The 57,671-nt window shown below is 69.6% G+C and carries 46 protein-coding genes and 9 pseudogenes (1 of these 55 running past the window's edge); 29 read left to right on the forward strand and 26 right to left on the reverse strand.

All coding sequences use genetic code 11. From position 1 onward, the window contains the following. Positions 1-392: 392 nt before the first annotated feature. The gene (locus JK359_RS31675) at positions 393-569 is read left to right on the forward strand and encodes a hypothetical protein (protein ID WP_307788366.1); all 177 of its coding nucleotides are present in this window, start codon (positions 393-395) and stop codon (positions 567-569) included. Here JK359_RS31675 and JK359_RS31680 read toward each other — a convergent pair. From JK359_RS31680 to JK359_RS31690, 3 genes and pseudogenes are all read right to left on the reverse strand, one after another. Continuing rightward, a pseudogene (locus JK359_RS31680) lies at positions 484-1,018 on the reverse strand (hypothetical protein). The gene JK359_RS31675 and the pseudogene JK359_RS31680 overlap by 86 nt on opposite strands. Positions 1,019-1,373: 355 nt before the next feature. After that, positions 1,374-3,101, reverse strand: a complete 1,728-nt coding sequence (locus tag JK359_RS31685) for an aldehyde dehydrogenase family protein (RefSeq protein ID WP_201842948.1) — start codon at positions 3,099-3,101, stop codon at positions 1,374-1,376. A gap of 27 nt (positions 3,102-3,128) precedes the next feature. Continuing rightward, positions 3,129-4,493, reverse strand: a complete 1,365-nt coding sequence (locus JK359_RS31690; RefSeq protein ID WP_236678762.1) for a flavin monoamine oxidase family protein — start codon at positions 4,491-4,493, stop codon at positions 3,129-3,131. A gap of 61 nt (positions 4,494-4,554) precedes the next feature. On the opposite strand from JK359_RS31690, the gene JK359_RS31695 reads away from it, so the two are divergent. Both JK359_RS31695 and JK359_RS31700 read left to right on the forward strand, forming a co-directional pair. Then, positions 4,555-5,163, forward strand: a complete 609-nt coding sequence (locus tag JK359_RS31695; protein WP_201842952.1) for a TetR/AcrR family transcriptional regulator — start codon at positions 4,555-4,557, stop codon at positions 5,161-5,163. A 627-nt stretch (positions 5,164-5,790) separates the two neighbouring features. Next, positions 5,791-6,279, forward strand: coding sequence for a hypothetical protein (locus JK359_RS31700; RefSeq protein ID WP_236678763.1), 489 nt, complete (start codon positions 5,791-5,793; stop codon positions 6,277-6,279). Between the two features lie 311 nt (positions 6,280-6,590). Here JK359_RS31700 and JK359_RS31705 read toward each other — a convergent pair whose 3' ends face one another. After that, positions 6,591-7,172, reverse strand: a complete 582-nt coding sequence (locus JK359_RS31705; RefSeq protein ID WP_201842956.1) for a TetR/AcrR family transcriptional regulator — start codon at positions 7,170-7,172, stop codon at positions 6,591-6,593. A gap of 127 nt (positions 7,173-7,299) precedes the next feature. Between JK359_RS31705 and JK359_RS31710 the strand changes: the two genes are divergently transcribed. The 4 genes from JK359_RS31710 to JK359_RS31725 all read left to right on the forward strand — a co-directional run bounded on the left by JK359_RS31710 (position 7,300) and on the right by JK359_RS31725 (position 11,604). Then, positions 7,300-8,430, forward strand: coding sequence for an FAD-dependent oxidoreductase (locus tag JK359_RS31710; protein ID WP_201842958.1), 1,131 nt, complete (start codon positions 7,300-7,302; stop codon positions 8,428-8,430). A 285-nt stretch (positions 8,431-8,715) separates the two neighbouring features. After that, positions 8,716-9,042 (forward strand): hypothetical protein, encoded by a 327-nt coding sequence (locus JK359_RS31715; protein WP_201842960.1) that lies wholly within the window; start codon positions 8,716-8,718, stop codon positions 9,040-9,042. A gap of 84 nt (positions 9,043-9,126) precedes the next feature. Continuing rightward, on the forward strand, positions 9,127-10,707 hold the full coding sequence (locus tag JK359_RS31720; RefSeq protein ID WP_201842962.1) for an MFS transporter: 1,581 nt from the start codon (positions 9,127-9,129) through the stop codon (positions 10,705-10,707). Between the two features lie 87 nt (positions 10,708-10,794). Next, positions 10,795-11,604 (forward strand): winged helix-turn-helix transcriptional regulator, encoded by an 810-nt coding sequence (locus JK359_RS31725; protein ID WP_236678764.1) that lies wholly within the window; start codon positions 10,795-10,797, stop codon positions 11,602-11,604. Between the two features lie 216 nt (positions 11,605-11,820). Here JK359_RS31725 and JK359_RS31730 read toward each other — a convergent pair whose 3' ends face one another. Continuing rightward, positions 11,821-12,129, reverse strand: a complete 309-nt coding sequence (locus JK359_RS31730; RefSeq protein WP_201842966.1) for a hypothetical protein — start codon at positions 12,127-12,129, stop codon at positions 11,821-11,823. Positions 12,130-12,373: 244 nt separating this feature from the next. On the opposite strand from JK359_RS31730, the gene JK359_RS31735 reads away from it, so the two are divergent. From JK359_RS31735 to JK359_RS39420, 4 genes and pseudogenes are all read left to right on the forward strand, one after another. After that, positions 12,374-12,901, forward strand: a complete 528-nt coding sequence (locus JK359_RS31735) for a hypothetical protein (RefSeq protein ID WP_201842968.1) — start codon at positions 12,374-12,376, stop codon at positions 12,899-12,901. A gap of 557 nt (positions 12,902-13,458) precedes the next feature. Further along, positions 13,459-13,857 (forward strand): annotated as a pseudogene (locus tag JK359_RS31740) (zinc-binding dehydrogenase); the annotation flags it as partial. Positions 13,858-13,880: 23 nt separating this feature from the next. Next, entirely contained in the window at positions 13,881-14,447 is a 567-nt protein-coding gene (locus tag JK359_RS31745; RefSeq protein ID WP_307788342.1) for an NAD(P)H-binding protein, read from the forward strand. Between the two features lie 20 nt (positions 14,448-14,467). Next, a complete protein-coding gene (locus JK359_RS39420; protein ID WP_236678766.1) occupies positions 14,468-14,740 on the forward strand; it encodes a Rossmann-fold NAD(P)-binding domain-containing protein in 273 nt (90 codons plus the stop codon). Positions 14,741-15,309: 569 nt separating this feature from the next. On the opposite strand, the gene JK359_RS31750 is transcribed toward JK359_RS39420, so the two are convergent. Further along, positions 15,310-15,696, reverse strand: a complete 387-nt coding sequence (locus JK359_RS31750) for a hypothetical protein (RefSeq protein WP_201842970.1) — start codon at positions 15,694-15,696, stop codon at positions 15,310-15,312. Between the two features lie 193 nt (positions 15,697-15,889). Here JK359_RS31750 and JK359_RS31755 point away from each other — a divergent pair. Together JK359_RS31755 and JK359_RS31760 are read left to right on the forward strand one after the other, a co-directional pair. After that, positions 15,890-16,580 (forward strand): annotated as a pseudogene (locus JK359_RS31755) (winged helix-turn-helix domain-containing protein); the annotation flags it as partial. 225 nt (positions 16,581-16,805) lie between these two features. After that, the gene (locus JK359_RS31760) at positions 16,806-17,375 is read left to right on the forward strand and encodes a GNAT family N-acetyltransferase (RefSeq protein ID WP_201842972.1); all 570 of its coding nucleotides are present in this window, start codon (positions 16,806-16,808) and stop codon (positions 17,373-17,375) included. 342 nt (positions 17,376-17,717) lie between these two features. Here JK359_RS31760 and JK359_RS31765 read toward each other — a convergent pair whose 3' ends face one another. The 8 genes and pseudogenes from JK359_RS31765 to JK359_RS31800 form a co-directional block, all read right to left on the reverse strand. Further along, complete coding sequence (locus JK359_RS31765; RefSeq protein ID WP_201842974.1) at positions 17,718-18,008, reverse strand: DUF6841 family protein; 291 nt, start codon at positions 18,006-18,008, stop codon at positions 17,718-17,720. Next, on the reverse strand, positions 17,993-18,136 hold the full coding sequence (locus JK359_RS31770; RefSeq protein ID WP_201842976.1) for a hypothetical protein: 144 nt from the start codon (positions 18,134-18,136) through the stop codon (positions 17,993-17,995). The genes JK359_RS31765 and JK359_RS31770 overlap by 16 nt, the downstream gene beginning before the upstream one ends. A 68-nt stretch (positions 18,137-18,204) precedes the next feature. Next, a pseudogene (locus JK359_RS39430) lies at positions 18,205-18,432 on the reverse strand (oxidoreductase); the annotation flags it as partial. Positions 18,433-18,928: 496 nt separating this feature from the next. Then, positions 18,929-20,413 (reverse strand): MFS transporter, encoded by a 1,485-nt coding sequence (locus JK359_RS31780; protein WP_307788343.1) that lies wholly within the window; start codon positions 20,411-20,413, stop codon positions 18,929-18,931. Then, positions 20,410-21,153: a thioesterase II family protein gene (locus JK359_RS31785; protein WP_201842980.1), complete on the reverse strand. Its 744-nt coding sequence runs from the start codon at positions 21,151-21,153 to the stop codon at positions 20,410-20,412. Before JK359_RS31785 ends, JK359_RS31780 begins: the two co-directional genes overlap by 4 nt. Before the next feature lie 23 nt (positions 21,154-21,176). Further along, positions 21,177-28,595: an SDR family NAD(P)-dependent oxidoreductase gene (locus JK359_RS31790; RefSeq protein ID WP_307788344.1), complete on the reverse strand. Its 7,419-nt coding sequence runs from the start codon at positions 28,593-28,595 to the stop codon at positions 21,177-21,179. 628 nt (positions 28,596-29,223) lie between these two features. Next, a complete protein-coding gene (locus JK359_RS31795) occupies positions 29,224-29,463 on the reverse strand; it encodes a ribosomal protein L7/L12 (protein ID WP_201842989.1) in 240 nt (79 codons plus the stop codon). Positions 29,464-29,868: 405 nt separating this feature from the next. Next, positions 29,869-30,228 (reverse strand): hypothetical protein, encoded by a 360-nt coding sequence (locus JK359_RS31800; protein ID WP_201842991.1) that lies wholly within the window; start codon positions 30,226-30,228, stop codon positions 29,869-29,871. 404 nt (positions 30,229-30,632) lie between these two features. Between JK359_RS31800 and JK359_RS31805 the strand changes: the two are divergent. After that, a pseudogene (locus JK359_RS31805) lies at positions 30,633-30,999 on the forward strand (IS701 family transposase); the annotation flags it as partial. A gap of 387 nt (positions 31,000-31,386) precedes the next feature. Here JK359_RS31805 and JK359_RS31810 read toward each other — a convergent pair. Further along, a pseudogene (locus JK359_RS31810) lies at positions 31,387-32,120 on the reverse strand (sulfite exporter TauE/SafE family protein). A gap of 243 nt (positions 32,121-32,363) precedes the next feature. After that, positions 32,364-32,990 (reverse strand): TetR/AcrR family transcriptional regulator, encoded by a 627-nt coding sequence (locus tag JK359_RS31815; RefSeq protein WP_201842993.1) that lies wholly within the window; start codon positions 32,988-32,990, stop codon positions 32,364-32,366. Between the two features lie 74 nt (positions 32,991-33,064). Here JK359_RS31815 and JK359_RS31820 point away from each other — a divergent pair, with 74 nt between their 5' ends. Then, positions 33,065-33,862: an MBL fold metallo-hydrolase gene (locus tag JK359_RS31820; RefSeq protein WP_201842995.1), complete on the forward strand. Its 798-nt coding sequence runs from the start codon at positions 33,065-33,067 to the stop codon at positions 33,860-33,862. Positions 33,863-34,431: 569 nt separating this feature from the next. Then, a complete protein-coding gene (locus JK359_RS31825; RefSeq protein ID WP_201843149.1) occupies positions 34,432-35,529 on the forward strand; it encodes a MerR family transcriptional regulator in 1,098 nt (365 codons plus the stop codon). A gap of 103 nt (positions 35,530-35,632) precedes the next feature. Here the strand turns inward: JK359_RS31825 and JK359_RS31830 are convergent, their stop codons facing one another. The 3 genes from JK359_RS31830 to JK359_RS31835 are packed head-to-tail and all read right to left on the reverse strand — an operon-like array spanning position 35,633 to position 38,738. Continuing rightward, complete coding sequence (locus JK359_RS31830) at positions 35,633-37,681, reverse strand: ABC transporter permease (RefSeq protein WP_307788345.1); 2,049 nt, start codon at positions 37,679-37,681, stop codon at positions 35,633-35,635. Positions 37,682-37,713: 32 nt separating this feature from the next. After that, positions 37,714-38,049, reverse strand: a complete 336-nt coding sequence (locus tag JK359_RS39435; RefSeq protein ID WP_236678767.1) for a hypothetical protein — start codon at positions 38,047-38,049, stop codon at positions 37,714-37,716. Further along, positions 38,046-38,738, reverse strand: a complete 693-nt coding sequence (locus tag JK359_RS31835; protein ID WP_201842996.1) for an ABC transporter ATP-binding protein — start codon at positions 38,736-38,738, stop codon at positions 38,046-38,048. The genes JK359_RS39435 and JK359_RS31835 overlap by 4 nt, the downstream gene beginning before the upstream one ends. Before the next feature lie 220 nt (positions 38,739-38,958). Between JK359_RS31835 and JK359_RS31840 the strand changes: the two genes are divergently transcribed. Next, the gene (locus tag JK359_RS31840) at positions 38,959-40,254 is read left to right on the forward strand and encodes a sensor histidine kinase (RefSeq protein ID WP_201842998.1); all 1,296 of its coding nucleotides are present in this window, start codon (positions 38,959-38,961) and stop codon (positions 40,252-40,254) included. Beyond that, positions 40,251-40,937 (forward strand): response regulator, encoded by a 687-nt coding sequence (locus JK359_RS31845; RefSeq protein WP_201843000.1) that lies wholly within the window; start codon positions 40,251-40,253, stop codon positions 40,935-40,937. Before JK359_RS31840 ends, JK359_RS31845 begins: the two co-directional genes overlap by 4 nt. Before the next feature lie 324 nt (positions 40,938-41,261). On the opposite strand, the gene JK359_RS31850 is transcribed toward JK359_RS31845, so the two are convergent. Further along, positions 41,262-42,515 (reverse strand): MFS transporter, encoded by a 1,254-nt coding sequence (locus tag JK359_RS31850; protein WP_201843002.1) that lies wholly within the window; start codon positions 42,513-42,515, stop codon positions 41,262-41,264. 532 nt (positions 42,516-43,047) lie between these two features. Then, on the reverse strand, positions 43,048-43,956 hold the full coding sequence (locus JK359_RS31855; RefSeq protein ID WP_201843004.1) for an oxidoreductase: 909 nt from the start codon (positions 43,954-43,956) through the stop codon (positions 43,048-43,050). A 67-nt stretch (positions 43,957-44,023) separates the two neighbouring features. Between JK359_RS31855 and JK359_RS31860 the strand changes: the two genes are divergently transcribed. The 5 genes and pseudogenes from JK359_RS31860 (at position 44,024) to JK359_RS31875 (ending at position 48,487) form a co-directional block, all read left to right on the forward strand. After that, positions 44,024-45,019, forward strand: coding sequence for an ArsR/SmtB family transcription factor (locus JK359_RS31860; protein WP_307788346.1), 996 nt, complete (start codon positions 44,024-44,026; stop codon positions 45,017-45,019). 539 nt (positions 45,020-45,558) lie between these two features. Continuing rightward, positions 45,559-45,666: pseudogene (locus JK359_RS39440) on the forward strand (RacP protein); the annotation flags it as partial. A gap of 58 nt (positions 45,667-45,724) precedes the next feature. Then, positions 45,725-46,003 (forward strand): transposase, encoded by a 279-nt coding sequence (locus JK359_RS31865; protein ID WP_372445510.1) that lies wholly within the window; start codon positions 45,725-45,727, stop codon positions 46,001-46,003. Between the two features lie 87 nt (positions 46,004-46,090). Beyond that, positions 46,091-48,181, forward strand: coding sequence for an NACHT domain-containing protein (locus tag JK359_RS31870; RefSeq protein WP_307788348.1), 2,091 nt, complete (start codon positions 46,091-46,093; stop codon positions 48,179-48,181). 75 nt (positions 48,182-48,256) lie between these two features. After that, complete coding sequence (locus tag JK359_RS31875; protein WP_372445511.1) at positions 48,257-48,487, forward strand: SDR family oxidoreductase; 231 nt, start codon at positions 48,257-48,259, stop codon at positions 48,485-48,487. A 448-nt stretch (positions 48,488-48,935) separates the two neighbouring features. Here JK359_RS31875 and JK359_RS31880 read toward each other — a convergent pair whose 3' ends face one another. Together JK359_RS31880 and JK359_RS31885 are read right to left on the reverse strand one after the other, a co-directional pair. Further along, complete coding sequence (locus JK359_RS31880) at positions 48,936-52,163, reverse strand: RHS repeat-associated core domain-containing protein (protein ID WP_307788350.1); 3,228 nt, start codon at positions 52,161-52,163, stop codon at positions 48,936-48,938. Positions 52,164-52,598: 435 nt separating this feature from the next. After that, positions 52,599-52,942: pseudogene (locus tag JK359_RS31885) on the reverse strand (transposase); the annotation flags it as partial. Positions 52,943-53,035: 93 nt separating this feature from the next. Between JK359_RS31885 and JK359_RS31890 the strand changes: the two are divergent. The 3 genes and pseudogenes from JK359_RS31890 to JK359_RS31900 form a co-directional block, all read left to right on the forward strand. After that, positions 53,036-53,170: pseudogene (locus JK359_RS31890) on the forward strand (hypothetical protein); the annotation flags it as partial. Positions 53,171-53,475: 305 nt separating this feature from the next. Then, positions 53,476-53,646, forward strand: a complete 171-nt coding sequence (rpmF, locus tag JK359_RS31895) for a 50S ribosomal protein L32 (protein WP_201843008.1) — start codon at positions 53,476-53,478, stop codon at positions 53,644-53,646. 6 nt (positions 53,647-53,652) lie between these two features. Next, positions 53,653-54,825: a GTP-binding protein gene (locus JK359_RS31900; protein ID WP_201843010.1), complete on the forward strand. Its 1,173-nt coding sequence runs from the start codon at positions 53,653-53,655 to the stop codon at positions 54,823-54,825. A gap of 403 nt (positions 54,826-55,228) precedes the next feature. Here JK359_RS31900 and JK359_RS31905 read toward each other — a convergent pair whose 3' ends face one another. The 3 genes from JK359_RS31905 to rpmB form a co-directional block, all read right to left on the reverse strand. After that, a complete protein-coding gene (locus JK359_RS31905; RefSeq protein WP_201843012.1) occupies positions 55,229-55,921 on the reverse strand; it encodes a hypothetical protein in 693 nt (230 codons plus the stop codon). A gap of 603 nt (positions 55,922-56,524) precedes the next feature. After that, positions 56,525-56,830, reverse strand: coding sequence for a 30S ribosomal protein S14 (rpsN, locus tag JK359_RS31910; RefSeq protein WP_201843019.1), 306 nt, complete (start codon positions 56,828-56,830; stop codon positions 56,525-56,527). After that, on the reverse strand, positions 56,830-57,066 hold the full coding sequence (gene rpmB / locus JK359_RS31915; protein WP_201843021.1) for a 50S ribosomal protein L28: 237 nt from the start codon (positions 57,064-57,066) through the stop codon (positions 56,830-56,832). The genes rpsN and rpmB overlap by 1 nt, the downstream gene beginning before the upstream one ends. Before the next feature lie 69 nt (positions 57,067-57,135). Here rpmB and rpmG point away from each other — a divergent pair, with 69 nt between their 5' ends. The 3 genes in view from rpmG to JK359_RS31930 are tightly spaced (at most 31 nt apart) and all read left to right on the forward strand, a layout consistent with a single transcriptional unit that may run on beyond the window. After that, on the forward strand, positions 57,136-57,300 hold the full coding sequence (gene rpmG / locus JK359_RS31920) for a 50S ribosomal protein L33 (protein WP_201843023.1): 165 nt from the start codon (positions 57,136-57,138) through the stop codon (positions 57,298-57,300). A gap of 31 nt (positions 57,301-57,331) precedes the next feature. Further along, positions 57,332-57,586, forward strand: a complete 255-nt coding sequence (locus JK359_RS31925; protein WP_201843026.1) for a type B 50S ribosomal protein L31 — start codon at positions 57,332-57,334, stop codon at positions 57,584-57,586. Beyond that, positions 57,586-57,671, forward strand: partial view of a CobW family GTP-binding protein gene (locus JK359_RS31930; RefSeq protein WP_201843033.1) — the 5' portion only. Its footprint extends 1,066 nt past the window's final position; only the first 86 of its 1,152 coding nucleotides appear in the window; its start codon is at positions 57,586-57,588; its stop codon lies beyond the right edge, outside the window. The genes JK359_RS31925 and JK359_RS31930 overlap by 1 nt, the downstream gene beginning before the upstream one ends.

The following is a 57,671-nucleotide window of genomic DNA, read 5'->3' on the forward strand; positions in this document are numbered from 1 at the left end:
CGCCGAGCTGATCGGGCACGAGCCCACCACCTTCCGAACCCAACTGGAACGCGCCTGGGCCGAACAGAACCAGTAAGGCACGCAGAAAGTCCCGGCCTGACTCGCCGCCCACAAAGGGCTCGCCCACGGCCGCCCGACGACGTCAATCACCAAATCGGCAGCCCTGGTCACAATCCCAGGCTCCACATGAGATTCCGCGGCCTGCCAGAGTCTCCCGTGCCTCACCCCCATGCCCGGCTGACCAATCACAGCAGATCGCCTTGAGACACCGGACACCGGCAGGGCACCGGCCTCCTCCCGCATCCGGATCAGGCGAACCAGGGCGTCGGCGCTGCCGTGGTCGGCGCCCTGTCGGTAGAGATTCTCAGCGTGTGATGGCGCGGGACGTACGCATGCACCAGCGCACCGTCGGCCGCATCGGATCCCTCGCCCGCCTCATCCGCGAGGCAGCCATCACCGCCATCTGCGGCGGCACCGAACGCATCACCGAACAATCACGCGAAGCCAACCGCCCCGACCACCTCGCCGCCCAGCGCCGGCAGCGTCCTGCTCCGGTGCGGGCGGCGTGAATCTGCCTGGCTTCTCCTCGGCCAGCCGGCCACGTTCCACCAACCGTTTCAGCCGGTCCCTCGCTCCTTCGGCACGTGAGGCGGAGGCGCTGTCCCCAGCCCCGCACCACCGCTGCCCGCCGGGCACCCAGGCCATCGGCTGCCGCCTCCAAGGCGGCGGCCATCTACGCTTAGCAGTCCACCGACAGCACCTCGGTTCCGGCCGCGTCAAGGCGGTGAGGCACCGCCCTGCGCGGACCCACCGGCTTCCTCTGCGACACACCATCCGTCACTGCGGCGGGCGTCTCCTCATCGGCCAGCGCCTCCAGATACTGCTCCAGGCCGATCACCCGGCGCCTGAGCACCTCTTGTGGATCCGCCAGGGCCGCCCGCACCCGCTCCAGCTCGGCTTCGAGGTCTTCCACTCGCACCGCCGCGGCCTTCTGCCGCGCTTCCGACACCACACGCATCGACGGCATCCGCCCCACGACACCTCGGTCAGCAGCGGACCGAGACTTCCGTGGCAGCCGGCATCTCATGCCGGACCAGTGGAAACCGCACGTGAGGTTCGGAATGAGAACGACCTCTCAGCTTTCCTGGCCAGATCTCAGACCGAGTGGCCGCCGTGGCCACTTGGCCACGGCGCTGAGACTCGTACTTCAGAAGCGACACTCGTGCGAGTGCAGCCAGGTCTGAGCGCTTCCGACACCCCCTTCGCCGTAACCCTGAGCGCGGACAGACTCACGTCTCGCTGTGCTTCCCTACGAAGGTGACAGGGGTTTGCGCACTGGGCGCGGCGCATACCCCTCGCCAACGAGGTGGAGATCAGCCGCGGAAGGCGGAGGCGAAGAGGGCGGGGAGGTCCTGCCATCGGGGGTGAGCGGCGAACTCGGTGAGAAGGCGGCCGGTGCGGGCGGCGGTGGTGTTGGTGACGAACCACGGGGGCTTGGGGGAGATGGATGTGCCGCGGTGCAGTACGGATCGTGGTGCAGGGCGGAAGGGGCCGGTGACGACGGTGCGTTCCGCGTGGCCCATGAGGAGGGCGTTGTGGACGACGCCGATGCCGCTCTGGACGTCGTCCAGAGTGTGGCCGGGGAAGGCACCCCAGGTGGCACGGGGCGTGGCGTAGCCGACGCCGGTCCAGGCGTTGACGGCGACGGTGCCGTAACGCAGGTCGGCGATCGCGGCGCGCAGGCGGTGGCCGAGGGCTTTGAGGGTGTCGGGGTGGGCGATCAGGTTGGCGCCCAGGGTTCCGTGGAGGCGGTCGTTGGCGGCGGCGACGGCGGCGCCCAGGAACCGGGATCCGGTGCCGGAGAGCTCGGCGACCCCGAGGACCGGTCCGAAGTACTCGGTCGTGAAGGCGGACTCGTCCGGGCTGGTGAGGTCCAGGCCGGTGAGGAGGGTGCGCTCCGGGGTGCCACCGGGCTTCTCCGCGCGGCCGGGATGCAGCTCGCGGGCAGAGCGGACACGGGCCTCGCAGCCGGGGTACCAGGCCGGTCGGGCAGGTGCGGTGGCCAGGGCCCGGCGCAGAGCGGTGAGGAAGGCGTTCTTCTGGGCCCAGTCGGAGCTGAGGATGAGGATCTGGCCGGCGATGCAGTTGCAGCCGCTGTTGTGCAGGCGCATGGTGGCGACGTGTTCGGCCTGGTACCGCAGGTCCGCGTCGGACCACTCTCCCGGTAGGACGATGATCGGCGCTACGCCGCCGAGTTCGCTGGTCATGGGCTTGGACAGTTTCGGTGTGCCGGTGGCTTTGGCGGCTGCCGCCGCATCGCCGGTGCCCCAGACCACCGCGTCGTGCGTGGCTTCGCTGCCGGTCATGTGGACGGCGGTGATGCCGGGGTGCCCGGCGGCTGCCATGCCCACGTCGGGACCGCCCGTGACGATCTCGACCAGGCCCCGGTCGATGAGCGGTTCGAAGACCGCGCGGTAGACGTCGGCGAGGGGGTCGGTGGTGGGGTTCAGCTTGAGGACGGTGGTGCGGTTCTCGGCGTACAGCTGGTACAGCACGTCCAGGAGTGGGATGGAGAAGATGTTGCCGGCGCCCAGGACCAGGGCCACTCCCCTGGTCCTTCGCGGTGTCCGCTGGGTGAGGCCGGCCGTGGCACGCAGCTGCTCCTCGGTGACACCAGGCGTCGTCCAGACCTCGGCGTGGAAGCCGTTCATGAGGAGCTTGTCGTAGGTGTCGTACGGGAGGACCTGGACGGCGAGCCGGTCGCCCGGGGCCCGGGTGATCCGGGTGCCGCCGAGGACGTCGGCTCCCTCGTCGAGGCGGCGCATGGTCTCCTGGAGGGCCTGGAGGTAGGTGAGCAGCGCGTACGGGCCGCTCATCCATTCCTCTCCGACGAGCGGGGAGGCGGGGGTGAGCTGCTTGATCCCGGCCGCGGTACGGACCCATTCCTCGGCCACGGCCGCGGTGGCCGCTGCGACGTCGAGGAGCAGTTCGCGCCGTTCGGCGAGGGAGGTGCGGGCCCACGCGCGTTCACCGGTGGCGAGTCGCGCGACGAGGGCGTCGGGGTCGGGGCTGGTGCCGCCGGTGGCGGGTGTGGTGGTCATGGTGGGGGCCTCGCTCACGTGTCGGGGTCAGGACAGCTTGGGGAGGATCTCGTCGGCGACGCGGTGGCCGGATTCGGCGGCTCCGTCGATGTAGCCGGCCCAGCGAGTGGCGGTCTCGGTGCCGGCCCAGTGCAGGGGGCCGACCGGGCGGCGCAGCGCCGGGCCGAAGCGGGTGAGGGTGCCGGGCACGGCGAACGCTCCGTAACAGCCGCGGCTGTACTCCTCCTCCGCCCAGTCGCGTTCGATGTAGGCGAGGGGGTCGCGGGCCAGGGGGCCGAAGTAGCCGACGAGGTCGTGGATCACCTGGGCGCGGCGCTCGCCGGGGTCCATGCGTGAGCCGGCGTCGGCGTGGCGGCCTTCGAGGAATCCGACGAGCACGCCGCACGAGCCGTCGTGCGGGGTGTTGTCGAGGACGGTGCCGAGGGGGCGGTGGGTGCTGTTCGCCTGGCCGCTGAGGCCGGCGTGGCGCCAGAAGGGCTCCTCGTAGGCGACGTTGACCTTGATGACCCGGCCCGTCGGCATCCGCTGGACGAGCTGGTCACGGTCACCGGGTAGGCCCGGGGTGAACCGGATGCGGGCGGCGAGCGGCGGCGGGACGGCGACTACGGCCCGTCGGGCGCGGACGGTCAGGCCGCTGCGTGTGGTGACGCGGACGCCCGTGGTCGCCGTGGGCTGCCAGTCGATGTCGGTGACGGGGGCTTCGAGGAGGACCCGGTCGCCGAGTTCCTCCGCCAGTTCGAGCGCGATGCGCTGGGTCCCGCCGACGACGCGGTCCTGCTGGGCCCCGCCGGTGACGTTGATCAGCGGGTCGAGGCCGCCGGCGGCGCCGACGTAGAAGGCGGCCCAGAGCGCGGACATGTCCTCGGGCTCGGTGGAGAAGACCGCCTCGGTGACCAGCCGGAAGAAGTCGCGGCCGCCGGTGGTGCGCGCGGTCCTGCGCAGCCAGGTGTCGAAGGTCTGGCGGTCCAGTTCCTCGGCGTGGGGCGCCCGCCACGGGTCGGTCGCGGCGACCTGGCGGGCGATCCGGTCCAGGCGGTACTGGGTCTGTCCGATGTCGGCGAGGACCAGCGGGTTCAGTTTGGGTATCCGGCCCGTGTACCGGCAGCGGGAGGTGCCGAACTCGCCGATGTGCTCGCCTTCGCCGTAGGTCGGGTAGGTGCGCAGGCCCAGTTCTCTGATCAGCTTCATGGCGTTGTGCTGGGTCGGGCCGACCCACTGCCCGCCCACCTCGATGGGGGCGCCGCCGGGCAGCTGTCCGTTGAGGAGCCGGCCGCCGACTCGATCGCGCGCCTCCAGGACCAGTACGTCCGTTCCGCTTCGTATGAGGTCACGGGCGGCCACCAGCCCCGCCACCCCGGCACCGACGATCACGACGTCCACTGACTTCTCCATCACGCCCGCCATTCATACAGGGTGCATCTGACATACACAACGTATGTGATATCCATGATGTATGGAAACACTGCGCGAGAAGTACGCGGAGAACACGCGGCGCACCCTGCTCGACACGGGGCTGCGTCTGTTCACCGAGCGGGGCTACGCGAGCGTCTCCGCGGAGGAGCTAGTGCGCACCGCCGGGCTGACCCGGGGCGCCCTCTACCACCACTTCGACGGCAAGCCCGGACTTTTCGAGGCCGTCTTCGAGGAACTGGAACGGCAGGCCACCGAGCGCATCCGCGCGGCGATCGCTCCCGTGGCCGATCCGCGCGAGCGCGCCTACCAGGGCGTCGACGCGTTCCTCGACGTCTGCGCCGAAAGCGCCTACCGGCACATCGTGCTCCAGCAGGGGCCGATCGCCCTGGGCTGGCAGCGGTGGCGCGAACTGGACCGGCTCCACCTCGGCGGCCTGGTCCTCGACGTCGTGAACGCCGCTCTCGACGCCGGCCGGCTGCGGCCCCACCCGGCCGACCTGGTCGCCCGGGCTTTCTACGGAGCGCTCACCGAGCTGTCCATCACGATCACGGAGACCGACGAGCCGGAGCAGGCCCGCACCCAGGCTGCCGCCCTCGTCCGCGATCTCATCGGCGGGGTGGTTACCGACAGCGTCCCGCCATCGGCGTGACCCGTCGCGCCCCCGCTGTCACACCCCCCTGGAGACCGAGGCGGTGTCCGATTCCTCGGGACGGGAGTGCCGTGCGAACCATCGGCCGCGGCGGATTCCTCGGTCAGCCTGGGCAGGACCACACCGGCCGGCCGAGGCTGCAAGGAACTGCCACGCCTGTGAAGACGATCGGGCTTCACGGGCGATCTGAGACGACGGAAGGGCGTCTGGCTGGTCGGCGAGGACGGCCTGTGTCGCGAGCAACGAGAACCTGCGCACGGCCGGCGCCGACCGCGGTGCTTCCAGGCTCGGACCGGCAGCATCTCTCCGCGCGCCAGGCACTCAGGTCAGGCACGGGCGAGGGGCCCGAATCGCGCACCGGCCTCGGGCCCCTCTCGGCAAGCCGGCCGGTCGGCTGCCGACTGATCACTATCAGCTGTGTGCCGCGCTCAGCGCCCTGTGGCGCATGCGCCGCTCGAACTCGGCGTGCGGCTCCAAGCCGCAGGTGCCGGGGTACTCGTTGAGGTGCTCAGCAAGGTACGCGGAAACGTGCTCAGCTGGGCGGCCACCCAATTTGCCGGTCTTGTAGGGAAATCTCTAGGAAGGGGACCCTTGTTGGGTGAGCCGGAGAGAACGCATGATCGACTCATGCGAGGTGCCTTCGACGACGTCCCATTGACCACACTGTTTCCCGAGTTATCGCCTGCTGGCGTGGAGGCCCTCAAGGACGCGGCCCGTGCCGTCGATGCAGCTCGCGTCAACGGAGACAAAGCGGAGTGGGAGTGGGCGCCGGACCACGCGGTCTTCCCTGGCCCGCAGCCTGGGACGCCCATCATCCTCGGCTTGGATGTCATAGACCATGCCGACGGGGGCGACCAGCTGGAGTTCCTGCTTCAGGTGGTGTGGACAGACCTGGGCCAGCTCGCGGTCGACGCGGCCGTGAACGTGGCCTGCTGGTGCACCACCGATCACGCGACCCATGACGTCGATGCCCGCAGCCTTGTCGTCGGTGACGCGACCTCTCTGCTCCAGGCCTTCCAAACGGGCGCTGAGCGTCTGATCGGATGGCTGGCCGACCCGCGTGACGCGGACTACTGGCGCGCCAGGGCGGGTCTGCCCGCCCGCCGGACCTGCTAGTGCTCTGACCGGGAAGGTGGACCGGGTCAATGGCTCCGGCGGTTGGATGGGCGTAGACGGCCGTCCGATTGCTGGGGGCGTGGTGGCTGAGCCTGCCCATGTGCGCAGGCTGACCGATCAGGAGGGACAGAAGCTGCAGCAGACCGTGCGTACCTCCGACCGAATACGCCGGGCACGCGCGCACGGCCCCGTGGTTGCAGACCGCTACCTGTGTGCCCGGCACCTTTTTCGCGGCGTCCCGGCCCGTCGTGGTGGCCGGGACTCCGACGGAGACGTAATCAGCCACCCCTTCCGCCATTGAGAGAGCCGGCCTAGTTCGGGTCGAGGACGGCCTGGATGGCTGGGGCGAGGCCGGCTTCGATCTCGTCCGGCGTCAGTGTGGTCACCGCCGGGAGGCGCAGCAGATAGCGGGTGAGCCCCAGGCCGAGGAGCTGCGCGGCGACCAGGCCCGCGCGGTGTGCGGCGAGCTCAGGGCCCAGGGCCGCGGCCAGCGCCGGGGCGACCTGCGCCGCGAAGATCTCGTGCATCCGCGCGGCTGCCTGTTCATTGGTGACCGCCGAACGCATCAGGACGAGCAGTGCGTCGTCGGCCGGGTCACCCTCCCAGCGTTTGAGGAAGTGCCGTACCAGGGTCTGGGGGAGTTCGTCCGTCGGGACGGCCGTGAGGTCGGGCAGTCGCAGGTCGATGGTGAGTGTCGCGTCGAAGAGCCGTGCCTTGTTGCCGAAGTAGCGCATGACCATCGACGGGTCGATGCCGGCGTCGGAGGCCACGGCTCGGATGGTGGTGCGCTCGTAGCCCTGGGTTGCGAATCGTTCCCGTGCTGCGCGCAGGATCGCGGCCTTGGTGCGGTCCGAACGCCTGTCGGTGGTGCTGGTCTCGGTGTCCCGGGTCATGTCAACAACTGTAGGCCAACATGTGTTGACTTTCCAGTGCCGAGCCGCGCATCATGACAACGAACGTTGGCCAACAAATGTTGGCAATCGGATGTTGGCTTAGCTGGGTCAGAAGGGAAGCCCCGCCATGAACACCACCGCGCTCCCCGAACGTACCGAGGTCGCCGTCGTCGGCGGCGGCCCGACCGGGCTCGCGCTCGCCGTCACGCTCGCCTCCGCCGGCATCGACTTCGTCGTCCTGGACCGGCTGGCCGAGGGCGCGAACACCTCACGTGCCGCCGTCGTCCACGCCCGCACCCTGGAGGTCCTGGACGAGCTGGGAGCCTCCGAGGAGCTGATCGCACGAGGCGTTCAGGTCACCCGCTTCGCCGTCCGCGACGGCGCCCGCCGACTGCTGACCGTGCCTTTCGACCAGCTGCCCACACCCCACCCGTACACGCTGATGGTTCCTCAGTACGAGACCGAGAGGGTGCTGCTGGCCCGGCTGCGCGCGCTCGGCGGCGATGTGCACCGCCCCTACGAGGTCGCTTCCGTCGCCCAGGACGAGGACGGCGTGACGCTCACCATGACCACCGGTGAAACGCTGCGCTCCGCGTATGCCGTCGGCGCCGACGGTATGCACAGCACCGTGCGTGAAGCCGCGGGCATCGGGTTCACCGGCAACGCCTACGCCGAGTCCTTCGTGCTCGCCGACGTGGTGATGGACTGGTCTCCGGGCCCCAGTGAGGTCTCGCTCACCTTCGACACCGCGGGACTCACCGTCGTCGCCCCGCTCCCCGGAGGTCACTACCGGGTCGTCGCCACCGTGGACGACGCGCCCACCACACCTGACATGGCCTTCGTCCAGCGTCTGCTCGACGAGCGCGCCCCCGGCCAGGCTCAGGTCACGGGGCTGGCGTGGTCGTCGCGGTTCCGGGTGCACCACCGGGTCGCCGACCGCTACCGGGCGGGGCGCCTGCTGCTGGCCGGCGACGCCGCCCATGTACACAGCCCCGCCGGCGGCCAGGGAATGAACACCGGCATCCAGGACGGCTACGCCCTCGGCCGTGCGGTGGCGTCCGGGCAGCTCGACGGCTACGAGGCGCAGCGCCGCCGCGTGGCCCAGCGGGTGGTCGCCTTCACCCACCGGATGACCCGCGTGGCCACCACGCGCAACCCGATGGCCCGAGGGGCACGCAACACCGTGCTCCCCCTGCTCGGCCACACGGGCATGCCGAAGAAACTCGCCACCGAACTCGCCGAGCTCAACTACCGGTAGTGCAAACGTCGTTCGGGGGCCACTCAGACTGTCGTCTCCTCGAAGGCCAGCACGTGGTGGCCAGCGTCCCAGAGCAGGGTCAGCAGAGCGCGTACCGAGGCCGGGTCGACGTTCTCCCGAGGCCTTCACCTGGCTCCGCAGCGCGCGCAGCAGCATCGACCAGCACCGCGACGGGCTCACCCTCGACGGTCAGGGACTCGGCGGGCTGACCCTGTTCGCCGCGACACTCCTGCCGGCGCAGTCCCGCAAGGACGGCGACGCCTACTGGGCAAGGCCACCCCCGAGGTGCACACCGCGGCCGCCACCGCCTACGGCGTCATCACCGTCGACGACGTGACCAACCGCACCGACCAGTTCAACGGCGGACGGCTGCTGGCCCGGATGCACCTCACCGCAAAAACGCTCGGCCTCGGCCTGCACCACATGAACCAGATCACCGAACGCATCGACCGCGACAACGCGGCCGGCAACCCCGACGTCTTCTCCGCCCGCTGGTCCGCTCTGCTCGGCTTCCCCGCCTCGATGGGCCTGCTGCCCTTCCGCATCGGCCACCCCGAGCGCACCCCGGGCCTCAGCCCGCGCCGCAACCTCGAAGACGTCGTGACCAGCTGACCCCGGTGAGAGCGGCCCGGCCCCGAGCGCCGCCCGTCCACCAGTTTCGTCCAGTCCACCAGTTCGTTCACAGGAGGCTCCCCCGTGTCCGGCTCCCCCTTTCCGCACCAGGCCACAGGGCCGGTGCGCGCAGTGCGCACCGGCCCCGTTCTGGCCGTGACCTGCCTGGCCCTGGCGACCGTCGTATCGGCGATGGCATCGCTGAGCGTGGCGTTGCCCGACATCGCCCGAGAGACACACGCCAACCAGACCCAGCTGTCGTGGATCATCGACTCCTACAGCCTGATCTTTGCATCGCTCCTGTTGCTCGCAGCGACCCTCGGCGACCGCTTCGGCCGTCGCAGGGCCTTGCTCGGCGGCGTCGGACTGTTCGCGGCGGTATCGCTCGCCGCGACCTTCACGACCGAGCCGGACGTCCTGATCGCCCTGCGCGCGGTGCTCGGCGTGGCGGCCGCGTTCGTCATGCCCGCCACGCTGTCCACGATCACCAGCACGTTTCCCCGCACCCAGCAGGCGCGTGCCATCAGCATCTGGGCGGCCGTCGCGAGCGCCAGCGCCGCCCTGGGGCTGTTCGCCTCCGGGGCGCTGCTCGAGGTGTGGTCGTGGCGCTCGGTGTTCTGGCTGAACACCGTGATGGCAGCGGTGGCGTTCATCGGCACCCAGGTCTTCGTGCCGGAGTCCGCGCAGCCGGGCAAGCAGCGTGTGGACGTGACCGGAGCGGCTCTCACGGTGGCGGGGCTGGGAGCGCTGGTCTACTCGGTCATCGAGGCGCCCGAGCACGGTTGGGGCAGCGCGCCCACCCTGGTGGGCACAGCCCTCGGACTCGCTGTCCTGGTCACCTTCGTCGCCTGGGAACTGAGGCACCCGCACCCCTTGCTCGACCCGCGGCTGTTCCGCCACAAGGCGTTCGCTGCCGGATCGATCTCGACCACTCTGCAGTTCTTCGCGTTCTTCGGGTTCATCTTCGTCACCATGCAGTACCTCCAGCTGGTGCGCGGCGACAGCGCCCTGATGGCCGCGGTGAGCGTGCTGCCGATGTCCGCGGCGATGATCCCAAGTGCCCGTCTCAGCCCGCGCCTGGTCGCCCGGCGAGGCGCCCGCGGCCCCTGGACCATCGGGCTCCTCCTGGTCACCACCGGCCTGGTCGTGCTGGCCCAGCTGGACGCCGGCAGTTCGTACTGGCTGATCGCCGGCGGCCTCGTGCCGCTCGGCGCGGGCATGGGACTTGCCACCACGCCGGCCACCGCGGCGATCACCGACGCTCTGCCGCCCCGTCTGCAGAACGTGGGATCCGCCGTGAACGACCTGTCCCGCGAACTCGGCGGCGCCCTGGGCATCGCCGTCCTCGGCAGCCTCATGAGTGCCCAGTACCGAGACGAGCTCGACACCAGCGGGCTCCCCGCACCGATCGCGCACGCGGCACGCTCCTCCCTCGCCGCCGCCAACCACATAGGCCACGCCACGGGCAACCCCGCACTGATCGACCGCACCCGCGACGCGTTCGCCTCCGGTATGCACCTCGCACTCATCAGCGGCGCCGCAACCACCATCGTGGCCGCCGTCGTCGTCACCCTCCTACTGCGCCGGACCGGCAAGCCCGGCACGGTCGCCGGGGAGACGCAGACCGACGGCACAGACCGTGACACGGCTCAGGCGACGGCGTAGCACCAACCGACAGCCGGACACACCCACCACGACGGGCGGCGCGCGGGACCACGATCCGTCCCACGCGCCGTACCGGGAAGGATCGACATGACTCCGTCGCGCACCCGGACAGCAGACCGACCCGACCCTGAGCGGCTGCCGGGGCCATTGGAAGCCCTCACCCGGGCCTTCGCTCTCCTCGGCACACGCGGCACCGGGCTCATCATCACGGCCCTCGCCAAGGGCCCAGCCGACCCCCACCTCATACACGAGCGCGTCCCCGGCCTCACCGACGGCCTGCTCACCCGACGCCTCCGGGAGATGACAGCCCTCGGCCTGGTGGCCCGAACCGCCCACCCGGGCACGCCCACGAGCACCGTCTACACGCTCGCCTCCCACGGCAAGGCGCTCCTCATACCCCTGACCGCCCTGGCCGTGTGGGCAGAGGACCACCTCCCTGCGAAGGCCTCCGAGGCGACGCGGTCTCCGCAACGCGACCGGGCGGGGGCGGACCGGAGGTCCACGGACCTGGTACACCACCGAGGCGGTGCCTCGAGTGGTCGCAGGACCGTCCAGCAAGGCTGGCGAAAGAGGGCCGGCCGCTCCTCTAGCGGCTGCGCCGCCAACTGCCCATCGGAAGCGTCCTTGGAACATAAAGCAGAAGGAGAGGCCTGCCTGCCACGTCGCCCGCGAGTTCTCGCTCGATCCCGCGCAGCGTCTGCCCTCCGACGAGGAATGCCTCCACGTCGTATGGGATCTCCTCCACCTGCAGTGCCACTTCGGTATGGACACCCTGAACTGAGCGCGCTTGGGCGCACGTGCGTCACCGGTGTGGACTTCTCCTCCACGGCGATCGCACGGGCACGACCGCGTCCCGGTCCAGCGTGCCGTCAACCGCCATGTCCAGGCAGCGTCTAGGGAAGTGCCGCCACAGCCGGCCCTGGCGCCACAGCATCAGCGACCCCGTCGCGGCGTCGAGATGGGCATCCCGGCCGCCGCTTGACCGCTCATGGGGGCGCCCTCACATGCCGAAGGGCGGGGCCTGCTGCACGGCAAGATCGTCGCGCAGCCGCAGAAAGCGGACGGGGTGACGGTACCGAGCCTCGTCGACGGCGGTGTCGGCCTGGAACTCCGTCACCAGGTCAGGAGGACGGGGTGGCACTCCGGTTCGCCGCGGGTGCCCCAGCCAGCGCCGAACCGGCGCCCGTGCCAGAGATGGTCGGGGCCGGCCGGATGCAGCCGCGGCGCGAGGCCGCGCCGCTGGGTGGTGGGCAGGGCTGTGGTGCGACCGATCAGCCGCAGGTTGCCCAAGGCGTCGTAGCGGGCCAGTAGCAGTGCGGCGGGAGAGGCGAGCGCCCCGGTGATCCCGCCGACCAGGGCTTCGGCGGTGGTGCGGGCATGCTGGCGGAGTACAGTTGTTCCGCGACTGTCGTATTCCTCCACGACCGTGCGCTCGACCAGCGGGGACCAATGTCCGGACCCAGAGTTTGATTGCCCGCGGATGCGCCAGAGGTGATCAGGTCTTCGGGGAACATCGGTACAGCGGTGGGCGCTGAAATGATCATGGTCATGGGTTCTTGGCGGCACCCTCCAGGCGGCGCCACGGTGTATGCGGCCGCGACAGAGCGGGGCCGGTCTGCTGACGAGTACGGAGTGACCGTTCGCGGTAATCATCGTTCACTGGCATGTGAAGACGACCAAGATGATCCGCGTTGTCGCTGCCGTTTGCATGACGGTGGCCGCAACGGCAGGGGCGGCTCCCTCGCACGCCGGTTCCGTAGCGCCTGCCGCTCGGAAGGCCGCCGACGAAACCTGCACCCCGGAAACGGACAGCTACAGTTCCGACCGGTGGACCTCAGCGCGCTGGAAGACCTGTCTCGGCACCTACGGCGGGCCCCACGGTTCCTTCCAGGCGAAGTGCTGGGGCGGGCAGGTCATCGGCTGGAGCCAGATGAACTGCCGCGTCTCTGGACGGTTCGAGATCCGTGACGGGCAGAAGAAACTGGTGAAGAGTGGTGGTTTCGGTCTGGTCTACAACGGGCTGATCGACGAGCCCACTGTCACCGCCAACGCGTTCCGCTTCAACTGTGACGGAAGTGCTCATGGTCAGTTCACCTTCAAGACCTTCGGCACCAAGGCAAAACTGACCGGAAACCATAGCCACTACGAGGCCGCCAAGATCCCTGACACCACAGTCACCCACTCCATGTGCTGAACGAGCCATCGTGTTCCTGGGACTGCCCGAGTGGTTCTCCGGGCTACGAGCGGCAGAGAGGGCTGCTGTCCTAGCGAGCGCACGCTTCTCTGCAGAGGGGCGGAACCCGCGGGATCGTGAGTTACCGCGCGGCGACAGCGACGAGCGACGGCACCTCAGAAAGATGCCAGTTCGCCCCTCCTAGTCTTTCCGATCTTGGGTGCCCGGGGGACTACGAGTTCGCCGGCAAGGCCCCGGCCTGTTGCCCAGATCACGAAGGCGCGCGACTGGGCTATCACCAGGCCGGGACGCGCGAAGAGGATGCAGCGGAAACCGTCCGGCTTCCGCGACCAGGTGCCCCGGCAGCGTCCCGTCACGGGACAGGCCCGCCACGTTTCGGCCAGCATCGGTTCGATCGGGGTATAGAGCATCACACTGCTACAACTACGCAGGCCCGCGCCGGTCCGCACGCCAGACGCCTGCGCTGCCGTGCCGGATTGAGGACGGTGCGGGCGGAGCGGGTGTGCTGCGGGTGGGCAGGGGAACGACTAGCCGCCGCCGCGCAGGGCGTCATTTTCGCCGGGCCGATGGCCTGCGCGGGCGTCACCGTCTTCAACGGACTGCGGCACAGCTCCGCCCGGCCCGGCGACCTGGTCGCGGTGCTCGGCCTCGGCGGCCTCGGCCATCTCGAGGGTGCAGTTCACGGCGGCGATGGGCTTCGAGACCGTGGCGATCGCCCGGAGCGCGGAGAAGGCCAACTTCGCCAAACAGCTCGGCGCCCACCACTACGTCGACAGCACCTCCGGCATCCCGGTCGCCGAGTCCCTCCGATGCCTAGGCGGCGTCAGCGTCGTCCTCGCCACCACCGGAAACTCCGAAACCTTCACCGCCACCGTGCCCGGCCTGGCCCCCGCGGGGAACTCGTGGTCATCGGAGCCGACACCACCCCCTTGGGCGTCCCCCCGTCCCAAATGCTGTCGGAAACATGATCCTCGACCATGTGCGTGCGAACCGTGTGCCGGTGAGGGCCCTGGTGCATCACGACGACGAGCGGGCCGCGGCGCTACGGGTCCTGGACGGCGTGGAGGTGGTGGTCGGCGACCTCACGCGCGGCGCCGATGTGGTCGACGCACTCTCGGGCTGCCACCGCGCCTACTTCGGAATGAGCGTGTCTCCCCTGTACCTGGAAGCCGCCACGACGGTCGCAGCGGCCATCCAGGAAGGTGACGGCCTCGACCTGCTGGTGAGCATGTCGCAGATGACGGTGTCACAGATGAGCCTCACCAGCGACGCCGAATCCCGGCAACAGCGACTGCACTGGCTGTCCGAGCATGTCCTCGACTGGTCGGGAGCGCCGGTCGTACACGTGCGGCCCACGGTCTTCATGGAGAACCCGCTCTTCGCCCGGGTCGCCGCCACCTCAGCCCAGTGTGACAGCACGATCCGTCTCCCGTTCGGCTCCGCCCGGACGTCACCGGTCGTCGCGGCCGACGTGGCGGAGGTCATCGCACACCTCCTCCTCGCCTCGACCGCGCCACCGCGCCATCGCGCCGGATCTACGAACTGACCGGCGCACAGTCGCGTGACATGAACGCCATCGCCGCCGAACTTTCCACCGCCCTGGGCCGTACTGTGACCTACGTCGACGTGCCCTACGAGGCGTGGCTGCAAGACGACTTGAAGAAGGCGGACCTGCCACCCCACGTCGACGAGCACATCGCCACCATGGCCCGACTCCACCGCGATAACCGCTACGACCGCGCCACGAACGACGTCACCGAACTCCTCGGACGCCCACCGCTCGGGTTCGACCACCTCCTGAGGAACACACCGGCCCCACAGCCCCAGGGTCGCTCGTGATCTCGGCTCATGGGCCATGGTCTGGTGATACGAGGCCATGAACTGTGCGTGCCGACTCCACGTCGCCACCGCCTCGCAAACGGCCGCTCAGATAGTCGTCATGGGGGCGCGCCACCGAGGGAATGCGTGCCGGTCAACGAACGATGGAAGAGGCGATCGCCGAATGGGTCGACGAAAACGAGTCGGAGGACCCTGCCCTGCGGGACATCTACGCCGGGGCGTACGGGTACGCCTTCCATGCCGATGGCACCCGATCGCCACGGACATCACCGGGGGCAAGCTCATCGTCGACCACCGTGGGAGAGGCGAGCCCGAGAGGTCGAGGCCCGTCATCACCTGACATGGCAGATCCTGGCGTGGGAGTACGAACGCGGCCTCCACTGACCCAGCAGTAGCGGGAAGGGACGTCCGTCTCCCCCACGGTCGGGTCGGCGTCAGGCAACGACAAACGGCCCCTCCCGGAGAGGGAGGGGCCGTCACGGACAGGCATTGCCACCTAGTAGAAATGCAGCGTCCGCCGAGTCTCAACTCGAAACGCTGAATACGCTAGCCGAATGAAATCCCAGCTCTTATTCGTTGAAAACGCGGCTAGATGCAATTTCCTTCGGATAGCCGGGGCCCATCCAGTAAAGCTTCATCTGGTAGTCGCCCACACCGTTAACATCATGGGCGAAGTGTCCGCACCCGGAGTCCCCGCCATCCGATGCGTGGTCAGTTACGTACCAGTCACCGAGCAGCGGCTTGTAATAAAGTCTCCCGAGGACACCAGCCCCGTCCACCTTCGTGTCGCAAACGGTGAAGGTATCCCCGTCGTCGTGGAACCAGAAGGTTCCCGTGTGAGCGCTGTCCGTGACTTCAATGTCGGTGTAGGCAGACGCCGGCGAGGCCGCAAATACCACGGCAGTTGCAGCACTGACCGCCAGAAAGGAAATCCGCTTGATGCGTGTCTTGATCATGACAAAGGACTGTCTCATGATGCCAATAACAGAACCATATCCGGCCGGTAACAGTGCGATTACAACGCCATTGGGGAGACCGTTTGCCCTCAAGTGCAAACTTCTGCGCCCTATGGACGCTTACAACAGCTACTGACCTTCAATGCGTGGTGTCGACGGGGGCTGACGGCCGGTGATCCCTGCGGTATGCCGACTGCATGAGGTAGGCGCAAGGGGCGGGTTGACCGAAGAGTGGCGGGCTTTCCGCGAGAAGTTGAGGATGGAGGCGGCCGGGCGATTCGCCCAGGGCGACCAGAGCGCGGCCCTCGCGGACGACCTGCGGGTCAGCGTCCGGTCGGTCCAGCGCTGGCGCAAGGCCTGGTCTCAGGGAGGGCCGAGAGCCCTGGCCTCGAAGGGGCCGGCGGCGTTGCCGCTGCTGAGCGACGAGCTGCTCGCGGTGCTGGAGCAGGAGCTGGCCAAAGGGCCGGTGGCACACGGCTGGCCGGACCAGACCTGGACCCTCTCGCGGGTCAACACCCTCATCGGTCGCCGGTTCCACAAGAGCTACACCGTGCAGGGAGTGGCCGCCCTGCTCAAACGGCACGGCTGGAGCTGCCAGGGTCCGGCCCGCCGGGCACTGGAGCGCGACGGGGCCGCGCTGCCGGCTGGGTGAAGGAGACCTGGCCGCAGGTGGAAGGACCGTGGCGGCGCTCGGCGCCTGGCTCGTCTTCGAGGACGAAGCTGGCTTCTCGATGACGCCGCCGACCAGCCGTACCTGGTCCCGCCGCGGCCATACCTCCGTTGCGCGCGTGCGGGGCCGCTCCCGACGCCGCTTAACCGTCGCTGCTCTGGCCTGCTACCAACCCGGTGAACGCTCGCGGCTGATCTACCGGCCGTGCCCGGACGCCCGGCCGGGCGCAGCATGGCGCCGCCCTCGTGGCTCTCCACAGTCTGTCGGGCCTGGTCCCACCACGGCCAGGAGCCTGAGTCAGTAGACAACTCCTGGAATGCCGCGCCTCGTGGTGAAGCGCGGCTGCCGAGCGCTGCTCTTGAAAAGGCGTGGCTGCCGGGCAGCCGTGATGCGAAGATCAGTCCCCAACTTGCTCCACACCTGCGTCCCGGAGGTCCGCATGGACGTCGCCTCGCTGCTGCCGTTGACCACGGCCCGGTTGTCACTGCGATTGTTCACTCCCGGCGACGCCGACGACCTGTACGCCTACCAGAGCCTGCCGAGCGTGGCGCGCTACTTGTACCGGCCGGCGCACACGCGTGAGCGCAGCGAGCAGGTTGCCGCCGAGCGCGCGGCGCAGACGGCCTGGCGCGCGGACGGGGACAAGCTGGCGCTCGCTGTCTGCCGACGCGATGAGCCCGGCGTCCTTGGCGAGGTGAGCCTCACCCTGGCCGATGCCCGCGCCGCGCAGGCCGAGATCGGCTGGACTCTCGACCCAGGTCACCAGGGGTACGGCTACGCGACCGAGGCGGCCGCGGCGCTGGCCGGGTTTGCCTTCGACACGCTGGGCGTGCACCGGCTCTACGCACGGCTGGATGTGGAGAACACCGGATCTGTGCGGGTCTGTGAGCGCCTCGGGATGCGCCGGGAGGCGCACCTGGTCGAGAACGACCTCGACGGGGATCGCTGGGGCAGCGAGTACATCTACGCGGCGCTGTCCGCGGATCTTGGCAGTCGATCAGGCGATTGAGCCCGACGCCACCTCCTGTTCGTGTCTTCCCTACGGAGAATCCCGGTATGTCTGGTGGGGGATGGCCTGTTCGAGGTGAATACCTGAGCAGCACCTCAGCGCCTCAACGGTCAGGAACCGGCTGCAGAAAGCCGGGATTCCCGGCCGGGCCACGCAACACGCCGCCCTGCGCGACCTCGCCAGGCCCTGCCCGAGGCGGCGATCAGCCGGTTGCTCGGCATCAGCATCGTCTCCGTCGACCGCTGGAAAGCCGGCGGTCAATGGACGAGCCACGCGGCCGTGGTCGCCCGACGCCCGTAGCCCGCTCTGCACGCCGCCTAGCCGATGATGCCAACAGCTTCGTCAGCTAGCCAGGATGACGGAGGCGACCGTCCTCCATCCCGCGTCGGTCCGGGCGGCGAGGAAGAGGGCACGGACACGCTGGAACTCCCGCCACTGGCGGTCCTGGCGCGCCCAGGTCACCTCGATCTCCGTGGCCCGCTCGTTGAGCGCGCGCACCACCGGGTCGAGGGCCTTGCTGCCTCCGTAGTCGGCGTTGCGCAGTGCGCGCAGTTCGTGTCCCAGTCCCTGGGAGAGTGCCTCGGCGGAGGTGAGCACGGTGTGCGCCGTGCCGGTGGTCATGCTGATCGGCACGGAGAAGTAGTCGAGGAGCGGCGCGGGATCGGTGCTTCCTTCGCCGCGAGTTCGATGAACGTCTCGACGTAACCGTCGAACCATGCTTGTGCTTCGTTCGCGACGGCGGGCGGATCGGTGTGCGTCATGGGTTCGTGGCCTTTCTTGCGGTGACGTCAGACGTGGGTGCCTTGGAGGGGTGTCCTTTGCCGCCGTGTCACCGGTTCGCGAAGGCGTTGGTGCCGGTCAGCTGTGCGGACAGGGTCCACAGGCGTGCGGCTTGTTCGGGGTCGACCGCGTAGGGCCGTACTCCAGGTGCGTCGTCCTAGGAGAGCGGGGCGATGTCGCGGTCGTTCAGGTAGACGCCGCCGGTGTGGGCCAGCTGCGGGGAGGTGGCCGCCCAGACCTGGGGGGCGTCACAGCCGCGGTGAAGGGCACCGAACCCGCCCGACGGCATTCGGTCCATCCCCCGCTCCGGCCGCTCTTCCGAGCCCTGCGACGCGAACGTCGCGGCGCCGCTTGCGCGCCGCGGACACGAGCTTCCCCGCGCCTCCAACCTGGGGTAGCGCGAGATCATGCTGAGCTTCCTCCCGGTCGCATGATGCCCTGATCAGCGGAAAGCCGTTGTGACACAGCTTCTCAGAGCACACCGCACCCGAGTCACGGAGCAGCTCGCCCAGCAGCAGGCACATAGCCGAGTCAGTGGGGAGCAGACCTGCAACGCCAGTCAGGACGGCAGTGGCGCCGGGAGCGACCCAAGGAGCCGGTCCCCTCCACTCCGGCCGGCCGCACCGTGCTCAGCCCGATGGCCGAGTTCGGCAGTTCTCGGTATCCGGCCGCGCCGGCCGGGAACACCTCGGTGCCGATCACTGCCCCGATCAGGGAGAGCACAGCAGCCACGGGAGCGTCCGGTGCGTATCCGTCCTTGAGCCTGAGCCGGTTCAAAGTCCCTCATGGGACGTCGTAGCGTCCGGAATCGTGCTGCGCCATGGAATGACCGCGAGGGTGGCTGCCAGGCTGACGCTCCCTGCGGTCAGGGCGCTCGCTGTGAGGCCGTCGACGAACGCCTGCCGGGCGGCCGGGAAAGGAGGCAGTACGGCGGCCGGGGTGGCCGCCGCGGCCATGGGGCCCAAGCGGTCGGTGATGACGGTGCTGAGGACGGACCCCTGGACGGCGACGCCGAGGGAGGCTCCGACCTGGCGGGTGGCGTCGTTGACCGCCGATCCCAGTCCGGCGTGGCACGGCGGGACCGCGCCCATGACGGTCTCCGTACCGGCGGCCGCGACCAGGCCGGCGCCCAACCCGGCGACGACTTCGAAGACGAGTAGATGTCCGTAGCCGGAGTCGGCCCGGGTACGGGCCAGCACGGCGAACGCGGCGGTGGTGAGGAGGAGTCCGGCCGCGATCGGTGTTCGCTCGCCGTTCCGGGTCAGCAGCCTTGGTGCTGCGAGCGAGCCCGCGGCGAGGGCCCCCGCCAAGGGCAGAGTGCGTAGGCCGGCCTGCCAGGGGGTGTAGCCCAGGACCCCTTGGAGGTAGAGGGTGATGACGAAAAGTGCTCCGTACATCGCGAAGGACAGCAGCGTAAGAGATGTGGCGCCGCGCACCACGCCGGGCAGCCGTAGCAGGGGCAGGGGCAGCATCGCGTGGTCGGCGCGGCGCTTCTGGTGCACGACAAACGCGGACAGCAGGGCGGCCGCCAGGGTGAAAGCGGTCAGCACCGGTGCGCTCGTCCATCCCTTCGAAGGGCTTTCGATCACTGCCCAGACGAGCGTGAGCAGTCCGCACGCCGACATCATCGCGCCCGGGAGGTCGACCCGCTCCCCGCTGCGGCCTCCGGCACGGCGGAATCCGCACTTCGGCACGACGAGCAGGGTGAGAACCAAAGTCACAGCCACGATCGGGACGTTCACCCAGAATCCGGCGCGCCAGGAGAAGCCCTCGACGAGGGCACCGCCGAGGACGGGCCCTGTCATACCGCCCACGCCGAGGGAGGCGGCCCAAAAAGCGATCGCCCGGCGGCGTGGGGCGGGGGCGGTGAAGAGGCTGGTGATGATCGACAGAGTGGCAGGCATGAGCAGCGCGGCCCCGGCGCCCATGCCGCAGCGCGCGGCGATGAGCCAGTCCGGGTCCTCGGCGAGGGCTCCGAGCGAGGATGTGGTGCCGCAGATGGCCAGGCCGATCGTGAAGGCGCGGCGTCGGCCGATCCGGTCGGTGAGGGCTCCGGCGGTCAGGACGATGCCGCCGAGGACCAGGGCGTAGGCGTCGACGATCCACTGGACCTCGGCCATGGAGGGTTTCAGATCGCGGTCCAGGTCGGGTACGGCGACGTTGAGGACGGTCAGGTCCATGCCGAGCAGGAACACGCCGAGGCAGACGACGACAGCGGCCACCCAGCGCTCACGGTCACGGTCACGGTCATCTGTCACCGGATCGCCCTCTGCAGGTCCTTGGTGAGTTGCCGCACCAGGGCGGGAGCCTGGTGGAGCGGGTATGTGTGGCGCCCGGCGAAGAGGTGGGGTGTCGTGGGGGTGGTGAACAGGTCGTTCCAGCCTTCCAGACAGCCGGGCGGAACCAAGGGGTCGGTCTCGCCCCCGTACAGGGCCAAAGACACCTGCAGCGGAGGTTCGTCATGGTGGCGGTGGTGCAGGGCGAGGACCAGGTCGGCGAGATGCGGCGTGCACAGCCGGGTCACGGTCACCGGGTCTTCGAGGAGTTCGGCGGGGAGCGGCCCTACCAAGTCGGTGAACGCGTCGAGGCCCGACGTCACCAGGGTGGCCAGGAGCCGTTCGAATTCCCGTTGGTGGGGTGGGGGAAGGGCGGACAGGGCGACGAGCGCGGGCTCACGCCGAGTGGTGCGGCGCAGGCGTCGTGCGGTCTCGTGGGCGAGCAGGGCACCGAAGCTGTGCCCGAACAGGGCGAAGGGCCGTGAGTCGGTGGCATCGTCGGTGAGGGAGGCGAGTGCGGCGCTGAGTGCACTCGGGTCGGTCGGTGACGGCTCGTCGCGACGGTTGCCTCGGCCGGGCAGGGCGAAGGCGTACGGCTCGACGGTGGCCGGCAGCAGGTCGGCCCAGCGCTGGTAGAACTCCGGGCCCGAACCGCCGGGCGGCAGGCAGTACAGGCGTACGGCTGCTTTCGGGCGGTGGGCGAGGCGGACAAGTGTGGGCACGGATGTGGTCCTCGTCTGCCTTTTCAGCGGCTTGGGTGGAGGAGGCCGAGTACACGCCGGCCGAGTGCGGCGAGGTTCGGCGATCCGGCGAGTTCCATGGTGGTCAGTTCGCAGCCGAGCCGTTGCTGCAGCAGGGTGGCGAGTTCGGCGGCCAGCAGGGAGTCCACGCCCAGCTGGTCCAGGCGCCGGGTCCGGTCGACGCGGTCGGGGGTGGTCTGCAGGACGTGGGCGAGGAGGTCGGCCAGGACGTCCTCGACGAGTACGGTCGCCTCGTCGGGCGCGGCCTGCTCCAGCACCTGGCGCAGCCGCTCCGCCCCGTCGGTGTGCTCGGCCGGGGGCAGCAGTTCGGCCGTACGGGGTGCGGTGAGGATGTGCAGGAAGCGCTGCATTCTTCCCCAGTTGAGGTGTCCCACGGTGACCGCGGTGGCGTCGGGGTCCGCGAGGAGCCGCTCGAGGGCGGCGAGCGCGTCGGCGGTGGCGAGTCCTTCGATGCCCAGTGCTGTCAACTCGTCGTTGCGTTCGGTGCGATGCACGTAGCCGTTGTCGGCGATCACGCCCCACTGCACGGCGAGGGCGGGCAGCCCGGCCCGGCGCCGGTCGTGTACGAGGGCTTCGAGGGCGAGGTTGGCGGCCACGTACGACGACTGCGCCAGATTGCCGACCACGGCGGCGGCCGAGCTGTAGACGACGAAGAAGTCGAGTGCGCGGTCGCGGGTCAGCTCGTCCAGCACGTGCCCGGCCGTCATCTTGGGAGCCAGAACGGTGCGTACCCGGTCGTCGTCCAGTTCTTGTAGTGGAGCGTCGTCGAGGACCATCGCGGCGTGGATGACTCCGGCGAGGCGCCGCCCTTCGGCATCGAGGTCGTGGATGATGCGGCGCATGGCGTCCGGGTCGGCCGCGTCGGCGGCATACGCGTCGACTCGCACGCCGAGCGTGGTGAGGTCGGAGAGCAGTTCGGCGGCGCCGGGCGTGTGTGCGCCGCGACGGCCGATCAGGGTCAGATGACGGGCCCCGCGGGCGGCCAGGTGGCGGGCGGTGGCGGCGCCGAAGCCGCCCAGCCCCCCGGTGATCAGGTATCCGGCGTCGGGGTCCAGGGCAAGGGGAACGGTCGCGGGGCTGATGGGCACGGGTTCGGCGGCGTCGAAGGTGACGACGACCTTCCCGACGTGCCGGGAGTGCTGCATGGCGACGAACGCCTCGCGGATCCGGGTGGCCGGGTAGACGCGATGGGGCAGCGGGCGGTAGGCGCCCGAGTGGACGGCCCGGGTGATCGCCGCAAGATGAGCGTCGGCCAGTGGGGAGGTGTCGGTGAGCAGGGCGGCGACGTCCACCCCGTGGAAGGAGAGGTTGTCCCGGAAGGGCGCCAGAGCGAGGGAGTTGTCGGCGAGGAAGTCACGCTTGCCCAGTTCCACGAACCGGCCGTGAGGTGCCAGGACGCGGAGGCTGCGTGCCATGGCGTCGCCCGCCAGGGAGTTGAGGACGACGTCCACGCCGCGGCCCTGGGTGATCGTGTCGACCTCGTCGGCGAAGCGCAGGGTGCGCGAGTCGAGGACGTGCCCGATGCCGAGCAGCCGCAGCAGGTCGCGCTTGGCGGGGCTGCCGGCGGTGGCGATGACCTGCGCGCCGACGTGCTGGGCGTACTGCAGGGCGGCGAGGCCCACGCCGCCTGCCGCGCCGTGCACGAGTACTGTTTCGCCGGGCTGCAGGCGGGCCAGGTGGGCCAGGGCATGCTGCACGGTCAGGAAGACGGTCGGGAGCGTGGCGGCCTCGGTGAAGTCCATGCCTTCCGGGAGCGGAATCACCCGGTCTGCGCGGGTCTGGGCGTGTGAGCCGTAGCAGCCGATGGCCAGGCAAGCGACCCTGTCGCCGACGCTGAGGTGTTCGACGCCGGCGCCGACGGCGGCGACCGTGCCCGCGCACTCCAGACCGATCGGTTCCGCGTCGAGTCCGCACGGCGCCACGGGCGGCGGCACGAGGCCGGTCGCGGTCATGATGTCGCGGTAGTTGAGCGCGGTGGCCGCGACCTCGACCACGATCTCACCCGCTGCCGGTTGCGGCATGCGGGCCGGACGCCAGCCCAGCCGGTAGCGCAGACCGGGCTCGTCCAGCGTCAGGGTGTAGGGGACGGCAGTGCCTGACACCCCTGCCGCCGCAGCGGGCGCCGGATCCGACGTGTACGGGCGCAGCCGCGTCACGAACCGCCCGCGGCGGGTCAGCAGCACCTCGTCGTCGGCTGGGCGGGCCGTCAGCTCCTCGGCGAGCCTCTCCTCCGCGCCGGCTGCCAGGGCGAGGCGCCGGACGGTCAGCCGCGGTTGCTCGTTGGCCAGACTGCGGGCCGCTCCCCATACGGCCGCGGCGGCGGACGGCGGGATGTCCTGGGCTCCGCACACCACGAGCCACACGGTGACCGCGCGGTCCTCGGGCAGCTGCCGGGTGGCGGTCGCCATGGCGCGCAGCACGGCCAGGTCGCGGACGGCAGTCTCCGTGGCGCAAGCCGCGCCAACACTGCTCCGCTCGGCCAGCAGGACCACGTCGTCGGTGCCCGCGAGGAGTTCGGACCATCGCTGCGGCGACTCACTCGCGGGCTGCGCATCGACATCCAGAACCCTGGCGGCTGCCGGCGCGAGCGGCCCGCCGGTCAGGTCGGCCACCACGGGCGGACGTACGAAACGCGGATCAGGAGCCACGGCCGTCGGCCCGGGGCGCGGAGCCCGGGTGGTGAGGATGACGGAGTGGTGGTCGTACGCGGGCTGTGTGGCATCGCCGGGTTGCACGGTGCCGGTGAATCCGCACTCTTCCAGCAACCCGGGCCATTGCTCGCGTACCAGCAGCGGTCCGTTCGGACGCAGAGCGGTGTCCTCGGCGCTCCAGAAGGAGTCCAGCAGCCCGAACACCGGTGTGAGCGAGGCCGGGTCGTGGCTCTCCAGCGCGAGCAGCTGTCCGCCGTCGGCCAGCAGGTCGCCGATCCGGTGCAGGGTGCGTCGCAGATCCCGCGTGGCGTGCAGCACGTTGGCGGCGATGACGAGGTCGTACGAGGCAGGGGTGAAGCCTTGGGCGCCCGGGTCGGCGTCGAGGTCGAGGCAGCGGTAGTGGACGAAGTCATGCTCGGCGAAACGGTCCTGGGCCGCAGGGAAGAAGGCCGAGGACACGTCGGTGTAGGTGTAGTGGGTGCGCTCTGGCGGCAGATACGGCAGGAGCGCCGCCGTCAGTCCGCCGGTTCCGGCGCCGACCTCCAGCACGCGCAGTGGCCGGCTCTTGGGCCAGGCCGCGACAGCCGCCTGAAGCAGGAGGCGGGCGGTGCGGTACTGGTGGTGCATCACGGGCGTGCTGTCGTAGAAGCGTGCGGCCAGGGCGTCCCGCTCGGCGAACAGCAGCGCGAGAGGATCGGTCCGCCCGCGCAGCACGTCCGCCAGATGCAGCCCGCAGACGCCGTAGGTCAGCGCCGCGGTGGCCTCGGCAGGGAAGGCCAGGAGCGCTTCCCGGAAGACCCGGTGCGGCTGTGGTTCCTCGGCCAGGTGCCACCGGCCGCCCTCGCAGGCAGTGAAGACGCCCTGACCTACGGCGTTCTCGAACAGGGTGGTCAGCAGCTTGCGATGCCGGGGCTGCACACCGGCCGCGAACAGGTCGCCCAGGGTGAACTCGTCAGCCTCTGACAGGAGTTCGCGTACGGCTGCTGCGGTCAGATGTGCGTTCAGGTGCAGGCCCCGGGCGCGGGCGCTGTCGTACGGGTGGGCCCGCCATTTCCGGACCGCCTGCGACAGTTCCGCTGCGCAGGCGGCGAGGGTGACTGCGGGCGCGGGCCAGGGCGAGGTGGCGGCGGGCGTGGGCAGGGGGGCGGCGCGCAGGACCTCTGCGAGCTGCTGGGGCGCGCGTGCGCGCGCCGCGTCGAAGCGGCGCAGCCGGCACCCGAGCGCTTCCAGGGCCACGGTGCCGTCGTCGGCCATGACGGTCATGTCCCAGACCGCCTCGCGTGCGGTGCGGGCACGCAGGCGCACATGGACCAGCCCGGTTCGGGGCAGCGGCTTCCAGGAGCGCACGGTGCCGATGCCGGCGGGCAGGTAGGCGGCCGGTGCGCCGTCACGGTCGGCGCAGCGGTCGGTGACCGCAGCGAGCAGTGGCAGGCCCGCCTGGAGCGCGCCGTCGAGGAGGGTCGGGTGGGCAAGGGGAGCGTCGGCGAGGTCGACGGTGGCGGCGTAGGAGGCGAGCACCTCACGGCCGTCACCGGCATCGGTCCGCAGCCCGGTCAGGGTACGGAACGCGGGACCGTAGGGCAGGCCCGCGCGGGCGCAGACTGCATAGTGGTCGGCTGCGCTCATCTCGCGGGGCAGACGAGCGCGCAGCGCCTGCGGGTCGGCGCCGGGCGGGCATGCCCGCAGCAGCTCTCGCACCCTGCCACGGGCGTGCTCGATCCACGTACCACCACGGTCGTCACGGCTGGAGACGGTGAAGGCGCCGTCACGCTCCAGTGCGGTGTGGACGGACACGGTTCGGTCCTCGTCGTCGCCCGGCAGGCTCAGCGCACGGCTGATCGAGATGTCGTGCGCCTCGACGGGTGCGCCGTGTACGGCTTGCCCAAGGGCCAGGGCCATGTCCACGTAGCCGGCCGCCGGTACCACGACCGTCTCGCCGACCAGGTGGTCGGCAAGCCAGCCCCGCGCGCCGGAGGAGAGCTCCTGCTGCCAGGCGGGTCGAGCCCCGGGCAGACGTGCGCCAAGCAGGGCGTGGGGCGGCTCCGTCGGCTCGCCGTCCTCCTCGGTCGGCGTCTCCAGCCACCATCCGGGAGCGCCGTTCCAGTGCCGTTCGCGCTGCCATGGGTAGGCGGGCAGGTCGACCACCCGTCCGCGACGCGGGAAGTGAATGCTCCAGTCGGTGTCGGCTCCACACGCCAGCAGCTGTGCGACGGCGGAGGCGAGCGCGCCGGGGCCTGAGGCAGTGCGCGTGAGTGTGGCAATCACGGCGACGGGTCGTCCGGCATCCGTCGTGACACGCCGCAGATACGCGCCGAGCACCGGGTGCGGGCCGATCTCCACCAGGACGTCACAGCCCGCCTCGCCGACGAGGGTGTCCACCGCCTTCTCGAACCGCACCGGTTCACGGACGTTGCGCCACCAGTAGTCGGCGTCGAGGGCCGCGTCACCGTGGAGCCGCCCGGTGACCGTGGAGACCAGGGGAATGCGGGCGGGTCGCGTCGGCAGTCCGGACAGCGTGGCTGCGAGGGGTCCGCGCAACTCGTCCATGGCCGGGCTGTGAAAGGCGTAGTCCAGCCCGAGGTCACGGAAGAACACATTGCGCACGCCGAGTTCGACGCCGAGTTCGGCGAGCGCTTCGGCGTCCCCGGCGACGGTCACGTCACGGGCGCTGTTGATCCCGGCGACGACCAGCCGCTTCGCCCGACCGATTGCGAAGATCAGCTTCTCGGCGTCCGAGGAGCTGAGCCCGACGGCCGCCATTCTCCCGCACCCAGCGGTCGCGCCCTGGGCCCGGCTGCGCGCGGCGATCACCCGGCAGGCGGCCGCACGGTCAAGGGCTCCCGCGCAGTAGGCGGCCGCGACCTCGCCCACGCTGTGCCCGCACACCGCATCAGGCGCGAACCCGCGTGCCGTGAGAGCCGCGGCCAATCCGGCCTGCAGGGCGAACAGCAGCGGCTGGGCGATCTCGGTGCGCTGCCACACCTCTCGCCCGCGGGGTGCGGCCATCTCTTCCCTGACCGACCACCCGAGCAATGGTCGCAAGGCCACATCGATCGCATCCACCTCAGCGGTGAATGGGGCGTCGACATCCAGCAGTTCCGCTCCCATACCGGCCCACTGGGAGCCGTTGCCACTGAAGACGAATCCGATACGGCCACGCTCCACACCGACCCCACGGGCTGCGCCCGGCGCGGGCTCACCTCGTGCCACCCGCCGCAAGGACCGAGCCGCCGCCGACGGATCGTCAGCCAGCAACGCGACGCGATGCTCGTACCGGGCCTGACGACGGCACGCCGTGTAGGCCGTGTCGTAGAAAACGTCTGGAGCCAGCTCCTCCAGGCGCTCGGCCCAATGGCCGGCGGCGGCCTCCAGCGCCTGGGGTGTACGGGCGGACACCACCAGCGGGAGCGGGCCGCGGCGGTCGGAACGCGAACGGTCGTACGGAAGGCCGTCGGCGCTGTGAGAGCCGGACCGGTTGCGCGGCTCCGGGGCGGAGGTGAGTACCACGTGAGCGTTGGCCCCGCCGAACCCGAAAGAGTTCACCCCGACCACGAGGGGATTCCCCGGAAGGTCACGGGGTTCGGCCACCGGATCCAGACCGAGCCCCGCAAAGTCGATCCGCGAACTCAGGGGAGCCGTGTGCAGCGTCGCGGGGATCCGCCGCTCCCTCAGCACCAGCAGCGCCTTGAGCAGGCCGGGCACGCCGGCCGCCGCTTCCAGGTGCCCCAGGTTCGACTTCACCGATCCGATCGGCAGCGGCGCACCTGGCGTGCGGCGCCGCCCGAGCGCCTCCCCCAGTGCTGCGCACTCCACCGGATCGCCGGCCTGTGTACCGGTGCCGTGCGCCTCGATGTACGCCACCTCGGCCGCACCGATGCCCGCCTCTGCGTACACCAGGTCCAGCAGAGCGGCCTGGCTGCGCGCGCTCGGCAGCGCCAGCCCGACTGTACGGCCGTCCGCGTTGACACCGCTGCCACGGATCACCCCGTGGATCCGGTCACCGTCCGCCAGCGCCGCCGTCAGCGGCTTGAACACGAGCACACCGGCACCCTCGGAGCGCACGAAACCGTCCGCGTGCTCGGAGAACACGTGGCACCGCCCGGTGGGCGAGAGCATCGACGCCTGTGCGAACCCGACGCTCTCCCACGGGTTGAGCAGCACATTGACGCCGCCCGTGAGCGCGAGCGCACTACGCCCGGACCGTACCTCCTCGCACGCCTGGTGCACGGCGGTCAGCGTCGACGAGCACGCCGTGTCCACCGCGAACGAAGCGCCGCGCAGGTCGAAGAAGTACGACACCCGGTTCGCCGTGTTGCAGGACGCCATGCCACTCATGGAATAGGCGTTGGTCGTGCGTGGCCGCCGCTGCTGCAGATCGCCGTAGCCGTGGGACGAGACCCCCACGATCACCGCCGTATCGCTGCCGGCCAGCGCCGACGGGTCGATGCCCGCATCACCGAACGCCTCGACGGCACACTCCAGAATCAGCCGCTGTTGCGGGTCCATCACGGATGCCTCCTTCGGCGAGATGCCGAAGAACTCCGCGTCGAAAGCGGCCACGTCGTCCAGGAAACCGCCCGCGGACGTGTACATGCGGCCGGGGCGCGGACGTTTGCCGGCCGACACGAACCGCGCCACGTCGAACCGGTCGCCCGGCACCTCGCCGACCAGGTCCCGGCCCTCCGCCAGCGCCGCCCACAACCCGTCCAGTGACCGGATCCCTCCGGGTAGCCGGACCCCCGTCCCCACCACCGCGACGTCTCCGCCACGGGCCTCTGCGTGCCCGAGCGGGGCAGGGCCGCTTAGGGCCACGGCGTCTGCTGCGGAAACACCGGACATCGGGTGAGCGTGATCATTCGCCTGGGTCACGCCCCGGACAACTCGCCGCGCCCATGTGGGGTTACGGCCGTCGACGAGTAGTGGGACAACACGTTGAGGCGTTGCGGGCCGAGCGGTGGTGCGGTGCTGCGCTGGGCGCAATCACACCCCTGGCCGGACAGATCTCCGCAGACTTCTGCGGGCCTCACCGGCTGGCGGCGACAAGCGGTCGAGCGGAGACATCTCGCGGCGCACGAGCTGATCGTCACCGCCACGGCAACCCGCTCGCCGTGGCACTCACCGGCGGAACCGACACGGCATCACCCAGCTCCTGCCACCGCTGGACGCAGTCCCACTGACCTGCGAACTCCCGGACGCCCCCGCCGCGAACCCCCAAAGCCTGTACGCCGCCCCCAGCGGGCCGCCCGGCCCATCCCGCCCGCCCGCCGGGACACCGCACCTCGAGACCGGCGGAGTTCGCCCGCACGCGGGACGCCCGCGGGTGCCGCTGTTCGCAGGGGCTACCTTCCCTTGCGGCTGCGTACCAGCGCGACGAGGGCGATCACCACGATGGTGACCAGGAGCCAGACGCCGACGCGTTCACGCCCGCGCCTTCCAAAACCCCGGCAGCGTCCTGGGCGGCTTCGAACCAGACGGGTTCCGTGACCGCTGCGGGTGAACGGTCGAGCAGCAGCTTGCTCTCGAAGGGGCTGAGACCGGTGACCGTCCGGATCACACGCACCGCATTCGTCTTCCGGTCACCCGCCTCCACCAGCAGGACACTGAACCCTGGTTCTTCCATGCCCTCTCCCCCGGGCCTCCCACAGGCAGGCAGCGCCCCCTTGCTGCCGGACACTTCATCCGGGGTCTCGCCTACGACCCCGGAGCCGCCTTTGCCTGGCCTGCTCGGCTACTGCCTCCGGCAACTGCTGGACCCGCCTCGCCTCCGCGCCAAACGTACGCACTGAGCAGAGGCACCGCACGATCGTCCGCGAGTTGCGGAACCGTGTGCTTTGGCTCCGTGCCGGTGCCCGAGCCGGCGTCCCCTGCCGTGCCCGTGACGCCCCTGTCATGCCGGCTGTCACGCGCCGTCCAGCCAAGCGACAGCGGGCGCGTGAATGTTTCCTCTGGGCGCGCTCTCCAGTGTGTTCAGGGCTTCAGACACCAGCGCCAGTGCGCGCTGATCTGCCAGTTGCCGAGGCTGTGGTCAGTGGCCGCCGCTCGGGGGCTCGCAGTCGGTGCCGTCGGGGTAGCCGCCGAAGGCGTTCGCCTTGGTGGAGTCACCGCTCATCGTTCCCTCCACACACCAGGGAGAGGCGTCGATGTCGATGAGGAAGCCGACCCCGGCGGACCCGTCTTGGTACGTCTGCACCTTCTCGGCTGAGTAGCCGAGACTGGTGAGCGCGTTGCGGACGTCGTCCGGGGCGAAGTCCCCGCGTCGGCGCAGCGGTTCGAGTGTGCGCTTGACGCGTGCGACGGTGGCGAGTCCGTCGCAGCGGCTCTGGCCATGGAGCTGGATGGGATCTTTGAAGCCGTGGTTCTCGGCGTAGTGGTCGGTCGGCGGCACGGTTGAGGCGGGGGAAGCGGCGGTCGTGGGTGCCGTCGCCTCGGGGCTCTCGCCGGGGCAGGCAAAGTCCGCTGGTGTACTCGGTGTCGATATGCCGGTCGGCGTGGGATGCGAACGCCGGTATGCGTCGGCGGGGTCCTCTGCTCCCTGCGTTCCGCACCCTGTTGCCAACAGAACCGTCACCGCCAACGGCAGCATCGCGAGTCGGGTTCTCGTCGTCCTGAGCGTCGTCATCCCTCGATCCTGCCCCACAGCTAGGTGGGGATCATGAGTACTTGTACTCAGGGGACCGCAACACCCAAGGTCAGTCTTTGATGACGCACGATCAATCCAGGGCGCTCGGTGCACAGGTCACTCAGGCTCCCTCCCGGACCGGCCGCGGGCGCGGCGGTGTTCGTCGGCCCACCCGGTGGGCGATCGACCATCCTGTCCACGACCTGTTCCACGGGCTTGCCGCGGCAGAAATGGAAGCGCCGTTGCTGCGGTGCGGGGCTCACGGCCTGCGGATCTACGACTGGGCCCGGGTCGAGGTGTGGCCCTCGCATCGGCCCGACCGCCGCCACCGGGTCACCGCCCGCCGCAGCGTCGCCCGCCCGCAGGAGATCTCCTACTACATCGCCTGCTGCCCTACCGGGACCACGCTTGACGCGCTGATCCGCATCGCGGGCAGCCGATGGGCCATCGAGGAGTGCTTCCAGAGCGCCAAGCAAGAGTGTGGCCTGGACGACGCGCCGCTATCCCAGCTGGCACCGCCACATCAGCCACGGCATGTACCGTTGCAGTGCTAGAGGTGCGATGCGAGGCACTCGCGGTCTGCCACCCGCAAGACACCACAGCATCATCGACGGTGAAACCAGAAGCTCACTGGGGCGACACTGCCGGTCTTCCGTTCTAGCCAGCAATAGGGCATCAATCGGAAATCGTTCTCCGAACTGCGGTCAGAGCCAGATTCAGATACCGCCAGCACCGGCTGACCGTCTGCAGAAGGCGGATCGCGCCGTCCCGCCTCGGCGTGCGGTAGGGAGCACCCGCTGCCTGTGGCACCGGGCCAGGAGCCCTGTAGTCGACAACTCTGCTCGTGCGCAGGTGACAGGAGGAGCTGGGCCATGCCTCAGCAGAGGCCGCCCGATACAGGCCAGCTTCAGCGCTGGTGGGTGGTCATGCCCACTCCAAAAGCCCTTTGATCAGTACGGAGCAGCCACCGGCCATGGCCAGGGCGAAGACGAGCCGGCGGACCCCCCGTTCTCGGACTCTTGGTGCAAGTGCCCTGCCGATGAGGGCGCCTGCTGCCATGGCCGCCACTGTCACCCCCCAGGCTGACCCGCTCAACCGTGGTACGCCGTTGACGGCTACTGAGAAGATGTTCACCGCGAGGCCGTAGAACTGCGCGTTCGGCACGAAATCGTAGATGGGCCACCCTGCATTCAAGGCGTACAGGGAGTACGGCGGCCCGCCGACTCCGGCGGCGGAGTTCATGAATCCACCCACGGCGCCCGCAGTCACGGCGCCCTTCGTTCCGGTCAGGGCTGGTAGGCGCGTGCCCCCATCACGAGAGCTACGGCAAGTGTCACAAGAGTCCCGATGCTGGCCAGGAGTACCGGCTCGGGAACTCGGGCGGCCGCCCATGAGCCCGCAGGCACTGTGCATGCCGCAGCGATGACCAAGGGAAGCATGGCGCCGATCCGTACACGTCGCCAACTCGCGGCGAGTCCGATGACGCTGATGACCCCTGCGGCACAATTCGCGAGCACGACCCCCTGCGCCGGCCCGAGCATCAGAGCGAGCACGGGGACCGCGATGAGAGCGAAGCCCATACCTGTGAGCCACTGCATCGAAGCAGCCAGCATGACTGTGGCGCCCAGCAGTAGCTCAGGCGCTCCTATGCTCACCATCGGCACGCTCCTGTCGTCACCCCGATGATCGGGGCATCCTCATAACACGTTGGCCCCGGAGGCAATGGCCTGGCAGGCAAGCCCCATCGCTACCGGAGCCGGTCGATTGCGGTGTCCACAACGGCGAGAGATCGCGGAAAGGCCCCTAACGTGATGTCTGGCCGACCGGCCGCGCCGCAGTTCTGGTAGTAGTTCCGCGTCGGGGACCAGCGGGACAGCCGCCAGCGCCGAGGAGCCGCCGACTCAGGGCCTCGAAGGCCCCTTGATCGCCTCAGGGTGGGACGTCAGCGCAGCGCGCATGAGGCGGCGGGCGCGGGCCGCGGCGCGCTCGTCGCCGAGGAGTTGTATTTCTTGATTGGCTGCCATGGCGACGCCCGTGAGGGTGGACACGAGGTCCTCGGGGTCGAGGTCCGCGGCGAGGTCGCCGGCGTCCTGTGCAGCAGTGATCTGTTCTGCCAGGAAGCGTCGCCAGCGGGTCACCGCGTCATACAGGCGGGCGCGCAGTTCGCCGGGCTGTCCGTCGAGTTCGCACGAGGCTGCCGTGACGAAGCAACCGTTGGGGAACGGGCTGTCGGTCAGGTAGTCGCACCAGGCGTCGATCACGGCGTGCAGGCAGGGCAGGCCCGGCCCGGTGCCGCGGCCGGGTGCCACCACCGCCTCCAGGAACATCTCCACCGCCCGGTCCATCGCGGCGAGTTGCAGTTCCGCGCGAGAACCGAAGGGGCCGACCACCCCTGCCTTGCTCATGTCGAGCGACTCCGCCAGGGAGCCGATGGTGAGTGCGGACAGGCCCAGGCTGGATGCCTTGTTCACCGCGACGCTGACGATGCGGTCACGGGTGCGGCGGGCTTCGTCGGCCGATTTTCTCATGCTCTCAATCTTACCGAACGACCGTCTGCTATTTTGGCGAACGGTCGTACGGTAAATCTGGGAAGGGTGTCCCCATGCGTGTCCGCTGGCTTGGCTGGGCCGGAGTAGAACTCGAAGCACAGGGCGAGAGCCTGGTGATCGACCTGCTCGGGCGGCCCGAAGGTGTTCTGGAGGGCACGGAGCTCTCGGGCGTGCCATTGCCGAAGGTCGTACCGCCGCGTACGGAAGGTCATGTGCTCGCCGGCCTGTGCACCCACCTCCACCGCGACCACACCGACGCCGGCGCCTTGAGCCGTGCGCTGGCTCCCGGCGGGATGGTCATGCACCCCGAGCCCTTCGGCGGCGACGATCACGAGAACTTGTGGACGCTCAAGGCCGATGCCGAACTCACCACCCACCATCTGCCGCGGCGGTGCATGAGACTGTGGGAGAGTGCGACGGTCGGACCCTTCACCATCGCGGCCGTCCCCGCGGTGGACACCCTCGGCGACCCTCAGGTCTCGTGGGCCGTCGAAGCCGACGGCAAGCGGGTGATCCACCTGGGCGACACCATGTACCACGGTTACTGGTGGCGGGCCGCCCACCGCTACGGCCCCTTCGACGCAGTGCTCACCCCCATCAACGGGCCTACCGTCTGCTTCCCGCACTGCCAGCCGCCGAGCCCCTACCCCTCCGCGCTCGACGCCCGGCAGGCCGCCGTCGCCGCCCGCCTCCTGGGGGCGCGAGCCGCGATACCGATGCACTACGACGGCTTCCACGCCGACGGCTTCTACACCACGCAGCCCGACGAACTCGCCCGCTTCCTCGACGCAGCCACCGGCGAGCCGTACGAGGTCCTCACCCCCGGTCTGGGTGAAGAGTTGACCCTCTGACCGCCGCCTGCCCATCAGCGGCTTTACTGCCGTCCGGCCGTACCCATCGGGGCCTGCGACCCAGCCTGGCCCCGCGAGGGCCTCGTCGAGGTCCTCACGGCGAGTCGTGGGCGCGGCGAACCAGGGTGCCGCGCCGGTCCCGTCCGCGGACCCGGGGCGGCCGGCATCGGCGGCGCGATCCGGTTCCACATCGCATCAGTGCTCACTACTGACCTTCAAAGCGGGGTGTCGGCAGGCGCTGACGGCCCGTGATTCCAGTGATATGCCGGTTGCGTGCGGTGTGCGCAAGGGGCGGACTGACCGACCAGCGGCGGGGCTTCCGCGAAAAGACGCCAGCAACGGATGCTCCGCGCCGGGAGACAGCGGGTCACCCCGAGGTGCTCTCCGCCCAAGTCGGCCCGCTCAGTCACTCGGCCGCTGCGGGGCCACTTCGTCCGGTTCCAGGCTTCTCAAACCAGGCCATCGCTCGGACCGTTGCTTCGCGTCGGGCTCTTGCTGCCGTGAGTGAGGCTCTTGACCCTCACGTGACGTCAGGCTGCATAGTCGGTGCCGTGGAGGATCACTGGACCGTGGGACGCGTGGCCGAGCTGGCTGGCGTAAGCGTCCGCACGCTGCATCACTATGACGACATCAGGCTCGTTCGGCCGTCGGCGCGGACCGCGGCCGGGTACCGGGCCTATTCGGCGGACGACGTGGAGCGGCTGCGGGAGGTGCTGGCCTATCGGCGGCTGGGCTTCGGGCTGCGGGAGGTTGCCGAACTGGTCGGGGACCCGTCCACCGACGCGGTCGCGCACCTGCGCCGGCTGCGCGGCCTCCTGCTCGAGCGGCGTGATCGCACTGACGCCATGGTGGCGGCCATCGACAGGGAACTTGAGGCACGGGCGAAGGGACTGACGGTGACGCCGGAGGAGCAACTGGAGATGCTCGGTGCACGGCTGTACGACGCGATCGGCGGCGCTTACACCGCGACACGGTGTACCGACCCGCGGATCGCCGCGCAGATCTGGGACGCGCTCGGCGACGCGCAGACGGTGCTGAACGTCGGGGCCGGCACCGGCTCCTACGAGCCTGCGGATCGCGACGTGACGGCGGTGGAGCCATCGGCGGTCATGCGGGGGCAGCGGCCTGCCGGCTCGGCGCCGTGCGTGGCCGCCGCCGCGGAGAGCCTGCCGTTCGAGGACCAGTCCTTCGACGTGGCGATGGCCGTCTCCACTGTTCACCACTGGGGGGACCCGATAGCGGGGCTGCGCGAGATGGGGCGTGTGGCCCGCCGCGTGGTGGTGCTCACGTTCGACACCGACGAGCCGGGATGGCAGGACCGGTTCTGGCTCACCCGCGACTACCTGCCCGAGTTCGCCACCGTCCTCGCGGAATTTCCCTCGCTCGCTGGGATGGCCGACGCGATCGGAGCCCGCACCGAGCCGGTGCCCATCCCGTGGGACTGCGCCGACGGCCTGTTCGAGGCGTACTGGCGTCGGCCGGGGGCGTATCTGGAGGATCACGTGCGCCGTGCGATGTCGGTGTGGACGAGGGTCGGTCCGGAGGCCGAGCAGCGGGCGGTGCGAAGCCTCAGCGACGACCTCGACTCCGGCCGGTGGACCGAGCGCAACAGCGACCTCGCCGACCTCGACGCGGCAGACCTCGGCCTCCGCCTGCTCATAGCTTGACCCGCGTCCCATGTTCAACGGCGTGGCGGTTGCTGGGCAGCCCGCTGGTGCCTGACCCGGCCGGCCCGGCAGATCTGTCCAGCGGCTCGCGCTCCGCCGGACGCTACTCGGTGCGCAGCGCCGTGGCCGTACGGGCCTTGGCCGCCCAGCCGGCCGGAACCAGCGCGCCCAACATCGCGATCACGGCCCCGCCCAGCCCCAGCAGGACCAGTTGAGCAGGGCCGTACACATCGAGGACCGACGACGGCATACCGGTGCCTACGGCACGCCCCATCTCCGGCATGACAACGTGGTGCAGCGCGTACCCCGCCGGTACGCCGATCAGCCCTCCGATCACCCCGATCGTGGTCACCGAGGCGAGCACGAGGCTCATGGTCTGCCCCGGCGACATGCCGATCGCCTTGCAGACGCCCAGCTCGTGGACACGTTCCCGGGTGTCCAGGATGACGGAGTTGAGTACGCCGAGGCCGGCCACGGACACCAGCATGAGGGTGAGCAGCACCGCCATCGCATCCATGACGAGGATGACGCCCTTCTGCTCCGACGGGGCGTTGGTCGCAGCGTCGCCGCCCAGCGGCTGCACGACCGCGGCGAGCTTCCGGGCATACTCGTCGGCGGAGACACCGGGCTTCACCTCGACGAGGAAGGTACTGGGCTCGGCCGACCGGAAGTTGGCCATGTCCGCGTGGATCTCCAGCTCGTTGCCCGAGGTGTCGAAGGACTCGCCCACGATCCGCAGGTTCGCACTCTCCTTCTCGTAGGTCACCCGCACCGTGTCACCGATCTTGGTGCTCGTCCTTTCCAGGAAGCGCGTGGGAACGACGACCTGCCCCTTTCCGGTGATCCAGTGCCCGGAGAGCATCTCGTAACTGCCGGAGCGCGAATCGCCCTCGTAGAGGCTGGCCCGAACCGATCCGGAGATCCCGGCCACGGCGACCTCGCCCTGGGCCTTGCCGTAGTACGATCCCGTGCCCGCCTGCGACGTGATGGCAGACCGCACCGTCGCCGGTGCGGCGACCTTGGGTCTGGACGGGCTTGCCACGCCGCCACCCGCGGGAGACGGGCTTGCCGCGCCGCCCTCTGCAGGAGGAGGCGAAGGGGGAGCGATGTTGTTCAGCTTGGTTGTCGTGACCGTGACCGCGGCACGGCTGTCGGTGTCCTGGGAGGCGCCGACCTCGCTCAGGGACGAGGTCAGCCCCACCGCGAAGGTCGTCGCGACCGTTCCGAACGCCACCGCGAGCAGCATGGCGAGGGTACGGACCGGATGCGTGAAGGGGGTGGCGAGCCCGTAGGTCACCGGTCGTGGCAGCGGCAGCTGCCCGATCGCCCGGTGGGCCCACTGGCCGCGCCCCGTGCGCGGCGACCGGCCGACCGCGATGGCCTCGACCGTACGCAGCCTTCCGGCCCGTAGTGCGGGAAGCAGCGCGGCGAGCCCCACGACGACCAGGGTGGTGGCCGGCACCGCGACGTCCACCCACCAGGCCGTCGAGAGCGAGACGGTGCCGTACATCTCCTGGGTGTCGCCCAGCAGCGGCACTGCCAGGAGGTTTCCCAGGACGACCCCCGCGGCGATGCCTGCGCCGGCCGGAATCAGTGCCTGGGCCACGTAGGCGCGTACGACCTCGCGTGGGGTGAAGCCGATGGCCTTGAGAATGCCGATTCTGCGCAGGCCGGTGCCGACCGCACCGCTGATCACACTGCTGACGATGATCACTGACATCACGATGCCGAGCACACCGAAAGCCATCACGAACGGGACGGTCGCCGCCGCACCCTGATCAGCGGCGCGCTTGGTGTCCAGCCAGGACTGGGTACCCAGCAGCGCCCCGGACCCCACGGAGGCGGCGAGCTTCTTCCGGTCGGCGATGATCTGCCCCTTCGTGCTTGCGGAGTCGAAGCGGTAGAGCATCTGACTCGTGACGGGGCGGCCCTCCGACGCCAGCGCGTGGACCTGCGCGGGGGTCGCCCAGGCGTCGGCGGTCTTGCTCACCGACACGACGAAACCGACGATCGAAAGCGTCTGGGCGTTCGTGGTGCCCGGAGCCTTCAGGGTGGAGCCGATCTCGATGGCGGGCCCCTCGAACGATGCGGCGAGCACGATCTCGCCCGGCTTCCGCGGCCACCGGCCGGACTTCAGGTCAACGCGGTCCACGTCGCCGTCCGGACCGGACCGCCCGACCATGGTCAGCGTCGCATGCGGAAGCCCGTGTGATCCACCGGGCGGAACGCCGTGGAAGGGTACGGCCCCGCGCTCGCGGCAACGCCGGGCAGGTTCCCGGTCTTCGCCAGCTGCGCCGCACTCGCCTTGGCAGGATCGAACTGCGCGGTGATGTGCGAGCCCTGCTGCTTCTTGAAGGCCTTGTCGAAGGGCGCGGCCGCGGCGACCATCAGCGACCCGGCGACCACGGCCGAGGCCACGGCCATCATCGTGGCCAAGGCGATCACCACTGTCTGCACCCGGCGGCGGTTGACGCCGGAACGGACGACCCGGCCCAGCGCGCCGGTACCGAACAGGCTCATCGGACGGCCTGCGCGTAAGAGTCGAGGGCGACGTGACCGTCGACCAGGTGAATGGTGCGGCTCGCGCACGCCTCCGCCAGCGTCAGGTCGTGTGTCACCAGCACGATGGTCTGTCCGGTGCGGTGCAGATCCATCAGCAGATTGCGGACGTCGTGGCCCGAGGCGGTGTCGAGCGCACCGGTGGGCTCGTCGGCGAGCAGCAGCGCGGGCCGGTTGACCAAAGCCCGGGCGACTGCGACCCGTTGGCGTTCACCTCCGGACAGTCGGCACGGGTAGGCGCGGGCATGCTTCAGGATGCCCAGCATCTCCATCAGCTCACCCGCGCGGGCCGCGGCCTTGCGCCGACTCGTCCCGGTCAGCTGGGCCGGGAGCTGGATGTTGTCGGTGACGGTGAGGTCGTCGAGGAGATTGAAGAACTGAAAGGCCACGCCGATGTGCTCGCGGCGGAACTTGGCGAGGGCGTGCTCGCTCAACTGGTCGATCCGTCGCCCGGCCACCGTCACGGCGCCATCGGTCGGCTTGTCCAGCCCGGCGACAAGGTTCAGCAACGTGGACTTGCCGCTGCCGGAAGGGCCCGTCACGGCAAGGGCCTCACCCTTGGCGACGCTGAGCGTGAGCGGTCCGAGCGCCGGCGCGCCGGCGCTGCCGTAGCGCTTCACCGCGCCCTCCAGCTCGATCACTTGATGCATACGAGGTGTCCGTCCTTCACGGTCGCGAGGCGTATGCCGTTGTCGGCCCCGCGAACGTAGAGGCTGCCGCGGACGGGGCGCGTCGGCCGCGGCACCGACATCAGACCCTCCCTCCGGAGGATTCGGCTGCGGAGTCATACCTGAGAAGGAGTCCTCTCGGACAACGCCCTGAACGGACAGGCGGACGCGGGCCGGGCGGAGAGCGCAACACAATGTGGCAATGGAGACGGAAGACCGGCGCAGCTGGCATCAGCAGCTCATCGACGCGTTACGCCCGGAGGCAAGGGCCGCCCCGCTGTCCCGGCGAGCGGTGCGCACCGATGTGGCGCTGGCGGTCGCCCTGACCGTCATCGCCCTGTTCGTGGCGGTGCGCTATCCCGGCGACGGGCCGGTGAACATCGACCCGGGGGCCAATGGCGGGCCCGGGGTCTCGGCCCCGCCCCCGCCGCCCGTCCCTGGTCAGGCACCCGTGGAGGACGAGTCTCCCTCCGTGTCCTGGGTCCTGGTCGTCCTGTCGACGCTGCCGCTGGCAGCCCGGCGCCGGTATCCGCTGGCCCAGTTCGTGGCGGTACTGGGCGCGGCACTGGCCATCGGCAGCTCCGCCTCCTGGATCACCGTCCTGGCCTGTGTCATGGGCGCCTACAGCGCCGTCGTGTACAGCCGATACCGGATAGCGGCGATTGCCGTCCTGGTGATCGCCGCGGCGCTGTCCGGTGTCGCATTCCGCAACGCGGACCCTGTGCTCCCGGGATGGTCCAGCCCGGGATTCGTGCTGCTGGTGGCGGGGATGCTGGCCAGCCTCGTCCGCTACCTGCAACTGCGGCTGGCCTCCAGCCGGGACCGGGTCACACGACTGCAGGAGGCTCAGGAAGAGGCCACGCGCCGGGCCGTCGAGGAAGAGCGCGCCCGCATTGCCGCCGAACTGCACGACATCGTGACCCACAATGTGAGCGTGATGGTGATCCAGGCAGGCGCGGCCCGCAAAGTGATGGACGTGGTACCCGAGCAGTCGAAGGAGGCACTGCTGACCGTCGAGGCGAGCGGCCGGGCCGCCATGGCCGAACTGCGCCATGTGATGGGCCTGTTGGCCGCCCCCGACCACGAGAGGCCCGACGGCCTGGAGCCCCAGCCCGGGCTCGCTCAGCTCGACGCTCTGGTCGCACGCGTACGCGCCACTGGGACGCCCGTGACCATCGAGGTGTCGCTGCCGCCGGAACCACTGTCACCCGGGGTGGACCTCGCGGCGTATCGCGTCGTCCAGGAGGCGCTGACCAACACGATCAAACATGCGCGCGACGCGGAGGCGTCCGTCGCCATCCGTTACACCGACGACTGTCTGGAGATCGAGGTCACGGACACGGGCGGCGCCAAGGACTCCCCGCCGGTGGAGAGCAACGGCCGTGGCCACATGGGGCTGCGCGAGCGGTTGGCCGTCTACCAGGGCGAGCTGACGGCCGGGCCGACAAATGCCGGCGGATACCGGGTCACGGCCCGTATCCCGCGGAGCACCGTATGACGACGGACCAGCCACCGCTGCGCGCCGTCATCGCCGACGACCAAGCCCTCGTACGCACCGGTTTCAAAATGATCCTGGCCGCGGACGGCATCGAAGTGACGGCCGAGGCGGCCGACGGGGCCGAGGCCGTCGCAGCGGTCCGCCGCACACGGCCCGACGTCGTCCTCATGGACATCCGGATGCCGGAGATGGACGGCATCGAGGCCACCAGGCGCATCCTCGGCGACGCCGGCCCGGATGGAACGCGGGTCATCATCCTCACCACATACGATCTCGACCACTACGTCTACGCCGCGCTCACGGCCGGCGCCAGCGGCTTCCTGCTCAAGGACGTCACCCCCGAACACCTGGTCTCCGCCTTGCGCCTGGTGCGGTCCGGCGACGCTCTCCTCGCGCCCACGATCACTCGTCGGCTGATCGAGCGGTTCGCCCGTCGCGACGAACCGCAGACCATCGCCGCGCACCGCGATCTGTCCGACCTGACCCCGCGCGAGCTCGAAGTGCTCCGCCTGCTCGCGACGGGCCTCAGCAACGCCGAACTCGCCTCCCGGCTGTTCCTCAGCCCGACCACGGTCAAGAGCCACGTCGGCCGCATCCTGTCGAAGCTGGACCTGCGCGACCGGGTCCAGGCCGTCGTCTTCGCCTACGAAACGGGTCTGATCACCCCGGGCGGTGGCGCGTAGCTCAAGCGTATGTCCAGCATCCCGTGCGTCGCCGCAGACCAGAAGGCACGTGAAGGACGTGACCGGACGACAAGGGCCGGCATCGAAGTGGAGTGACCAGCACGCGCCGTTCGCAAACTCATCGCTGCTGCTCGGAACGGGTCTGGCTTTCCATCACGGTCTGCTGGAAGGCATGCTCTCCGCCCCGCTCGCCTGCTGCTTTCGTCTGCTTTCCCGCGAAGCAGTATCTCGACCGGGAGCTGGAAGGGTGCTTCCTGAAGATCAGGCACCGTGACGTGGCTCCGGAGGGTGGTTTGATTTGGCCCCGCTGGAACGGAGGTTGAGCTATCGCCTCGGGTCGATCAGGGCAGTTGACGCCTTCTCTGTAGGCGCAGGCTGCGTCTGCAGAGCGTGCTGATGGCGTTGTGCCCAGCGGACAGCGGGTGGTGCTGCCAAGCCCGTCAGCGCGAACATGGCTCCCGCTACATACCACCCAGGACGGCCCCAGGTGATGCAGAGTGCGATGAGCAGTCCTGGTCCGAGGGCTTCGGCGAGGCCGGCGCCGAGGCCGAACACGCCCAGGTACTGGCCGGTGGCCTGCTGTGGGGCGAGAGCGAAGGAGACCTCGAAGCCCGCGGCGGAGTGCCATAGTTCGCCGATCGTGTGGATCACCACCGCGGTGATGAGCAGGGTTGCGGCGGCCCAGGCCGGTATGCCTGCGGACAGTGAGATCAGTGAGCAGGCGATGAGGAAGGCCATGCCTGCCCGGCGGTAGGCGTGTGCGCCGGCGGCGGGTGAATCGACGTTGCGGCTGGCCCGGACCTGGAAGGCGACGACGATGAGGGTGCCGGTGAGCATGGTGGTCGAGATGAGCCAGTGCGGGGCGGTGGTGGCGCCGACGATCCAGAGCGGGATGGCCACGGTGAGTACCTTGAACTGGATGGCCATGATTCCGTCGAGGGCGGTCAGCACGAGGTAGGGACGGTCCCGCAGGGCGATCCAGCGGGGGCCGCCGGTGGTGGGGACGGGCGCGACGGGCGGCAGGAGCGCCAGGATCGCCGCGGAGACCGCGAAGGCGATCGCGTTGCCGATGACCATGAGCTGATAGGCGGTGAGCGTGCCCGCCTGGACGACCCAGCCTGCCAGCACGGCGCCGAGGGAGATGCCGACGTTGGTCACCGCGCGGAGGTATGCCCGGAACTCTTGCGGCCGGTCGCCTCCGTGGTGCCTGATGAGCGGGGAGCGGGCGGCGATTCCGGCCGCCTTCGCCGCGGCGGTGACGCAGACGGCGAGGACGAACGGCCAGAAGCTGTCGGCCAGGACGAAGCATGCCGTGGCCAGGGCCTGGACCACCAGGGTGGCCGCGTAGATGTCGCGCGCTCCGTGCCGGTCGGCTAGATGACCGACCGCAACGCCCAGCGCCAGCGCGAGAAGACCGGCGATGCCGAGCCCGAGCCCCACCTGGCCTGCCGGAAGGTGAACCGCCTCGGTGAAATACAGCACGCCGGCGGTGAGGTAGAGGCCGCTGCCGACGGTATAGATGAAGTTCGAGGCCGCGAGGACGCGCTGCGGTCCGGTGTTCGGCATCAAGCGGGGCATGACAGGGCTCCACGTCCTCGGCGGGCGGTAAGGGCCCGTCCAGCTTGTTGCATATTACTTGCAATAACAAGAGGATCGCGTCAGTAGGGTGACGCCGTCCGGCCTCCATGCACCGGCAACTCGACGAGCGCGGTCAGCCGGCGGCCGGCTCGCGGCCGAGACCAGCGTGCCAGCGGCACCCCAGTCCCGGCCGGGCCGGCAGGCCAGGGCCTTGGCCTCGGCGACCTGCACGGGGGAAGCGGGCGGGGCGCCCGCTGCACCGGCGGTCGGCCAGAGCCGGCAGGCCGCCCCGCCAAGTGCGCACGGAGTCCATGTGCACCCCGACAGCGATTCGCGCGTGGGACCTGCCCCGAGCCGCCGCGAGCAGGATCCGTGACCGGGCCCTGGCCTGGTGCGGAGTCTTGTGACCGTAGGCCGCCTTCTTCAGCCGTTGCCCGTCGGCGGCGGACAGGGCTATGGGGCGGGCGGCAGGAACAGGCAAGGCAGACAGGCCGATCAGCAGAAGTGGATCACAAGGCCGTGAGGCTCTTGCTCATGCCGTCTCGTGGTGGACGGAGTCCAGGGCGGCGAGTTCTTCCTCCGACAGGCGCAGGGAGCCGACGGCGACGTTCTGGGCGAGGTGGCCAGGGTCACCGGTGCCGGGGATGGCCAAGACGTGGGGACCCTGGTGCAGTGTCCACGCGAGCCGGATCTGCGCCGTGCTCACGCCATGGGCGCGGGCGATGGCGTGCACCTCCCGGCTGTGGTCGGTGGTCGCCCCGGCGGTGCGTCCGCTGCCGGCGATCGAGTAGAACGGCACGAACGCGACGCCTTGTTCACCGCAGAGGTCAAGAAACTCCTTCTGCTCGCGGGATGCGCCGATGCCGTACATGTTCTGGACGCAGACCACGGGCGCGATGGCCTGGGCCTCGGCGAGATGGTGGGGGCGGACGTTGGACAGGCCCAGGTGACGTATGAGTCCGGCCTCACGCAGTTCGGCGAGTGCGCCGAAGCGTTCGGCGATGGAATCGGTGCCGACGATGCGCAGGTTCACCACGTCGAGGTGGTCGCGCCCGAGCTGGCGCAGATTCTCCTCGACCTGGCCGCGCAACTGCCCGGGGGTGGCATGCGCCAGCCACTGGCCCGCGGGGTCACGGCCCGGTCCGACCTTGGTGGTGATGACGAGGTCGGCCGGGTAGGGGGCCAGCGCCTGGTTGATCAGCTCGTTGGCCGACCGCAGCGGCGAGAAGTAGAACGCGGCGGTGTCGATGTGGTTCACGCCGAGCTCGACTGCGCGGCGCAGCACACTGATCGCCTGGTCGCGGTCGCGTGGGACGGCATCGGGCGCGAACGCCTCGCCGTGCTGGGTGAGGCGCATCGCGCCGAAACCGATCCGGTTGACCGTGCGGTCGCCGAGCTTCCAGGTGCCCGATGCCGCCGCGGTGATCGTCTGTGAGGTCATGGCGGGATGATCCGCGCACGGTAGGCTGGCCCGCCATTGATTCACACATGTCTGAATCCATCGAGGGGTGGTTGTCCTGGCAGAACTGGCGTTCTCAGCGGGCGATCTGGCACAAGTGCGGTTCGCCGTCTCACCCATGTGGGAGGTCGCGCCCAGCTTCCGGCTGCTGAGGTCTGCCACCGCGCATCCGGTCCACCGCCCCTGGACCGACCAGGTACGCCCACGCATGATGGCCGCCGGGCTGGACCGGGGCTGGCTCTCTGAGCTGATCCCGCCCACCGGCTACGTGCCCGACTTCCTCAACCCGGCCCCCGCCGGACCAGCCCCCACCCCGGCGGCAGAGCGGGATGCGATCCTCCTCTCACCCGCCGATCGGGTGCGCCAGGACCTCGACCACCTGGCCCGCCACCAGGGAAACCTCGGACCCCGGCTGCGAGCCCTGCACAACCACCCGCAGGACCTCCTGGCCAAAGTGACAGAAGAAATCGAAACGTACTGGGAACTGGCACTCGCCCCCTACTGGGCACGCATCCAGGCAGTGTTGGACACAGACATCCTCTACCGCGCCCGCCTGGCCGCCGAGCACGGCACGGGCCACCTCCTCAACGACCTGCACCCGTCCCTCAACTGGGCCGACAACACGCTGCGGATAGCCCGCCGTAAGCAGCCGATGACCCGCACAACGGCAGGCACGGGACTACTCCTGATCCCCTCGGCCTTCACCGGACCGGGACTGCGCACCCGAACAACGCTGCCGGATCCACCCCAACTCGCCTACCCGGCACGCGGCGTCGGCTCCCTGTGGACGGCACGGCCCGCTACACGAGTCGACACCCTCTCCGCCGTACTGGGCCGCTCACGAACCCTGCTCCTGACCGAGTTGGAGATCCCCGCCTCCACCACACAACTGGCCCACCGCACCGGGCTCTCCCCCGCCGGGGTATCCCAATACCTCACCGCACTTCGCAAAGCAGGCCTGGTCAGCGCCCACCGCGCCGGCCGCTCCGTCCTCTACGCCCGCACCACCGCAGCCGAAACCCTCCTCCAAGCCGCCTCCACCTGACCTCACGTCAGCCCCGAAGGACTTCCGGCGCCGACCGCCATGGATCCGTGCCCGCGGTTGAGATCCCCGGTGAGTCGATCGTGCGGCACACCCCAGAGGACCGGGACGCCGCGCAGCCGACGGCTGGTGGGTCTCACCCTCGTCCGGCCAAGCTGCCAGCACGTCGATGGTGGCTCGTACGACCCGGCCCTGCTCGTCCTCGAAGACCTTGCGGTTCCGTGACGGACTCGGCGCCAGCGGCGCTCGCTCACTCGTAGTCCCCGACCGCGCCCGCGGAGCGCAGCGCCGCATTGCGTATGGCGTCGACGTGCCAGCGGACGAACCGGGAAGCGCTGTGGTCGGCATGCAGGGGGTCGTCAGCCCCCGTCGGACGCCGCCGTGCGCGAATACCTGTGGTCGGGCGCCCGCCAGTCCGGTGAGCAGGCCAGTCTCGGCAACGACCCGGCATCCGTAGGTGCCGCAGCAGTAGTGGGACGTCTGGCACACGTCCCCCGCCAAGAACTCGACGTGGTCGACCGCAGGGACGGTCACGTTGGTCCTCCGTTGCCCCGCACGCCGGCGCTCATCCGGGCGACAAGTGGGTCAAGCACAGCGTCGCCCAGCTCAACTCCATCGAGTCCACCCTCGACCTCATCAACAACACCTGACCTGTGGCGGGACCGCCCCGCGGGCGGCCCTGCCACACTCGTTCCAAGGCCGGCCGTCATGGGCTCTCGGCGCTGCCCCTCGGACACCACCAACGCCGAACGGGCTCTCCTCGGCGGGCTGCTGCCCACCCCGGCCGGCGAGACCAGCAAGGGCGGCCGGTCGGAGAAGCATCCCCGCCGCGAGGTCGTCGACGCGATCCGCTACGTCGTGGACACCGGATGCAAGTGGCGGGCCCTCCCTGGACTTCCAGCCCTTGCGCACGGTCTGGACGTTCATGGCCCGCTCGGGCCGCCGCCGGGATCATCGGCCTCTACGGCACCAGCCGCCGCGCGCTAACTAGGCTACTAGCAGAAGACGTTGGGTGTTCGCTGGTTGACGGGGCGGTCGATGAGGGGCAGGCGTTGCCAGGCGCGCGGATTCGGAGTGGCCACGGCGCTGATGCTGAGTGTGGCCGTCGTCGTCGCACTGGGGTCGATACCAGGGGCGGGCACAGGGGATGTCGATCCGGCCGGGCTGACGGTGGGCCTGATGTCCCTGGCCGCCGCATTGTGGTCGGGCTGGATGGCCCTGCAGGCGCTGCGCTGGCAGGAGACCGATCTCGCGGAGAACGCCGACCGACTGGCGGTGGAGGTGCTGAACGCGGAAAGCGCTTCGTGGCTGCAGTTGCTGGGCGCGCACGACCGGACCATCAACGTCCCCTTCGTCCACCACGCAGCCCCCGCGCACGAGGCGTCCGGTGCTGCCCCTCAGGGGACACTCAACGACATTGCAGACTACTACCGACGGCTGGAACCGGGCCGACTGGTTATCACGGGCGCCCCGGGCGCCGGTAAAACCGTTCTGGCCCTGCAGCTCATGCTCGTCCTCCATCAGCGCCGTTCGCCGGGCGATGCAGTCCCCGTACGGCTGTCGCTGTCGACCTTCGACACCGACCGTGCCCTGGAGGAGTGGATCGCCCGCCACTTGATGACCACGTACGGCGTGTCCGAGAAGGCGGCCCACGCCTTGGTGAAGGACCGGAGAGTGCTGCCGGTCCTCGACGGCTTGGACGAGATGGACACCACGCCCCAGCCCGGCTACACCTCCCGTGCGGCTCAGGCGCTGCGGGCCCTGAACGCCTACCAGCGGGGCACGGCCAAGGGCCAGTTGGTCCTGACCTGCCGCAGCAGAGCGTATGAAGCCCTTCTCGCGGTGCGCGAGTGGGCGCATGACGCAGCGTGTATCGAGCTCGTCCCGCTGGACGCCGCGACCGCGTGGGACTTCCTGACCGACCGCGTCGGCGATGCCGACCGCTGGCGGAACGTCCTGGACGCCCTGGCCTCCAGCCCGGCCAGCCCCCTGGCCACCGGCCTGTCCACGCCCTGGCGCCTGACCCTGGCCGCTACGGTCTATGAACAGCGAGCCCCCCGCAGTGGCATATACCCGCGCCACCCGGACGACCTACTCGCCCCAGCCCTGAATACACCCGAAGCGGTGGGCGAGCACCTCCTGCACTTGCTCATTCCCGCAGCCACCGAGGTCAGCGCAGCGCACCGCAACCATGCTCCCTACGACCCGGAGCGTGTCCGCGCCTGGCTGACGGTTCTGGCCCGCTACCTCGACCGGAACGTCATCCCCGGTCGGCCCCCCGGCGAGACGCCGCTGCCGAACACCGATATCGTGCTCGCCGAACTGTGGCCCTTGGCTGGCTACCGTCGGATACGCGCCGTCGTCACCGCCGTCGCCACGGCCATTGCCCTGGCCGTGACTGCGGTGGGGTGGTTCTGGAACCCAGATTTTCCGCCAGCCCTGGCGGTCTTGGTCGGATCGGTCATGCTCGGGCTGAGGGCTTGGGTGAGGCCGGACGGGGCGAAGAGATGGTCCCCGATGAGCAGCTCTCGCTTCAGTGGCGGCACTCACCGAATGACCAAGGGCGCTGCGGTCGACTTCGCTGTCGTGTTCGTAGGGGCCTTCTCGTTCGGGTTTGTGGTTCTCGGACTCTATGGATGGCTCATAGCCGGCCTCCACGCACAATTCGCAGCCGACTTCGAAATCAGGCTGGTGCACGGGCTCGGACTGGGGACCCTGTTCGGTCTCTACCTCGGGGCGATCAGCTTTCAGGAGGGCCACGGGCACGAACGCAAATTCACGGTCCCGGTCCTGGTTGGGCTCACTGTCGGGTCGCTCATCTTCTTGAGCGTGCTCGGCGGGGCGTTCGACTTCGACCACCTGCCCACGACGGGACTCATGGACGGGCTCACGCACGGGCTGGAGTCCGGACTCAAGATCGGGCTCTGGGCCGGACTCGGATGCGGAGCCGTACTGGCGTTCTACAGCGGTGAGGCCGGGTGGTGGTACCTCGCCCTGCTGTTGTCCACCCGGCGCGGCTCAGGACGATGGTTGCCTCTGCGGCTGGGCCGTTTCCTGGACTGGTGCACCCGAACCGGGCTGCTACGAAGGGCCGGGGTGGCTTACCAGTTCCGTCACCTCGAGCTGCAGGACTTCCTTGCCCGCAGGGACGACACCCTGCCCTAGCCTGGAGGCCACAGCGTCGGCCGTACTGCCGCGGCGCCGGCCACGATTCTGCCCCTGCGCCTCCTGCTCAATTACCTGACCCGCTCATCGGCCGCAGAGCTGGCCGGCCAGGGCATCCGCGTCAATGCGGTCGCTCCCGGACCCACGGAGACCCGATCCTCTCGGCCGGGCTGCCGCTCGCCAGGCCAGCCGCATCGAGGTCACGCTCGTCGAGCAGGCCCCGTTGATCACCGAAACCGGCTGGGCGATCAGCCTGAGCGGCCGGCATCTCGAAGCACTGCGGTAACTGGGAACCCGGGAGCCTGACCGCCGATCCCCCCGCCCGAACCATCGGGCAGCTTGGCCGCTCGCTCGAATCACGCCGCCTACTGTGCAGCCCATGCACGCAGGCGAAACAGGCGACTCGCAGCAAGTGCTGGCGCGGCCGGGGCTCCCAGCGCCGGGTGATGGACATGCTCGCTGAACGGATCGCGGGGAGCTATGGCTGAGAAGCTCTCGTGTATTTGAGGGTGAGGGACAGTCCCACCCATAGTACGAAAGAGATGACGACAAGGATCCATCCTGCGGAATTGCCCATGATTCCCAGCGCTACTCCGGCAATGACGAGGACCGCAAACGCGATAGAGGCCAACGTGTAATACATGCGGCTCCGCGCCCGCTGATTCGCCGATGGGCCAAGACCTGCCATGAATGAACCTCTTTCCCCGGGAAAGAGGTGGGCAGCGAAAACGCTGCCCACCTACACGTGCTTGCACTAACCACCGATCAGGTTCGAGACTCCCGTGCTGGCTCCCCAGGCGGCCGCATAGCACAGGGGCTGACCAGCCGCCTCGGACGCTCCCAGTGTGGGCACCGCTCCCGCTGCTGCCACGGCTTCACATCCGAAACCAACGGCCGCGCCGGCTGCGAATCCGGCCACGTCTCCCCACAGCGCCTTGGTGTCGCCCTGTGCGAGGTGGTAGCCGGCCTGCATGACGTCCCCTATGGGACCGAGCCAGTCCACGGCCGCAAGGCCGCTTGGGTCGATGCGGTTGACGGGGTCGCCCTCGGCGTACAAGTAGGGGTTCCGTTCCCGGCCGGAGGGGTCGGGCTGGGTGAAGCGGCCGATGTTGGCGTCGTAGTAGCGGGCCTTCAGGTGGTACAGGCCCGTGGGGTCCTGATAGTTGCCGGCGAACCGGTACGGCTGATCGACCGGTTCGGAGGACTGGGCCAGGATGCGGACACCTCGGGGGCTATAGGTGTAGGAGTCCACCTTGTTGCCGTCAACATCCGCGAGACCGACCACCGAGCCGAGCGCGTCGGTGAGGTAGTAGTACGTCTTGCCCCCGGTCGTCATGGAATTCAGAGTGCCCCCGGGTTCCCGGTTGAAGCCCATGTCGAGACCGGCCGTCGTCTTCGCAGACAAGCCGAGAGGACCGTTGTGGAAGTACGTATCGCCTAGCTTGATGCGTTCGCTCTGGTCGGTCGAGCCGTACTGCCCCGCGTAGGCTTTGCCTCCGGCGGTGATCGAGGTCAGCTGGGAGTGGTCGGTGTAGGTCTCGCCGGTACGTGCGTAGTCGTCGGTGGAGGCGCCGGCGGTCTCGTTGCCGATCCGGTCGTAGGACCAGGCGCCGCTGGTGCTGGACTTGGCCGTCAGCTCCTGGGCGTCGTTGTAGGTGTAGGTGGTCCCTCGCGGGCAGCCCGGGTCGGTGCCCTGGGAGGTGAGGTTGCCGGCCAGGTCGTAGCAGTACTGCCAGGAGTCGGTGATACTGCCCGCCTTCTCCTCCTTGGCGTAGGAGAAGCGGCCAGCCCCGTCGTAGGAGTACGTCCGCTTCGTTGCCCGGACGTTGTCCGTGGAGGTGCGGATCTTGCTGCCGTCAGTCGTGCCGTCGGGCCCGTAGTCGTAGGTGTAGCCGAGGTCGACCAGGGTGCCCTGGGCGGAGGTGACCTTGATGGACTTGGGGCGGCTCGAGTTGTCGACGCCGACCTTCTGGACCGTGCCGCCGGGATAGGTGGTCGTGGTGCGGACGTCGTTCTTGTTGTACTCGTACGTCGTCACGCGGCCCTGAGAGTCTTTGAGTTCCTTGAGTTTGTCGACCTCGTTCCACTGGTAGTCGACCTTGCCGGCCGGGTCCTGGTAGTAGTCGACGTTGCCGGCCGGGGTGTAGGCCAGCAGGGTCTGCGAACCGTCCTGGAGATGCCGGACCGTCTCGCGCTGGAGCGGATCGAAGTCGTACTTCACCGTCCCGGTGCCGTCCGAGCGCTGGACGAGGTTGCCGTCGCCGTCGTAGAAGTACTCGACCTTCACCGTGCTCGGCGAGGTGACGGTACGGATGCGGTCCAGGTTGTCGTAGGTGTAGGAGACGGTCACTCCGCGGGCGTCGGTGACGGACTTGGGGCGGCCGAGGTCGTCGTAGGTGTACGTCGTCCTGTCCAGCGGCGCCGGGGGCGTGACCTTGTCCAGATTGCCCTTGGTGTCGTAGTGGAAGTCGGTGGTGACCGTCTTCGAGGCGGTCATCTTCGTCTTCGCCTTGCAGCGCTGGCCCTCGAAGCCCCCGCAGGTGGGTGTGGCGGGGTTGTAGTCGTAGGAGACGTTCCCACCGCCGGTGCCCGTCTGTGCGACGGAGATGGTGTTGCCGGCCGTGTCGTACGTGAAGGCTGTCTTCTCGCCGTCGGCGTCGGTGGAGTCCGTCGGTACGTCGCCGCCGGCCACCGTCTGCCAGTGGTTCACGGTCTTCCCGCCGGTCGGCATGGTGACGGTTTCCAGGTTGTTGCGGTCGTTGAAGCCGTAGTCGGTGACGTTGCCCGGGGCGGTGCCCGAGCCCATCGCGTCGGTGGCGGTGTCGATGTTGTGGTTGGCGTCGAACTTCGTCGACCGGTGGTGCTGCAGGGCGTCGGTCACGTCGGTGACCTGGCCGTCACTGTCGTGCTCGTACTTGGTGGCGTGCAACTCCGGGTCCTTGGCCGTGGTGGTGCCGGCCGCGGTCGGGGAGGCGGCGCTGTAGGCGTAGGTCCAGGTGGGCCCGGTGTCGGCGGTGCCGTTGAAGTCGGTGGCGCGCAGCATCGAGGTGACGCGGTTGATGTCGTCGTAGGTGAAGACCGTCACGCGGCCCTCGGCGGTCATGATCCTTGTCACTCGGCCGGAGGTGTCGTAGCCGAAGGTGACCGTCTTGCCCTCGGTGTCGGTGGTGGTGGCCAGGTTGCCGTTCGAGTCCAGATCGTAGACGGCGGTGCGGCCGGTGTTGTCCTTGGCCTGCCACTGCGAGGGGTAGGTCTTGTACAGGTCGATCCAGCGGCCGGAGCGGGTCTCGGTGAGCTTGAAGCCCTTGTTCTCGCCGTTCTCGTCGTGCTGGGTGACGGTGATCGTGCCGTGGTTGCGGTCGGTGACCTTGGTCAGGCAGCCGTTGGCGTTGTAGGTCTCCTTCGACCCTGACTTCCACTTGGTCAGCGTGTAGGTGCCGTCGGCATTCTTCTTCAGGTCCTCGGAATAGCCCTTCGGGGTGGTGAAGGAGCCGTCGCTGTTCTTCTTGAAGCGGACCGTCGCACCCGAGGCGTCGTAGAAGATCACCTCGGTACTGGAGACGGACAGGTAGCGCTCGTACTGCTGCCACCAGCGTTGGGACACCCGGCCCCACGGGGCGTCCAGCGAGTTGTACGTCCGCGCCAGTCGCAGGCGCTGCCCGGCACCGGCGATGTCGAAGTCCGTCGCCGTCAGCATCAGGTTGCCGGTCGAGTAGTCGATCCTCGCCGTCAACGCGTCCGTGATCGCGAAGCTCGTGTAGCGGTGCCAGGGCACATCACCCTGCCCCTCGGGCACCAGGTTCAGCACCGACGCGCTCGCCGCGGTGCCGGCCGGCTTCGACTGCTTGCCGGCCGCGGCGGACGCGGCGTTCTTGGCGTGCGCCCGTTGCTCGCGCAGCCATGGCAGGTACACCTCGTCCGTCGGGTTCGTCGACGGCTGCGACTTCACCGGGCGGTTCGCGCCGGCCTTCACCGTAGGCATCGCGAAGCGCGGGCTGCCCTTGCCCCACGCGGATACCGGCTTCGGCGCCGCGAAAGCGGGCTGGGCTGCGGGCAGGGCCGCCGCTGTCAGAACCGCGGAGGCCAGAACAGCCAGCGCCGACAGGTGAATCGATCTCTTGCGGGCACGCCGAGAGGGCGTGCCGGAAACACGCGAGTGCATGAGTGAATCCCCCATGAGACAACAAGAAGCCCGGCTACCGCGTTGGTCACCGAGCCCACACAACCTGTCACACAGTTCGCACAAAATTGCGGACGTGCCCTCGAAGTCGCACCTCATGCGGGCCGGAATAGGCCCGTCCACATGAAGTGGACATAGCGGATATTCAGCCCACTAGTCAGCCGTAACGGCCGCCCACTTTGCGGATATTGGAACGCCTTGACGACGCAACTGGCTGGAAACAGCCACTCGCCAGCAGGCCGTCCATCCGCGGTCGACGCTCCCGACGCCGGCGCGGCGGCATCGGTGAGTGAACAGGTCGGCCAGAGCGTCCAGGTGGTGGCGGCGGAAGCGGGCGGTCGAGCGGAAGCCCGGTTCCTGATTGGCTGTCAGGAACCCGAACACGACATCGTCACGCACTTGCGCTCGATCGCCCGGGAGGAGCGGACGCCTGTGGTGTAGCCGTAGGCCGGCGGCAGCGCCACCAGCCGGGGGGCGTAGGGCGGTTAGCCGCGCTTCTTGGTGTAGCTCGGGAGAACCGGCCTCAGGTCCGGCGTCGCGTCGGCCAGGTCGGCGCGCACCAGGCGCAGCCGCGAGCGCGGCCCGACCACGGCGGACGTCGCCGCCACGGAGGAGGGCCCCGGGCACACCATGCTGACTTTTTGCTGACCTGAGGGAGCCTCCATCACGCCCTGGAGGGCGTGCGCACCAATATCGCCGTGGCGCTGCGCTACTTCGCCGCCTGGCTGCGCGGGCAGGGCGCCGTCGCCCTGTACGGACTCATGGAGGACGCAGCCACCGCCGAGATCGCCCGCGTGCAGATCTGGCAAATTCGGCCGACACACCCAGTAACGCGCCCCGGCCGCCGAGGCGGTTCGCGGACGTCCGGCACACGGTGCAGCATTCCGGTGTGTGCCCGGACTGAGGCCCACAACGAGTGACGACCCGGTGAGGCCGAACGCGAGCATTGCCTGACCTACCGGCGTTCACGGTTCCAGATGACGACGAAACCGGTGGCTATGAGCGTGGTCCCTCGCGAGCAGCCCCTCTCACATGGCATCTGAGAGCGCAGCAAAGTCGTAATGGGATTCATTTTCATGTAGCGTGGAAGTCTCATCGCCCCAGGAGGATTCCCATGGCCGTACCCAAGCGGAAGATGTCCCGCAGCAACACCCGCCACCGCCGCGCCCAGTGGAAGGCGACCACACCCACGCTCGTGCCGATCACTGTCGACGGCGTCTCGCACCTGGTGCCGCAGCGGCTGGTGAAGGCGTACGAGCGCGGACTGCTGCGCCCCAAGGACTGACCGCTCATGCCTTTCGACCGACTGCCCGTCACCGTCCTGTCCGGATTCCTCGGCGCGGGCAAGACCACGCTCCTCAACCACGTCCTCGGCAACCGCGAGGGACTGCGCGTCGCGGTCATCGTGAACGACATGAGCGAGGTCAACATCGACGCCGCCCTGGTACGCGGCGGCCAGGCGGCCCTGTCGCGCACCGAGGAACGCCTGGTCGAGATGACCAACGGCTGCATCTGCTGCACCCTGCGCGACGACCTGCTGGAGGAAGTCGACCGGCTGGCCCGCGAGGGCCGGTTCGACTACCTGCTCATCGAGTCGTCCGGCATCTCCGAACCCATGCCGGTGGCCGCCACGTTCGCCTTCGCCCGCGACGACGGGGCGACGCTGGGCGATCTGGCCCGGCTGGACACCATGGTCACGGTCGTCGACGCGGCGAACTTCCTGACCGAGCTGGCGAGCGGAGACGAGCTGGCCGAGCGTGGCCTCGACCAGTACGAGGACGACGAACGCACCGTCAGCGACCTGCTGATGGACCAGATCGAGTTCGCCGACGTGATCGTGCTCAACAAGCTCGACCTCGTCGACGCCGAGGCAGCCGACCGGCTGCGGGCGACCCTTGCCCGCCTCAACCCGGCCGCGCGGATCGTCTCCGCCGTCCACGGCCGCGTCCAGCTCGGTGAAGTCCTCGGCACCCGGCTGTTCGACCTGGAGCGGGCCCAACAGGCCCCGGGCTGGGTCATGGAGCTCAATGGCGATCATGTGCCCGAGACAGAGGAGTACGGCATCTCCTCGACTGTCTTCCGCGCCGAAGCGCCCTTCCATCCCGGGCGGCTGTGGGCGTTCGTGACAGAGCAACTGGACAGCGGGGTCTACGGACAGATTCTGCGCTCCAAGGGCTTCTTCACCCTGGCCAGCCGCCCGCACGTGACGGGTCTGTGGTCACAGGCCGGGTCCGTGGCCCGCTTCGAACCGTCCGCCGCCCGCGACGAGGAGAGCCCCGACGGTCAGGAACTGGTCTTCATCGGAACTCACCTGCGCGCGGACGCCTTGCAATCGGCTCTGACCGACTGCCTCATGGCGGACGGCGAGGCCCGGCCCGCAGCCGACCCGTTCCCCGCCTGGGACACCTACGGCTTCGGCGACACCTGCGAACACGAGCAGCCCGCGCTCGTAGCGGGGCCCTGAGGACCCCGGGCCGGGTGGTGGTCGCAGCCACGGCACCACCCGGCCCGGCACGGACCTCGCTCCGGGAGGCCGGCGACAGCACGGGGACACCTGCGCACGGTCCAGGCAATCCTGTTCGCCCCGCGGCAGCGTGCGCGCGGTGGAGAAGCGCAGGAAGCGGGCTGCGCTGCGCGAGCCTCGGTCCGGCCGAGCAGATCGTCGCGGTAATCGACAGCAGCTTCGCTCGTTACGACCCGCCGCCCCGGCCTCACGAGAGCGGCTCCACACACCGCCCCTCCGACCGTTGGATGACGGGCGATCCGCGGCGAGGCGTGGACCGACCTGGTGGCCTACCAGCCCGACGGCCCGTACTTCCTCGTCGCACAACCCATGCTGCCCTCCTTGCGCCTCCGACGGATGCCCGTCACGTCGTAGAGCGCCTCGCCCACAGCTTCCCCGGCTCTCGTACGGCCCTGTCATCTGCCGCTCGTTCCGCGCCGACGGGGGTCGGCATCAGGGCGTGCCCGTTGAGTTGGCGAAAGAGTTCCACTCCCCCGGTCCCATACGCAGGGCTTGCCGGCCGTGGCACGATCGGGGCGTCCGCCACCTCCGCCTGGCGGGCGGCGGCCTCAGCGGCAGTCACGGACTCGCCCTGGTCGCCCCCGCTCCACAGCCGTTCCGTCCCGTGGACGCAGCCGATGTCCGCCATGAACGACTCCGTGTCGATGCCGACCACGACAGGGGCAGGGTCGTAGTACTCCCCCAGCGATCCGCTGCTCATCCGCGGACGCCACAGTTCCACCAGGAGCGCGAGGACGTCGACGCTGTCCGGCAGCGCGAGGACGACGTGTGCCGGGCCCGACGTACGGCGCAGGGACAGCAGGTCCTGGCGCAGGATGACGACCGGATCTCCGGTCGCACCCTGCAACGCCCTGCGAGGAAGCGGCGTCGCGGTGTCGGAGCGGCAGCGCTGGACGATGGGGTATCCCGTGTCCTGGGTGTGGATGGACACCGCGAGGACCGTGGCATCTGGAGCAAGCCCCAGCAGCTGGTCGACCAGGGCGCCACGAACGCCGGGGGTGTTGCCCGTCGCCACGCTCAACAGACCCTTGCTCACGCCTTCCACCCTCAGTTGAGGTGCGCGACATGCTGCGGGGCGGCCGCCGACCGCAATCTGTCGGGCAGTGTGCCGTCGTCGGGCGTTCCGGCCCGCAGCCACGCTCCGACCGCTTCAGCGTCGGCCACAGCGACAAGCGGCCCTAGACGCACGGCGGTTCCGGTGGCGCTACGGTTCGCCGTGCACGGCTGTACGGCGGCGCGCAGCCCGCGTCGGCCCGCGTGCGCCGTGCAGCCCGCGTCGGCTCGCGCAGTCGAGGACCTTTCGCAGGCATCCTGTGGACATCAGGACCCCGTGCGGGCTGTCACGGACCACCCGGCGCAGCTCGTGCATCACCTGATCGGTGCCGGCCTCACACCGGGCGCAGACGACAAGGGTGAAGGGATGGCCCCGACGGTTGCGTAAGGCGCCACTCATGCGTGCACTCCTGCCAGATTTCACGGTGGACGGCCTCCACTTCGGCCCCGCCTCTCGCATGAACACAGACGGCGACCACGAGCACGAGGGACTCCCGGGGCGTGGTCGTGCCGCCTTGGGCTCGGGGCACGGCTCACCGTGAGCCGTGCCCCCTGGCGCCCCTCCGTCAGGGCGGAGGAGCCGGCGTCACCAGGACGACTTCGTGACACCGGGCAGCAGACCGGCGTGCGCCTGCTCCCTCATGCGGACCCGGGAGAGCCCGAACTTGCGCAGATGGCCTCGGGGGCGGCCGTCGACGCTGTCGCGGTTGCGCACACGGGTGGCGCTGGCGTCACGGGGCTGGCGACGCAGTTCGGCGATCGCCGCGGCGCGCTCGCCGTCCGTCGAGGACGGACGCCGGATGATCTCCTTCAGCTCGGCGCGCCGGGCGGCGTACCGCTCGACGACGGTCTTGCGCTTCTCGTTCTTCGCGATCTTGCTCCGCTTGGCCATCAGACCTTCCCTCCCCGGGCGCGGATGCGCGCGACAGCCGCCTCCACGCCGATGACGTCGACGACCTTGATGCCGCGGGCGCTGAGGGTCAGGCACACATGGCGGGACTCGCTGGGCAGCCAGTACCGCTTCGGCTGGATGTTCGGGTTGAAGCGGCGGGAGGTGCGCCGGTGCGAGTGGGAGATGTTGTTGCCGAATCCCGGCTGGGCGCCGGTCAGTTGACAGTGGGCGGACACAGGATGACCTGCCTCTCACTGGTAGGGCCGGTTGTCGATAATGACAATCGTTCCCATATAGTAGCGCCCATGGCTCGCAACGAACTCCGTCCGGTCATCAAGCTCCGCTCCACCGCGGGGACCGGCTACACGTACGTGACCCGCAAGAACCGCCGTAACGACCCCGACCGCATGGTCCTGCGCAAGTACGACCCGGTCGCCGGCCGGCACGTCGACTTCCGCGAAGAACGCTGACCCGACCACCTACCGCCCGAAGGAGCACGCCATGAAGCCCGGCATCCACCCCGCCTACGGTCCTGTCGTCTTCCGCGACAAAGCCGCCGACTTCGCCTTCTTGACCCGCTCGACCCTCACCAGCGACAAGCACATCGAGTGGGAGGACGGCAACACCTATCCCGTCGTGGACGTCGAGATCTCCTCGGCGAGCCACCCCTTCTACACCGGCACCGCCCGTGTCCTCGACACCGCGGGCCGTGTGGAGCGCTTCGAGCGCCGCTACGGCCGATCCGGAGGCCGCTGATGCGCCAGGAAGGCCGACTGCCGGTCGTCATCGTCGGCGGCCTGCACGCCGACGCCCGCACACACGTCGTCGACCGTCTGCTGAA

This window comes from Streptomyces actinomycinicus (genome assembly GCF_016741775.1).
GTDB lineage: Bacteria > Actinomycetota > Actinomycetes > Streptomycetales > Streptomycetaceae > Streptomyces > Streptomyces actinomycinicus.

What these genes read in the sequence shown, in the direction of transcription:
- JK359_RS31845 (WP_201843000.1), top strand. Translation starts at nt 40,251, where the DNA reads ATGACGACGGACCAGCCACCGCTGCGCGCCGTCATCGCCGACGACCAA.
- rpmF (WP_201843008.1), top strand. Translation starts at nt 53,476, where the DNA reads ATGGCCGTACCCAAGCGGAAGATGTCCCGCAGCAACACCCGCCACCGC.
- JK359_RS31685 (WP_201842948.1), bottom strand. Translation starts at nt 3,101, where the DNA reads ATGACCACCACACCCGCCACCGGCGGCACCAGCCCCGACCCCGACGCC.
- JK359_RS31675 (WP_307788366.1), top strand. Translation starts at nt 393, where the DNA reads ATGCACCAGCGCACCGTCGGCCGCATCGGATCCCTCGCCCGCCTCATC.
- JK359_RS31760 (WP_201842972.1), top strand. Translation starts at nt 16,806, where the DNA reads ATGGACGTCGCCTCGCTGCTGCCGTTGACCACGGCCCGGTTGTCACTG.
- JK359_RS31705 (WP_201842956.1), bottom strand. Translation starts at nt 7,172, where the DNA reads ATGACCCGGGACACCGAGACCAGCACCACCGACAGGCGTTCGGACCGC.
- JK359_RS31725 (WP_236678764.1), top strand. Translation starts at nt 10,795, where the DNA reads ATGACTCCGTCGCGCACCCGGACAGCAGACCGACCCGACCCTGAGCGG.
- JK359_RS31795 (WP_201842989.1), bottom strand. Translation starts at nt 29,463, where the DNA reads ATGGAAGAACCAGGGTTCAGTGTCCTGCTGGTGGAGGCGGGTGACCGG.
- JK359_RS31815 (WP_201842993.1), bottom strand. Translation starts at nt 32,990, where the DNA reads ATGAGAAAATCGGCCGACGAAGCCCGCCGCACCCGTGACCGCATCGTC.
- JK359_RS31770 (WP_201842976.1), bottom strand. Translation starts at nt 18,136, where the DNA reads ATGACGCACACCGATCCGCCCGCCGTCGCGAACGAAGCACAAGCATGG.
- JK359_RS31700 (WP_236678763.1), top strand. Translation starts at nt 5,791, where the DNA reads ATGCGAGGTGCCTTCGACGACGTCCCATTGACCACACTGTTTCCCGAG.
- JK359_RS39435 (WP_236678767.1), bottom strand. Translation starts at nt 38,049, where the DNA reads ATGAGCCTGTTCGGTACCGGCGCGCTGGGCCGGGTCGTCCGTTCCGGC.
- JK359_RS31750 (WP_201842970.1), bottom strand. Translation starts at nt 15,696, where the DNA reads ATGATCAAGACACGCATCAAGCGGATTTCCTTTCTGGCGGTCAGTGCT.
- JK359_RS31900 (WP_201843010.1), top strand. Translation starts at nt 53,653, where the DNA reads ATGCCTTTCGACCGACTGCCCGTCACCGTCCTGTCCGGATTCCTCGGC.
- rpsN (WP_201843019.1), bottom strand. Translation starts at nt 56,830, where the DNA reads ATGGCCAAGCGGAGCAAGATCGCGAAGAACGAGAAGCGCAAGACCGTC.
- JK359_RS31840 (WP_201842998.1), top strand. Translation starts at nt 38,959, where the DNA reads ATGGAGACGGAAGACCGGCGCAGCTGGCATCAGCAGCTCATCGACGCG.
- JK359_RS39420 (WP_236678766.1), top strand. Translation starts at nt 14,468, where the DNA reads ATGAACGCCATCGCCGCCGAACTTTCCACCGCCCTGGGCCGTACTGTG.
- JK359_RS31820 (WP_201842995.1), top strand. Translation starts at nt 33,065, where the DNA reads ATGCGTGTCCGCTGGCTTGGCTGGGCCGGAGTAGAACTCGAAGCACAG.
- JK359_RS31710 (WP_201842958.1), top strand. Translation starts at nt 7,300, where the DNA reads ATGAACACCACCGCGCTCCCCGAACGTACCGAGGTCGCCGTCGTCGGC.
- JK359_RS31865 (WP_372445510.1), top strand. Translation starts at nt 45,725, where the DNA reads ATGGGCTCTCGGCGCTGCCCCTCGGACACCACCAACGCCGAACGGGCT.
- JK359_RS31850 (WP_201843002.1), bottom strand. Translation starts at nt 42,515, where the DNA reads ATGCCCCGCTTGATGCCGAACACCGGACCGCAGCGCGTCCTCGCGGCC.
- JK359_RS31835 (WP_201842996.1), bottom strand. Translation starts at nt 38,738, where the DNA reads ATGCATCAAGTGATCGAGCTGGAGGGCGCGGTGAAGCGCTACGGCAGC.
- JK359_RS31925 (WP_201843026.1), top strand. Translation starts at nt 57,332, where the DNA reads ATGAAGCCCGGCATCCACCCCGCCTACGGTCCTGTCGTCTTCCGCGAC.
- JK359_RS31880 (WP_307788350.1), bottom strand. Translation starts at nt 52,163, where the DNA reads ATGCCTACGGTGAAGGCCGGCGCGAACCGCCCGGTGAAGTCGCAGCCG.
- rpmG (WP_201843023.1), top strand. Translation starts at nt 57,136, where the DNA reads ATGGCTCGCAACGAACTCCGTCCGGTCATCAAGCTCCGCTCCACCGCG.
- JK359_RS31695 (WP_201842952.1), top strand. Translation starts at nt 4,555, where the DNA reads ATGGAAACACTGCGCGAGAAGTACGCGGAGAACACGCGGCGCACCCTG.
- JK359_RS31690 (WP_236678762.1), bottom strand. Translation starts at nt 4,493, where the DNA reads ATGGAGAAGTCAGTGGACGTCGTGATCGTCGGTGCCGGGGTGGCGGGG.
- JK359_RS31855 (WP_201843004.1), bottom strand. Translation starts at nt 43,956, where the DNA reads ATGACCTCACAGACGATCACCGCGGCGGCATCGGGCACCTGGAAGCTC.